This is a genomic window from Paracoccus sp. NBH48, from assembly GCF_015390265.1.
GTDB classification, from domain to species: domain Bacteria; phylum Pseudomonadota; class Alphaproteobacteria; order Rhodobacterales; family Rhodobacteraceae; genus Paracoccus; species Paracoccus marcusii.
In genome coordinates, this window is record NZ_VUOJ01000001.1 from 217672 (window position 1) to 273798 (window position 56127).

At 69.1% G+C, this 56127-nt stretch carries 52 protein-coding genes, 1 tRNA gene, 6 pseudogenes and 1 other annotated feature (2 of these 60 cut by a window edge); of the genes and pseudogenes, 32 read left to right on the forward strand and 27 right to left on the reverse strand.

The annotated features are described in order from the left end of the window. Both F1642_RS01025 and F1642_RS01030 read left to right on the forward strand, forming a co-directional pair. Window positions 1-1123 carry the 3' portion of a histidine kinase dimerization/phospho-acceptor domain-containing protein gene (locus F1642_RS01025; protein ID WP_194885230.1) on the forward strand. Its footprint begins 101 nt before the window's first position, so 1123 of the gene's 1224 nt are visible here — the last part of the coding sequence; the start codon falls outside the window, past its left edge; its stop codon occupies window positions 1121-1123. Window positions 1124-1209: 86 nt separating this feature from the next. Then, window positions 1210-1545 carry a hypothetical protein gene (locus F1642_RS01030; protein ID WP_206692631.1) on the forward strand — a complete coding sequence of 112 codons (336 nt, stop codon included), beginning with the start codon at window positions 1210-1212 and terminating at the stop codon, window positions 1543-1545. A 72-nt stretch (window positions 1546-1617) separates the two neighbouring features. Here the strand turns inward: F1642_RS01030 and F1642_RS15190 are convergent, their stop codons facing one another. From F1642_RS15190 to F1642_RS16095, 5 genes and pseudogenes are all read right to left on the reverse strand, one after another. Then, complete coding sequence (locus F1642_RS15190) at window positions 1618-1875, reverse strand: hypothetical protein (RefSeq protein WP_255522027.1); 258 nt, start codon at window positions 1873-1875, stop codon at window positions 1618-1620. A 40-nt stretch (window positions 1876-1915) separates the two neighbouring features. Further along, window positions 1916-2089: pseudogene (locus F1642_RS16190) on the reverse strand (cyanate hydratase); the annotation flags it as partial. Between the two features lie 160 nt (window positions 2090-2249). After that, a complete protein-coding gene (locus F1642_RS01040) occupies window positions 2250-2573 on the reverse strand; it encodes a DUF1348 family protein (RefSeq protein WP_370582735.1) in 324 nt (107 codons plus the stop codon). Further along, window positions 2570-3025: an ATP-binding cassette domain-containing protein gene (locus F1642_RS16090; protein WP_194885231.1), complete on the reverse strand. Its 456-nt coding sequence runs from the start codon at window positions 3023-3025 to the stop codon at window positions 2570-2572. Before F1642_RS16090 ends, F1642_RS01040 begins: the two co-directional genes overlap by 4 nt. A gap of 190 nt (window positions 3026-3215) precedes the next feature. Further along, complete coding sequence (locus tag F1642_RS16095) at window positions 3216-3341, reverse strand: ATP-binding cassette domain-containing protein (RefSeq protein ID WP_370582736.1); 126 nt, start codon at window positions 3339-3341, stop codon at window positions 3216-3218. A gap of 33 nt (window positions 3342-3374) precedes the next feature. Between F1642_RS16095 and F1642_RS15205 the strand changes: the two genes are divergently transcribed. Beyond that, a complete protein-coding gene (locus F1642_RS15205) occupies window positions 3375-3596 on the forward strand; it encodes a hypothetical protein (protein WP_255522028.1) in 222 nt (73 codons plus the stop codon). Window positions 3597-3655: 59 nt separating this feature from the next. Here F1642_RS15205 and F1642_RS01055 read toward each other — a convergent pair whose 3' ends face one another. Beyond that, window positions 3656-6136, reverse strand: a complete 2481-nt coding sequence (locus F1642_RS01055; protein ID WP_194885233.1) for an ATP-binding protein — start codon at window positions 6134-6136, stop codon at window positions 3656-3658. Beyond that, entirely contained in the window at window positions 6133-6630 is a 498-nt protein-coding gene (locus F1642_RS01060; RefSeq protein WP_255522029.1) for a molybdopterin-dependent oxidoreductase, read from the reverse strand. The genes F1642_RS01055 and F1642_RS01060 overlap by 4 nt, the downstream gene beginning before the upstream one ends. Before the next feature lie 235 nt (window positions 6631-6865). On the opposite strand from F1642_RS01060, the gene F1642_RS01065 reads away from it, so the two are divergent. The 9 genes from F1642_RS01065 (at window position 6866) to F1642_RS01105 (ending at window position 16782) form a co-directional block, all read left to right on the forward strand. Next, the gene (locus F1642_RS01065) at window positions 6866-7477 is read left to right on the forward strand and encodes a response regulator transcription factor (protein WP_194885235.1); all 612 of its coding nucleotides are present in this window, start codon (window positions 6866-6868) and stop codon (window positions 7475-7477) included. Between the two features lie 130 nt (window positions 7478-7607). After that, complete coding sequence (locus F1642_RS01070; protein WP_239441336.1) at window positions 7608-8009, forward strand: STAS domain-containing protein; 402 nt, start codon at window positions 7608-7610, stop codon at window positions 8007-8009. Next, complete coding sequence (locus tag F1642_RS01075) at window positions 8009-9619, forward strand: DUF3131 domain-containing protein (RefSeq protein WP_194885236.1); 1611 nt, start codon at window positions 8009-8011, stop codon at window positions 9617-9619. The genes F1642_RS01070 and F1642_RS01075 overlap by 1 nt, the downstream gene beginning before the upstream one ends. Further along, window positions 9616-10761: an acyltransferase gene (locus tag F1642_RS01080; protein WP_194885237.1), complete on the forward strand. Its 1146-nt coding sequence runs from the start codon at window positions 9616-9618 to the stop codon at window positions 10759-10761. Before F1642_RS01075 ends, F1642_RS01080 begins: the two co-directional genes overlap by 4 nt. After that, window positions 10758-12584, forward strand: a complete 1827-nt coding sequence (locus F1642_RS01085) for a glycosyltransferase (protein ID WP_194885238.1) — start codon at window positions 10758-10760, stop codon at window positions 12582-12584. The genes F1642_RS01080 and F1642_RS01085 overlap by 4 nt, the downstream gene beginning before the upstream one ends. Continuing rightward, on the forward strand, window positions 12584-13906 hold the full coding sequence (locus F1642_RS01090) for a DUF3131 domain-containing protein (protein WP_194885239.1): 1323 nt from the start codon (window positions 12584-12586) through the stop codon (window positions 13904-13906). The genes F1642_RS01085 and F1642_RS01090 overlap by 1 nt, the downstream gene beginning before the upstream one ends. Beyond that, window positions 13903-14610 carry a hypothetical protein gene (locus tag F1642_RS01095; protein WP_194885240.1) on the forward strand — a complete coding sequence of 236 codons (708 nt, stop codon included), beginning with the start codon at window positions 13903-13905 and terminating at the stop codon, window positions 14608-14610. The genes F1642_RS01090 and F1642_RS01095 overlap by 4 nt, the downstream gene beginning before the upstream one ends. Before the next feature lie 3 nt (window positions 14611-14613). Beyond that, window positions 14614-15864, forward strand: a complete 1251-nt coding sequence (locus F1642_RS01100; protein ID WP_194885241.1) for a hypothetical protein — start codon at window positions 14614-14616, stop codon at window positions 15862-15864. 9 nt (window positions 15865-15873) lie between these two features. After that, entirely contained in the window at window positions 15874-16782 is a 909-nt protein-coding gene (locus F1642_RS01105) for an esterase family protein (RefSeq protein WP_194885242.1), read from the forward strand. A gap of 6 nt (window positions 16783-16788) precedes the next feature. Here F1642_RS01105 and F1642_RS01110 read toward each other — a convergent pair whose 3' ends face one another. From F1642_RS01110 to F1642_RS01130, 5 genes are all read right to left on the reverse strand, one after another. Next, window positions 16789-17211 carry a Hint domain-containing protein gene (locus F1642_RS01110; RefSeq protein ID WP_194885243.1) on the reverse strand — a complete coding sequence of 141 codons (423 nt, stop codon included), beginning with the start codon at window positions 17209-17211 and terminating at the stop codon, window positions 16789-16791. Then, window positions 17154-17780: a hypothetical protein gene (locus tag F1642_RS01115; protein ID WP_194885244.1), complete on the reverse strand. Its 627-nt coding sequence runs from the start codon at window positions 17778-17780 to the stop codon at window positions 17154-17156. The genes F1642_RS01110 and F1642_RS01115 overlap by 58 nt, the downstream gene beginning before the upstream one ends. 423 nt (window positions 17781-18203) lie before the next feature. Beyond that, complete coding sequence (locus tag F1642_RS01120) at window positions 18204-20327, reverse strand: esterase-like activity of phytase family protein (protein ID WP_194885460.1); 2124 nt, start codon at window positions 20325-20327, stop codon at window positions 18204-18206. A 141-nt stretch (window positions 20328-20468) separates the two neighbouring features. Beyond that, window positions 20469-21167 carry a glutathione S-transferase family protein gene (locus tag F1642_RS01125; RefSeq protein ID WP_194885245.1) on the reverse strand — a complete coding sequence of 233 codons (699 nt, stop codon included), beginning with the start codon at window positions 21165-21167 and terminating at the stop codon, window positions 20469-20471. Next, complete coding sequence (locus tag F1642_RS01130) at window positions 21157-21603, reverse strand: VOC family protein (protein ID WP_194885246.1); 447 nt, start codon at window positions 21601-21603, stop codon at window positions 21157-21159. Before F1642_RS01130 ends, F1642_RS01125 begins: the two co-directional genes overlap by 11 nt. Window positions 21604-21661: 58 nt before the next feature. On the opposite strand from F1642_RS01130, the gene F1642_RS01135 reads away from it, so the two are divergent. From F1642_RS01135 to F1642_RS16195, 3 genes and pseudogenes are all read left to right on the forward strand, one after another. Then, the gene (locus tag F1642_RS01135) at window positions 21662-22363 is read left to right on the forward strand and encodes a helix-turn-helix domain-containing protein (RefSeq protein WP_194885247.1); all 702 of its coding nucleotides are present in this window, start codon (window positions 21662-21664) and stop codon (window positions 22361-22363) included. Window positions 22364-23016: 653 nt separating this feature from the next. Then, entirely contained in the window at window positions 23017-24408 is a 1392-nt protein-coding gene (locus tag F1642_RS01140) for an NAD(P)/FAD-dependent oxidoreductase (protein ID WP_194885248.1), read from the forward strand. Further along, window positions 24293-24667, forward strand: a pseudogene (locus F1642_RS16195) (GMC family oxidoreductase); the annotation flags it as partial. The gene F1642_RS01140 and the pseudogene F1642_RS16195, both read left to right, overlap by 116 nt. Window positions 24668-25068: 401 nt before the next feature. Here F1642_RS16195 and F1642_RS16200 read toward each other — a convergent pair. Beyond that, window positions 25069-26028: pseudogene (locus F1642_RS16200) on the reverse strand (DegT/DnrJ/EryC1/StrS family aminotransferase); the annotation flags it as partial. Between F1642_RS16200 and F1642_RS01155 the strand changes: the two are divergent. The 6 genes from F1642_RS01155 (at window position 26017) to F1642_RS01185 (ending at window position 31783) form a co-directional block, all read left to right on the forward strand. Further along, window positions 26017-26985, forward strand: a complete 969-nt coding sequence (locus F1642_RS01155) for a MoxR family ATPase (RefSeq protein ID WP_127898110.1) — start codon at window positions 26017-26019, stop codon at window positions 26983-26985. The pseudogene F1642_RS16200 and the gene F1642_RS01155 overlap by 12 nt on opposite strands. 7 nt (window positions 26986-26992) lie before the next feature. Next, the gene (locus F1642_RS01160) at window positions 26993-27817 is read left to right on the forward strand and encodes a DUF58 domain-containing protein (protein ID WP_255522030.1); all 825 of its coding nucleotides are present in this window, start codon (window positions 26993-26995) and stop codon (window positions 27815-27817) included. Then, window positions 27814-29121 carry a VWA domain-containing protein gene (locus F1642_RS01165; protein ID WP_370582737.1) on the forward strand — a complete coding sequence of 436 codons (1308 nt, stop codon included), beginning with the start codon at window positions 27814-27816 and terminating at the stop codon, window positions 29119-29121. Before F1642_RS01160 ends, F1642_RS01165 begins: the two co-directional genes overlap by 4 nt. Then, entirely contained in the window at window positions 29118-30020 is a 903-nt protein-coding gene (locus tag F1642_RS01170) for a VWA domain-containing protein (RefSeq protein WP_194885250.1), read from the forward strand. The genes F1642_RS01165 and F1642_RS01170 overlap by 4 nt, the downstream gene beginning before the upstream one ends. Beyond that, complete coding sequence (locus tag F1642_RS01175; protein ID WP_194885251.1) at window positions 30017-30634, forward strand: hypothetical protein; 618 nt, start codon at window positions 30017-30019, stop codon at window positions 30632-30634. Before F1642_RS01170 ends, F1642_RS01175 begins: the two co-directional genes overlap by 4 nt. A 768-nt stretch (window positions 30635-31402) precedes the next feature. Next, a complete protein-coding gene (locus F1642_RS01185; protein ID WP_194885252.1) occupies window positions 31403-31783 on the forward strand; it encodes a hypothetical protein in 381 nt (126 codons plus the stop codon). On the opposite strand, the gene F1642_RS01190 is transcribed toward F1642_RS01185, so the two are convergent. Further along, window positions 31780-32163: a helix-turn-helix domain-containing protein gene (locus tag F1642_RS01190; protein WP_046000940.1), complete on the reverse strand. Its 384-nt coding sequence runs from the start codon at window positions 32161-32163 to the stop codon at window positions 31780-31782. The genes F1642_RS01185 and F1642_RS01190 overlap by 4 nt on opposite strands. 116 nt (window positions 32164-32279) lie before the next feature. Between F1642_RS01190 and F1642_RS01195 the strand changes: the two genes are divergently transcribed. Further along, window positions 32280-33332: an SDR family oxidoreductase gene (locus F1642_RS01195; RefSeq protein ID WP_194885253.1), complete on the forward strand. Its 1053-nt coding sequence runs from the start codon at window positions 32280-32282 to the stop codon at window positions 33330-33332. 190 nt (window positions 33333-33522) lie between these two features. On the opposite strand, the gene F1642_RS01200 is transcribed toward F1642_RS01195, so the two are convergent. Further along, window positions 33523-33612: transfer RNA gene (locus F1642_RS01200), tRNA-Ser, on the reverse strand. Window positions 33613-33807: 195 nt separating this feature from the next. On the opposite strand from F1642_RS01200, the gene fni reads away from it, so the two are divergent. From fni to F1642_RS01230, 7 genes and pseudogenes are all read left to right on the forward strand, one after another. Beyond that, window positions 33808-34890 carry a type 2 isopentenyl-diphosphate Delta-isomerase gene (gene fni / locus F1642_RS01205; protein WP_194885254.1) on the forward strand — a complete coding sequence of 361 codons (1083 nt, stop codon included), beginning with the start codon at window positions 33808-33810 and terminating at the stop codon, window positions 34888-34890. 30 nt (window positions 34891-34920) lie between these two features. Then, window positions 34921-35406 (forward strand): annotated as a pseudogene (locus F1642_RS16205) (fatty acid desaturase); the annotation flags it as partial. 43 nt (window positions 35407-35449) lie between these two features. Continuing rightward, on the forward strand, window positions 35450-35650 hold the full coding sequence (locus F1642_RS16210; RefSeq protein ID WP_370582762.1) for a fatty acid desaturase: 201 nt from the start codon (window positions 35450-35452) through the stop codon (window positions 35648-35650). Between the two features lie 29 nt (window positions 35651-35679). Beyond that, window positions 35680-36135 (forward strand): annotated as a pseudogene (locus tag F1642_RS16215) (sterol desaturase family protein); the annotation flags it as partial. Further along, a complete protein-coding gene (crtY, locus tag F1642_RS01220) occupies window positions 36132-37292 on the forward strand; it encodes a lycopene beta-cyclase CrtY (protein WP_194885255.1) in 1161 nt (386 codons plus the stop codon). The pseudogene F1642_RS16215 and the gene crtY, both read left to right, overlap by 4 nt. Continuing rightward, window positions 37289-38794 carry a phytoene desaturase gene (locus F1642_RS01225; protein ID WP_194885256.1) on the forward strand — a complete coding sequence of 502 codons (1506 nt, stop codon included), beginning with the start codon at window positions 37289-37291 and terminating at the stop codon, window positions 38792-38794. Before crtY ends, F1642_RS01225 begins: the two co-directional genes overlap by 4 nt. After that, window positions 38791-39705, forward strand: coding sequence for a phytoene/squalene synthase family protein (locus F1642_RS01230; protein WP_194885257.1), 915 nt, complete (start codon window positions 38791-38793; stop codon window positions 39703-39705). Before F1642_RS01225 ends, F1642_RS01230 begins: the two co-directional genes overlap by 4 nt. Here F1642_RS01230 and F1642_RS01235 read toward each other — a convergent pair. The 5 genes from F1642_RS01235 to F1642_RS01255 all read right to left on the reverse strand — a co-directional run bounded on the left by F1642_RS01235 (window position 39702) and on the right by F1642_RS01255 (window position 44341). Next, window positions 39702-40583 carry a polyprenyl synthetase family protein gene (locus F1642_RS01235; RefSeq protein WP_194885258.1) on the reverse strand — a complete coding sequence of 294 codons (882 nt, stop codon included), beginning with the start codon at window positions 40581-40583 and terminating at the stop codon, window positions 39702-39704. The genes F1642_RS01230 and F1642_RS01235 overlap by 4 nt on opposite strands. A 165-nt stretch (window positions 40584-40748) precedes the next feature. After that, a complete protein-coding gene (locus F1642_RS01240) occupies window positions 40749-41996 on the reverse strand; it encodes a glycosyltransferase family 4 protein (RefSeq protein WP_194885259.1) in 1248 nt (415 codons plus the stop codon). After that, a complete protein-coding gene (locus tag F1642_RS01245) occupies window positions 41993-43048 on the reverse strand; it encodes a hypothetical protein (protein ID WP_194885260.1) in 1056 nt (351 codons plus the stop codon). The genes F1642_RS01240 and F1642_RS01245 overlap by 4 nt, the downstream gene beginning before the upstream one ends. 155 nt (window positions 43049-43203) lie before the next feature. Beyond that, entirely contained in the window at window positions 43204-43716 is a 513-nt protein-coding gene (locus F1642_RS01250) for a hypothetical protein (protein WP_194885261.1), read from the reverse strand. Window positions 43717-43783: 67 nt separating this feature from the next. After that, window positions 43784-44341 carry a Hint domain-containing protein gene (locus F1642_RS01255; RefSeq protein WP_194885463.1) on the reverse strand — a complete coding sequence of 186 codons (558 nt, stop codon included), beginning with the start codon at window positions 44339-44341 and terminating at the stop codon, window positions 43784-43786. A 395-nt stretch (window positions 44342-44736) separates the two neighbouring features. Here F1642_RS01255 and F1642_RS01260 point away from each other — a divergent pair, with 395 nt between their 5' ends. Continuing rightward, window positions 44737-45039 carry a hypothetical protein gene (locus F1642_RS01260; protein ID WP_194885262.1) on the forward strand — a complete coding sequence of 101 codons (303 nt, stop codon included), beginning with the start codon at window positions 44737-44739 and terminating at the stop codon, window positions 45037-45039. Between the two features lie 340 nt (window positions 45040-45379). On the opposite strand, the gene F1642_RS16220 is transcribed toward F1642_RS01260, so the two are convergent. The 4 genes from F1642_RS16220 to trpS all read right to left on the reverse strand — a co-directional run bounded on the left by F1642_RS16220 (window position 45380) and on the right by trpS (window position 48963). Further along, window positions 45380-45733, reverse strand: a complete 354-nt coding sequence (locus F1642_RS16220; protein WP_370582738.1) for a universal stress protein — start codon at window positions 45731-45733, stop codon at window positions 45380-45382. Then, on the reverse strand, window positions 45720-46235 hold the full coding sequence (locus F1642_RS16225) for a universal stress protein (protein ID WP_370582739.1): 516 nt from the start codon (window positions 46233-46235) through the stop codon (window positions 45720-45722). Before F1642_RS16225 ends, F1642_RS16220 begins: the two co-directional genes overlap by 14 nt. Window positions 46236-46250: 15 nt before the next feature. Next, a complete protein-coding gene (locus F1642_RS01270) occupies window positions 46251-47747 on the reverse strand; it encodes a SulP family inorganic anion transporter (RefSeq protein WP_194885263.1) in 1497 nt (498 codons plus the stop codon). 63 nt (window positions 47748-47810) lie between these two features. Further along, window positions 47811-47866: a sequence feature (sul1 is cis-regulatory element that is thought to sense ions involved in sulfur or methionine metabolism; They are found in Alphaproteobacteria), on the reverse strand. A 62-nt stretch (window positions 47867-47928) separates the two neighbouring features. Then, window positions 47929-48963, reverse strand: a complete 1035-nt coding sequence (gene trpS / locus F1642_RS01275; protein ID WP_045982226.1) for a tryptophan--tRNA ligase — start codon at window positions 48961-48963, stop codon at window positions 47929-47931. 74 nt (window positions 48964-49037) lie between these two features. On the opposite strand from trpS, the gene F1642_RS01280 reads away from it, so the two are divergent. Then, complete coding sequence (locus F1642_RS01280) at window positions 49038-49739, forward strand: rhomboid family intramembrane serine protease (RefSeq protein ID WP_046000952.1); 702 nt, start codon at window positions 49038-49040, stop codon at window positions 49737-49739. Here F1642_RS01280 and murJ read toward each other — a convergent pair. The 3 genes and pseudogenes from murJ to F1642_RS01295 all read right to left on the reverse strand — a co-directional run bounded on the left by murJ (window position 49736) and on the right by F1642_RS01295 (window position 55244). Further along, window positions 49736-51265 carry a murein biosynthesis integral membrane protein MurJ gene (gene murJ / locus F1642_RS01285; protein ID WP_194885264.1) on the reverse strand — a complete coding sequence of 510 codons (1530 nt, stop codon included), beginning with the start codon at window positions 51263-51265 and terminating at the stop codon, window positions 49736-49738. The genes F1642_RS01280 and murJ overlap by 4 nt on opposite strands. Further along, window positions 51262-54016 (reverse strand): annotated as a pseudogene (locus F1642_RS01290) ([protein-PII] uridylyltransferase). Before F1642_RS01290 ends, murJ begins: the two are co-directional and overlap by 4 nt. A gap of 22 nt (window positions 54017-54038) precedes the next feature. Then, entirely contained in the window at window positions 54039-55244 is a 1206-nt protein-coding gene (locus F1642_RS01295; protein ID WP_194885265.1) for a penicillin-binding protein activator, read from the reverse strand. Window positions 55245-55355: 111 nt separating this feature from the next. On the opposite strand from F1642_RS01295, the gene rsmI reads away from it, so the two are divergent. Continuing rightward, a protein-coding gene (gene rsmI / locus F1642_RS01300; RefSeq protein WP_255522032.1) for a 16S rRNA (cytidine(1402)-2'-O)-methyltransferase crosses the window boundary here: on the forward strand, window positions 55356-56127 show its 5' portion. Its footprint extends 167 nt past the window's final position; the window shows 772 of its 939 coding nt (coding positions 1-772); it begins with the start codon at window positions 55356-55358; its stop codon lies beyond the right edge, outside the window.

The following is a 56127-nucleotide window of genomic DNA, read 5'->3' on the forward strand; positions in this document are numbered from 1 at the left end:
CTCTCACGAGATGTCCGAACTGATGGATGACAGCCTGGAGGCATCGGCCCGCCTGTCGCTGTCGCTGTACCGTGGCGCGGGTCAGGTCGGGACACTGGCCCCGGGCGACAGCGCGATCCGCATCATCGACGGGGGCCTGGCTGTGACCAACGCGCCCTGGGCGCCGGTCACCGCCGATGGCGGCCAGGACCTGCCCGGCTGGCGGGTGTTCCGCCTGGCCGATCCGGCGGGCGATCTGGTCGTCGAGGTCGGCCACACAACCGTCTGGCGCCGCGACGAGCTGCGCGAAAGCCTGACCTGGCTGGTGGGGCTGATGCTGCCGGTGCTGCTGGCCGCACCCTTGGCGATCCGCGGGGCGGTCGGGTCTGCGCTGCGGCCCGCGACGCGCTTCGCGGGCGAATTGCGCCGGCGGTCGGCCCAGGATCTGTCCCCCGTCGCGACCCCGGACCTGCCGATCGAACTGGACCCGATCCCGCAGGCGCTGAACGGCTATCTGGACACGATCCGCGCCCGGATCGATGCGGAACGCCAGTTCGCCACCAATGCCGCGCACGAGTTGCGCACGCCCATCGCCGCCGCGTCCGGCCAGGCGCAGCTGATCGCGGCGGGGCTGGCCGACGACGCGGCGGCGGGGCGGCTGGCGGCCGCGCTTTCCCGCATGGGCCACCTGGTCGAACGCCTGCTGCAGCTGTCGCGGGCCGAGGCGGGGGCGATGGGCGCGGGCCCGTGCGACCTGATCCGCGTGGCGCGGATGGTCATCGACGACATCGGCCAGCCGGTGATGTTCGACGACGGAGAGATGACGCAGGCCCCGGTGGCCGTCGATCCCGACGCGCTGGCGCTGATCCTGCGCAACCTGCTGTGCAACGCGGTCGACCACGGGACGGGGGACCTGCGGGTGCTGATTTCGGCGGGGCCGGCGTTGACGGTCAGCAATGCGGTCGGGCCGGGCGCGGCCTTTCGCCATGCGACCTTCGACAAGGGCGCGGGGTCGCAGGGTGCCGGGCTGGGCCTGGCCATTGTGACGCGCATGGCCGCGGCCCACGGGATTGCGATGCGCTATGCGATGACCGACACACGCGCCCGCGTCACGCTGGATTTCGGGCCGGGGCCGGATGCCTGACGCCGCGCCCGGCGATGCGCATCAAGCGACCTTTTGTCTTTTGCGCGGGTCGGGCATATGCTGGCCCGATGGATCAGGGACAGACGGTGCCACAGCAGGATGAGGGCGATCAGGGGTCGGTGACCCCCGATCCCGCGGGCTCCATGCCCCCTGCACTGAAAAGCGACACGCGGCAGACCAACTGGCGCCGCGCCAACCTGCTGAAATACAGCGCCCATCTGGCGGTGCAGCGGGCGCTGGCCTCGGGGCAGCTGCAAAAGCGGCCCTGCGAGGTCTGCGGCGCAGAGACGGTTGATGCCCATCACGACCACTATGACCAGCCGCTGGCCGTGCGCTGGCTGTGCCGCACCCATCACGTCAAACTGCATCATTACGGCGAGGACATGTTCCCCATCGGCAACACGCCCCGGGACCAGGACTGAGGGACGGCCCCGCAGTGGGCCCGCGGCCCCGTCCGGGGTGTCCCAAAGTCCCCGGCTCCCGGGCTGCGGCCGTCACCAGGCGTCATAGGTCAGATACTTGCCCGACATCTCCAGCTTGACGCGGTCGCCCTTGGGGTTGGTCTCTCGGGTCACGGACATCTCTAAGTCGAGGTCGGACATGATGCCGGTGCCGAACTTCTCCTCGATCAGCGCCTTGATGGTGGGGCCATAGACGCCCACGATCTCGTCCAGGCGATAGAGGCCGGGGGTCCGTCGGCACCGCCTGGCTCCAGATCTTGGTGGGCGGTTCGGACAGCAGGTCGGCCGCATCGGCGGGCAGGTCCAGCGCGGCGACCAGCGCCTGCGCCTTGTCGGCGGGAAAGGCCTTCATGCCCATGCAGGCCGAATGCGTGAACACCGGCGACATGCCGATGCGCTGGGCGATCCCCTCCCAGGACAGGCCCCGGGCCTTTCTGGCGGCCAGGATGAGAGAGGTCACGTCCTCGCGGGTCAGCGTGGGTGCAATCTGGTCTTTCATGGTCATCTCCTTGGGGTGAAGGGGGTTACAGGCCCAGGTCAGTCAGGCCAGGATGATCGGCAGGGCGCGGCCCTTGCGGCCAGCGGAACAGGCGGTCGGCATCGCCGATGGCGACGTCGTTGATCGAGGTGTGGCGTGCGGCCATTAGGTCGTCCGCGTCGAACCGTCATTTCTCGTTGCCGTGGGACCGAAACCACCGGCCAGCGACATCGTGCCATTCATAGCAAAACCGGACCGCGATGCGGTCGGTGGCGGGGCACCACAACGCCTTGATCAGCCGATAGTCCTTTTTGGCCTGCCACTTGCGGGCCAAGAACGCCTGCACCTGGTCGCGGCCATGCAGGAAGTCGGACCGGTTCAGCCAGACGGTGTCGGGCGTATAGGCCATCGCGACGCGGTCCGGATCGCGGCCGTTCCACGCGTCCTCGGCCATGCGGACCATGAGGATCGCGTCTTCGCGCGAGAAGGGCGGCACCGGCGGGCGGGTCATTCGGCGATGGCCCGCAGATGCGCCGGGACCGGTCCGGTCAGGTCGATGCGCACCGGATTGGGGCGTTGCGCCGCCCCGCCCAAGGCCTGTCCCGCCAGTTCCATCGACCGCCTGCCCAGGAATTGCACCAGGTGGTTGCGGATCGGATAGTAGTTCGGGTGATCGACGATGTCGGTGCGCGCGTGTGACCGCGGGAGGGTGACCTGGACCGATTCCGCCACCCGGGCAAAGGGCCCGTTCGTCGTCAGCAGGATGCAGTCGGCCAGCAGGATCGCCTCGTCGATGTCATGGGTGATCATGAAGACGGTCTGGTTGGTGCCGCCCCAGATCTTCAGCAGCTCGTCCTGGATTGTGCCGCGGGTCAGCGCGTACAGCGCGCCGAACGGCTCGTCCAAGAGCAGCAGCTTGGGGTGGTTGGCAAAGGCGCGGGCAATGGACACGCGCTGGCGCATGCCGCCCGACAGTTGGCTGGGCTTGCGGTGGATCGCCTGCGCTCAGCCCGACCATCGACAGGTCCCGGGTCGCGACCTCATCGACCTGTGCGCGCGTCCAGTGGGAATGGCGGGCGCGCACCCCGAAGCGGACATTGCCAAGCGCGGTCAGCCACGGCAGCAGCGCGTAGTTCTGGAAGACCACGCCGCGCTACAGGCTGGGGCCGGAACTCTCGGCCCCGTCCATGGTCACGACGCCGGAGGTGGGCTGCGCCAAGCCCGGCAAGATGTTCGTGATCGTCGATTTTCCGCAGCCCGAATGGCCCAGGATCACCACGAATTCGCCTCTGTCTATTCTGGCGGGGCGGTGATGACGGATGCCCAGATGCGCATCCTGGCCCGCGACACCGTGCTGAACGCCATGCGCGAGGCGGGCGGCAGGGTGTCGGGTCGCGACGGCACCGCGGCCCTGCTGGGCGTTGCGGCCACGACGCTGTATTCGCGGCTGGCCAAGTACGGCGTGCTGGAGGCCGAGTGGGCGACCCCCCGCGGTCCTGACCAGCCTGCCCAAGGACCGGCACCGCGGCCCTGATGGCGCGTGATCATCCAATCCCCGGTAGGCCCCAACGAACCGCAGGGCGGGCAGGAGCATCATGGGGACATGGCACTGATGGCTGCCAGCCGGTTCAGGATGTCGGGCCGCGCAAGTGTGCCGGCCGTCAGCCCGCTCTCAAGGTCGCTCAGGGCATCGCGCAATTCGGACAGGCCCAGCAGCGCCACGGACCCGGCCATCCGATGGGCCAGATGCGCCGCGTCCGACAGGGTCGCCGGATCGGCCGTCAGGTCATCCAGCCGGGCCAGCCCGTCGTGGAACTCAGACAAAATGCGGTTCAGCATCCTGTCGGCATGCTCCGCCCCGATGTTGCCGGCCAGATGGCGCCGGGCGGCGTCCCTGGCCGGGGACGCGCCGTGCATGGTCGCGACGCGATCCAGCAGGGGGTCCAGGGCCTGGAAGGACAGCGGCTTTGTCAGCGTGGCCGACATGCCCGCCGCCTGGAACCGGTCCTGATCCGCGGGCCGGGCATGGGCCGTCAGGGCGATGATCGGCGTGGCGACGTTCGGGCCTTGCGCGCGGATCCGCGTCGCGGCGGTGATGCCGTCCATGCGGGGCATGCTGATGTCCATGAAGATCAGGTCGAACCGCTGCGCCAGCGCGGCATCCACGCCCTGTTGCCCGTCCACGGCCTCGACGATGTCGCAGTTGCGGGCATGCAGCATCTCGCGGACGACCATTCGGTTGACCTCGTTGTCCTCGACCACCAGCACGCGGCGCCGGGGACCGGGCGCGGGGGGCGCAGGGCGGGCGGGGGTTGTCACCGGGGGCGGCAGCGGCTGGTCGGCCAGCGGCACCGTCAGGATGAAGCAGGCGCCCTGTCCGATCGCGCTCTCCACGCGGATGTCGCCGTCCATCAGCCGGGTCAGGCGGCGCACGATGCCAAGGCCCAGGCCCGTCCCCTCGACCGTGCGGCGGAACGACGGGTCGAGGGTCACGAACTCCTGGAAGATGCGTGCGTGATCCTCGGGGGCGATGCCGATGCCGGTGTCATGCACGCGGAATTCGACCAGACCGCGCTGTCGCCGGTCGATGGTGACGGTGATGCGGCCGCCTTCGGTGAACTTGATGGCATTGCCGATCAGGTTCATCAGGATCTGCGTCAGGCGCGCCGGATCGCCAAGGACAGGGCAGGCCGCGTCCCCGATCATCTGCGCCGACAGCGTATTGCCGCGCTGCCGCGCCCGCGCCTGCAGCGCCTCCAGAAGGTCCAGCACCAGCCTGTGCGGGTCGAAGGCGACCTGCTCCAGCGGCATCGCCCCCGCATCGGCCCGCGCGATGTCCAGGACCGAGTTGACATGCCCCAGCAGCAGGGCGCCCGATTGGGCCATGACCTCGGCATAGCGGCGCTGCTGCGGGTTCAGCGGGGTGGCGGACAGCAGGTCCAGCGTGCCCAGCAGGCCGTTCAGGGGGGTCCGCATCTCGTGGCTCATGACGGTCAGCATCTCGTCCTTGGCACGCTCTCCGGCGACGGCGCGGTCGCGGGCGCGGATCAACTCGTCAGCCTCCTGCACCTGGCGGGTGACGTCGCGCACGAAGGCGATCATGACCGGCCCCCGTTCGCTGGGCGCGCGGGCGACGGTGACCTCGATGGGAAAGATCTCGCCTGACTTGCGCATCGCCGTGGCCCGGACCGGACGGCCCGGATCGGTGGCCGGTGTGGAGATGTCGGCCAGGAACCCCCGCACCTCGGCGCGGGCGGCCTCGGGGACGATCAGGGTCAGCATGTCGGCGCCCAATGCCTCTTCCGCACCATAGCCATAGATACGCTGCGCGGATTCGTTGAAATCCAGGATGCGGCCGTCGGTGTCGGCCACGACGATGGCGTCGTGGGATGTGGCGATCACCGTGCGCAGCCGTGCGTGCGTCGTGGCGATCCGTGCCGCCTGGCGCCGTGCGCGGTCCGCCATGACCGCAAGCGCCGCGACCACCAGCGTCACCGCCACGACCATCATCCCGACAAGCAGGGCCAGGTCGTGCATGGCCGCGGACACCTGTTCGCGCTGGCGGTCGGACTGCCCCGAGAACAGCCGCACACCCTCCAGCGACGCGGACCGCACCACCGGGCGCAGGGCCGCGACCCGGGCCTGCAGCGTGGGCAGCGCGTCGCGCAGCCGGTCGTCGGACCCGTCGATCAGCGGCACGATGGCGTCCAGCGCGGCCTCTGTCTGGTCCAGCCTGCGGCGGCCGGGGTCGTCCTGACGCAGGGTCTGGAACACGCGTCCGGTCGTCAGCGTCCGCATGCGGGAATAGAGGATGTCGAACCGCGTCCTGACCTCGGCCAGCATCGCGGGGTCGCCGGGCTGCGCGCGGGCGTCGCCGACCGCGACCAGCAGGGCCAGCAGCTCGACCTCTGACTGGGCCAGCGACCACTGGATGCTGTCTGAATTCGCGGTGGCAAGCTGGTCGATCTGGCGCCGCGCATCGGCGCTGACGACCCAGACCACGAACCCGCACACGGCGATCGAGACCGTCAGGACGGCCACCGCGACCTGCAGCCGGGTGCGGATGGCGCTCATGGCACCGGGGCGGTGCTGAGACGGTTGAGCTGCCAGATGCTGCGGGAGTAGATCACCTCGGTCTGGTACTGCCGGTCGGCGTCATAGGGATAGACGATCCACAGCGGCCCCTTGTCGCGAACCGACATCTCGCGACCGTCCATCAGATAGGCCACCAGGGGCACGTCCGGGCCGATCTCGGCCAGGGGTATGCTGATGGCATAGTCGTTGATCGCGGTCGCCGACACCTCTCCTGTGCTGCCGGGGCCGGTGGCGATGCCGGCATCCGCCAGGATGCGGGCCAGCGGGACGCCGGTGAAGCCGTGCACCCCTTCGGTCCAGACGGTCGAGGTGCGGATTTGCACCTCGCCCAGGGCCTGCAACGCCGGCAGGTCATAGCTGCGCGACCCGTCCGGACCGTCGACGCTGAGAAGGGCCGCCTCCTGTGCCAGAGCCGGCCCGGCCAGGGCAAGGGCGGCGGACAGAAGGGTGCCGTGGAGAAATGTGCGAACCATGAGGGTATCCCGATGCAGTCTGGCGATCATGGTCGGAAATGTCGCATGGACGACACAGACGCGCACGACATCATTCGTATCGGACGCTATACGAACGGATAGTCCGGTTGTATCCTTTGGCACAGACGGGCAGGCCATGCGGATACGGGCGGATCGAAGACCTCCGATCATCGGGTATCACGGACCCCGGCAACACAGGCTAGCATGTCTGGCTTGCCGCGTAAGAGGTGAAGTCGTGAAAATTTTACTGGCTGATGACCATGACCTGATCCGAGAGACCCTGGTCCTGTATCTGGGTGCGCAGATCGATGCCTATGTCGTCGAGGTCGGCGATGTCGCCGGCGCGGAACGGGCGATCGCGCAGGCGGGGGACGTTCCCTTCGATCTGGCGCTGCTGGATTACGACATGCCGGGGATGGACGGGCTGGCGGGACTGGCCGTGATCCGCGGCCTGATGGATCCACGCCCCGTCGCGATCCTGTCGGGGACCGCCTCGCGCAGCGTGGCGCGGGACGCGATGGCGGCGGGGGCGCGGGGCTTTCTGCCCAAGACGATGAACGCGCGGTCGCTGGCCGCGGCCGTGACCTTCATCGCGTCCGGAGAGATCTTCGTGCCCTACGGCTATCTGGAACAGGACGACCACGCCCCCGCGGGCGAATTGACCGCACGCGAGACCCAGGTCCTGCGCGGCCTGACCGAGGGGCGGTCGAACAAGGATATCGGGCGGCTGCTGGGCCTGCAGGAGGTCACGGTCAAGCTGCACGTCAAGACCCTGTGCCGCAAGCTGGACGCCAGGAACCGCACCCAGGCCGCGATGATCGCCCGCGACCGCAAGATGATCACCTGATCTGACCTGACGAACGATCCGTTGCCGGACGACCCCGCCGCAGGCGGGCTGTCCGGTCCTGTCCGGGCCGCACCTGTCGGTGCCGGTCGCAGGACTTCCCATGCCATCCTTACCAGAGACGGGGCCGCACATGCGTGACTTGACGATCGATCATCCCGACCACCCCATGGCCGCCGACCGCGGCATGTTCCGCATCACCCGCCCCGCAGCGGGCCGCAGCTGCGAGATCCGCCTGCGGACCGGGCGCCTGACCGCGACGAACGCCACCGCCTTTCGCGACCAGGTCTATGACCTGATCGACCAAGGCGAGGATCGGCTGGTCGTCGACCTTGCCGCCGTCGATTTCATAGACAGCACCGCCATCAGCGCATTGGTGGGCGTGCTCAAGCGCCTGGGCATGCGCGGAGAGATCGTGCTGTGCGGCCTGTCGGGCAGCGTCGCGGGCATGTTCCGCATCACCCGCATGGACAAGGTCTTTCCGGTCTTCGCCGATTGCGCCGCGGCATCGGCGGCATTGCGGGGGCGGTCGTGATGACCCGGTCCCTGCGCATCGCGGTGCCGCTGCTGGCGCTGCTGCTGCCGTTCCAGGCCGCGGCCCAGGACGGCCTGCTGCCGCAGGCGCTGCAACCGCTGGCCGGCCAGCAGGCAGAGCGGCCCGCGCCTCCCTTCGGCCGCCACGGCCCCCTGACCGAGCGCGAGATGGCGATGGCCCGCGCCGCCTGGAGCTATTTCGAGGCCGGGTTCCAGCCCGAGACGGGGCTGGTCAACGCGGTGGGCAGCTATCCGTCGACGACATTGTGGGACACTGCGTCCTATGTCAGCGCCCTGGTCGCGGCATACGAGCTGGGCATCATCGACAAGCGCGATTTCGACCGCCGGGCCACGCTGCTGATCGCCACGCTGCGCAATCTGGACCTGTATCGCGGAGAGGCGCCGAACAAGGTCTACAACACCAAGACCGGGCAGAAGGTGAACTATGCCAACGAACCCGGAGAGGTCGGGTTCTCGGTTCTGGACATGGGCCGCATGCTGGTCTGGCTGCGCATCCTGCGCGAACGCTATCCCTATCTGGCCAACGGCGTCGACAACGTGCCGCTGCGCTGGAACTTCTGCAACATCGTCAAGGATGACGGGCGGCTGTTCGGGTCTGTCGTGTCGGGCGACGGCGACACCCGCTATGTCCAGGAAGGCCGCCTGGGATACGAGGAATACGCGGCCAAGGGCTTTGCCCTTTGGGGGTTCGACGTGGCGGGCGCGCTGGAGCCCGCGCCGCTGGCCTATACCACGATCCACGACATCGACATTCCCTATGACGGCCGCGATCCGCGGGTCTTTCACAACCAGAACTATGTCCTGACCGAAAGCTATCTGCTGGACGGGCTGGAGATGGGCTGGGACATGCCCGCGGCAGACCCCGCGGGCCCCGGCGTCGCGTCGCAGGGCTGGCGGGCGGAATTCGCGCACCGGATCTTCCTGGTCCAGCAGCGGCGGTTCGAAAGCACCGGCATCATCACCGCGCGGTCGGAACACCAGGTCGAGGGGCAGCCCTATTTCGTCTATGACGCGATCTTCGCCGACGGCTATGCCTGGAACACGCTGGACCCAAGCGACGTCTATCAGCCCGACCGGGCGGCGGTATCCGCCAAGGCCGCGCTTGGCATGTGGGCGCTGTGGGACGTGCCCTACACCCAGCTGCTGTTCGACACCGTGGCCGACCTGTCCGAGGCCGATGGCGGATTTTTCGAAGGCCTGTACGAGAACGGCAACGGCGTCATCCCGCTGCAGACCGCGAACAACAACGGCATCATCCTGGCCGCGCTGCTCTACAAGGTGCAGGGGCCGATCCTGCAGTTCGCCAACCCGAACACGACGGTCTGGGACATTGCCTATTCCCAGACCGACATTCGCGCGAACAAGTGCCTGCCCGAGCCGATGCTGCGCGAGGTTCCCTGCTGCACCTGCGGAGATCTGCCGCCGCCGGTCCCGACCATCGCCGCCGCGGATTTCATCCTGTGCCGCCCGGTCGAGAGCGAGGACGGCATCGCCGCGACCGATTGCACCACCGGCCCGCAGGTCACGGCCAGGCCCGAACCGCGCGACGTGCTGCCGCGTCAGTGCCGCACCGCCGCGGTGCAGCCATGACCACGGGCCGGATGCTGTGGTTCGACGCGAACCGCGTCTGCGCCGCCGCGGGCGTGGTGCTGATCCACAGCACCACCGATTTCGCGGGTCGCCCGTTCCCCGATGCCGGCGTGGCGGAACGCGCGGTGCCCGTCCTGTTGCGCTCCATCGGAGAGTTCTCGGGGTCCGAGATGTTCTTCCTGTTCTCGCTGTTCCTGATGGCACTGCGAATCGACCGCCACAGGCCGCGCTATCGCGACGCGATCGCGACCCAGGCGCACAGGCTGCTGGTGCCCTTTGCGGTCTGGACGCTGCTCTATGCGCTGTTCCGCCTGATCAAGGCCGAGGCCTTCGGCTATGCCCCGCAATATCTGGCGCAGTTGTCCCAGATCAAGACCTGGGTCGCCTATCTGCTGTTGGGCAAGGCCCAGTACCACATGCATTTCCTGCCCACGCTGTTCGCGATCTTCCTGTTCTATCCGGTGATGCGGCTGGCCATGCGCTATCCGATGCTGGGGGTGCTGCTGGTCGCGACCCTGGGCGCGATGGACCATGCGCAGGGGTTTCTCTATGCGATCGACCTGGCGCCGCTGACGCGCGACTATCTGGTACGGGTCACCAAGGTCTGCGGTTATGTCGGCTATGGCCTGGCGGCCTTCGGTCTCTATTCGCTGTGGAAGGACGGCCTGCCGCGTGGAGAAAGCCGCCTGATCCGGCGCGGCGCGCTGTATCTGGTCCTGCTGGCCTATCTGGCGACGCTGCCCTTTTATGGCGGCGCCCTGCTGACGGGCAGCTTTCCGGTGCGGGCGGGCTGGGATTACTACGGCCACTTCCTGATGCCGCTGCTGGTCTTCTGCGCCTTTCTGAGCAGCCAGTACAGCGACTGGTCGCCCCGCTGGTCGGTCATGGCGCGCTATACGTTCGGCGTCTATCTTGTCCATCCCGCGGTCATCGACCTTTTCGACATCGCGCTGATCAAGGCGGATCTGGCGCCGTCGCCCGCCCTGCTGGTCGTGACGCGGTTCGCGGTGGTGCTTCCGGTGGCCTTCGGGCTGGCCGTGGCGATCGGCCGTCTGCCCGCCGTCGCCTGGACCATCGGCCTTGGCCCCACCCCCTGGGCCGCCCGCAAGGCGCGCCCGCAGCCCGGAGCGGTCCCGGCATGAGCATCCCGTATTACAGCGCCTTCGAGGATCGCATGCCGCCCGAACCTCTGCCTTACAATCCGCTGCGCGAGGCGCTGTGGCAGTTTCTGGCGGTCGTCACGCTGGTGATCGGCGGGTGGTACATCGCCTGGCGCTGGTCCTCCTCGCTGAACCCCGACGCACTTTGGTTCGCGGCCCTGCTGGCCTTGGCCGAAACGCTGGCCTATCTGGGCCTGATCCTGTTCGTCGCCAACCTGTGGCGCGATCAGCGGGTGACCTGCCCCGACGCGCCCGCGACGCGGGGCGAGGTCGATCCCGCGTCACCGGACCCGTCACTGCCGATCACCGTCGACGTGTTCTTTGCCACCTATGACGAGGATCCGGAGCTGGTCCGGCTTGGCCTGATCGACGCCAAGGCCATCGCCTATCCCCATCCGATCGACATCCGCATCCACGTGCTGGACGACGGCCGCCGCCCCGCCATGGCCGAGGTCGCGCGGCAGGAGGGCGTGGGCTACATCACCCGCGCCACGAACGAGGGGTTCAAGGCCGGCAACCTGCGCAACGCGATGGAGCAGACCTCGGGCGATTTCCTGCTGATCTGCGATGCGGACACGCGGCCGTTCCCGACGTGCCTGGCCCGCACCCTGGGCCATTTCCGCGACCCACGCCTGGCTTGGGTGCAGACGCCGCAATGGTTCTATGACCTGCCCGAAGGGCGCCGTCTGTCCCAGGTCCTGCAGGCCCGATGGGGCGCACGGGCCGGACGGGCAGGGCGCGCGGTCGAGCGGATCGTCGGCGAATGCCTCATCGGGCGCGATCCCTTGGCCAACGATCCGCAGATGTTCTATGACGTGATCCAGCGCCGCCGGAACCACGCCAACGCAGCCTTCTGCTGCGGCGCGGGGTCGATCCACCGGCGCGAGGCGGTGATGGAGGCCGCGCTGCGCGCCTTCGGGGCCAAGGTCGAACGCCGCGTGATCGAGGCCGAGGAGGAGATCACGCTGGAAACGCGGGAACGCGGCGTGGCCCCCGATCTTCTGGACGCGATCCGCACCCAGGCGGTCGGCACCGAGATCCTCAGCCCCTACCGCTTTCACGTGTCCGAGGACATCTATACCTCAATCGTGCTGCATGCCGACCGCGACCGCGGCTGGACATCGCTGCTGCACCCCTTCGTCGAGACGCGGATGCTGTCGCCCCAGGACCTGATCGGCTGGACCATCCAGCGGTTCAAGTATGCGGGCGGCAGCCTGGACATCCTGGTCAACGACAACCCGCTGTTCCGGCGCGGCCTGACCCTGCGCCAGCGCCTGATGTACGGGGCCACCTTCTATTCCTATCTGGGCGCCCTGTGGAACGTCGTGTTCCTGTTCGCGCCCACCGCCTATCTGTTCACCGGCATCTCGCCCGTGGCGGCCTATTCGTCGCAGTTCTTCCTGCATGTGGTGCCGTTCATCCTGTCGCTGGAACTGGCAATGATGGTGGGCACCTGGGGGATCGCGGGCCAGTCGGCCAAGGCCAGCTACCTGGCGTCGTTTCCCATCGGGCTCAGCGCGCTGTGGACCGTGCTGCGCGGCCGGCGCATCGCGTTCCGTGTCACGCCCAAGGACCGCCAGGCAGGCCGCTTCCTGCATCTGGTCCGCCCGCAGATCGCGGTCGTGGCGCTGACGGTGGCGGGCGTAGCCTGGGCGACGCTGGCGCTGTGGGCCCTGGATACCGGGCACACGGCGACCGGGGTCGTGACGAACGCCCTGTGGGGCCTGAACAACTGCATCGCCATGTCGGGCATCATCCGCGCCGCGCTGTGGCAGCCCGACCCATCAACCCCCGAGGAACCCTGATGCGCCTTCGTCAGAAACTGGTCCGCGCGCGCGGCCATATCGTCTTCATCCTGGGGGTCATCGGCGGCCTGATGGTCGTGACCTGGCTGGAGCAGGCCGGCCCTTCGGCCGCGGGGCAGGCCCCGGTCACGCCCCTGACCGCGATCGAGGCCGCGACGCCGCTGCCGCTGGCCATCCGCGGCGCCTCCAGCGCCGCCGACCTGGACCATGCCGCGATCGCCTGGACGTATTTCAGGAACAACACCGATCCGAACACCGGGCTGGTGCATTCGGTGGACGGCTATCCCTCGACCACCATGTGGGAAACGGGGTCCCTGATCGTGGCGATCGTCGCGGCCGAGCGTCTGTCGCTGATCGATGCCACCGAGGCAAAGGATCGGCTGGCCGCCATCCTGACCAGCCTGGACCGCCTGCCGCTGTTCCAGGACAGCCTGCCCAACAAGGCCTATGACACGCGGTCGCTGAAGATGGTCGATTACGCCAATCGACCCACCGATCTGGGTCTGGGCTGGTCGGCGCTGGACGTGGCGCGGCTGATGGCGGCCCTGGCCATCGCGCGCGCGGCCCATCCCGACATGGCCCCGGCCATCGCGGCCGCAACCGATGACTGGCGGCTGGACCGGATGGTCCGCGACGGACAGCTTTATGGTGCCAGCGTCGTGGACGCGGAGGTCCGCGAGAACCAGGAGGGGCGCCTGGGCTATGAACAATATGCCGCCAAGGCGATGATGCTGTCCGGGTTCGACATGGTGCGCGCCTATGATCCCGCCGACAGCGCCATAATCCAGCCCGTGATGGGGCAGGACATTCCCGTCGACACGCGCCTGCATCGTGGCCGCATCCCGGCCTTCGTCGTCAGCGAACCCTATCTGTTCGACGGGCTGGAATTCGGCTTTGACGCACGCTCGTCGCGCATCGCGTCCGCGGTCTATCTGGCTCAGCAGGCCCGCCATGACCAAACCGGCCATCTGACCGCGGTGACCGAGACGCATCTGGATGAGGCGCCGTTCTTTGCATATTCCACCGTCTGGGGCGGGGGCGCGCCATGGTCCGTCCTGACATTCCAGGGCGATCGGATCGACAGCCGCCGCACCTTGGCGACCAAGGCCGCCTTCGGCTGGGACGCGCTCTACGGCACCCCCTACACCGCACAGTTGATCGAGGCCGTGGTCCCCACCGCCGACCCCCGGCGCGGTTGGCCCGAGGGCATCTACGAGGTCGACGGCACCACCAACGCCTCGATCACGGCGAACACGAACGCCCTGGTCCTGGCGGCGCTGGCCTTCAAGGTCGCGGGTCCGCTGCTGCGGGGTGCGCCATGAAGGTGGTCCTGCTGATCCTTGCGCTGGCCTGGCCCGGCTGCGTGGCAGCGGCGCCCTGCGTCGGGGCGGCGCTGGACCGTTCCCTGCCGGGCGCCCTGGACGCGCGACAGGTCACCGCGGATGTGCCGACCGCGCGGTTTCCCGGCCTGTGGCAGCAGGGCCGTGTGGACGGGCTGACCTATCGGATCTTCGGTGACGGCACGGCGGTCCTGTCCGACGACCCGGGCGCACCGCGATGGCAGGTCCGGATCGAGTGCGCCGCCGCGACCTGCCGGACCACGGCGACCGGCGTGCCCGATGCGGGCGCCGATCGCATTGCCGATGCCCTGGGGCGCTGCCTGCTGGGACGGGACGTGACCGAGACCGATCTGCGGCGCGCCGCCCCGGCCTTTCTGACCGGTCTGTCCGATGACGGGCCGGATCGCGGGCGGTCTCTGCCCCCCGCCGCGGCGCTGGCCACGGCGGCGGGGCAGGCACCGCGCCGCGCGGTGGCGCGATGCATGCCCGACCCGGCGCTGTTCGGCGACACGCCGGCGCAGACGGCGCAGCGGATGCTGCTGGCTGCCGGGCAGGACCCCGGCCCGGATGACGGTGTCCTGGGTCCGCGCAGCCGGGCGGCGCTGCGGGCCGCGCTGGGGCCGGGGTCGGATGCGGATGTGCCGCACGCGATCCTCGCGCTGCTGGCCATGCGCTGCGGAGGCTGAGCGATGCGGGGGTTGGTACCTGTTCTGATGGCCACGATGCTGGCGATCTGGGGGCCGGGCGCCGCGCTGGCCTGGCCCGGCCCCCAGATCCTGCGCACTGATGATCCGGCCGTCCCGGGCGCGGTCGAGGTACTTGCGGACACGCCCAACGCCCTGACCTGGTCGCGCGCGCAGGCAGGCCGGTTGGGCGGCTGGCGCTATCGGCTGTATCCTGACGGATCGGCGGTGGTGATGCCCGACGGCGATGCGCAGGCGCAACCGCTGCGCATGGACTGCATTCGCGGTGCGGCCTGCCGCATCTGGTCGGGCACGCATCTGGTGACCCGCATCCCGGCCACGGGCAGTCCTCGCCCGACGGTGCCCGACACAGCGGATGGCGAGGCGCTTGCCCGCCATCTGGCGCTGTGGGTGCTGGCCGGTTCGGGGTCGCAACCCCGCGCCACGGTTCCCGTGGTCGATGCCATCGCGCCCCGACCTGCGGCACCCGCCCGCCGTCACCGTGACCATCCGGCGCCGCCGCTGGCGCGGGACGGGTATCGGCTTACCATGTTCCCCGGCGCGTTCATGCCGTGTCGCGGCACCGCCTGCACGGCACCGCTCCGCCTGCCGCCAGTGTTCGACCAGGCCCAAAGGCCGCGGACGACCTGCGCCGTGACCGCGGGGGTTGCGCTGTCAACGCAGGGCGAAGGCGGCCTGGGGCCGGCGCGCGTCACCTTGGGATGCGGCGCACGGCTGTCGGATCGTGTGACGCTGAACCTGGGTGTGACCGCACGCGGCGGGGCAGGGCGGAACCCCGACCTGAGCTATGCCCTGACCTGGCGCGCGACGGACCGCCTGTCGCTCAGCTATGCCAGCAGGCCCATCCGCATGGACGGGTCCTGGAGCGGCCTTCTGGACGGCAGGCTGCGGGCCGAACTGACCCTGCCGCGCATCCCCCTGCCTGCGGGACGGGGGGCCGATTGCCGGATGCGCGTCACGCTGCCCGATCCGACCCGCGATGCGCTTGTCCTGTCCTGTGGCCTCAGGCTGACCGAGCGGCTGTCCCTGGGCGTTTCGGCCCATGCCTATGCGTCGGGGGTGCAACGGCCGTGGGACCCTGATTACATCTACAGCGCGACCTGGAAGGTGACCGACCGCCTGCGCGTCGGCTATGGCAATTACGCCGCCAACCGGTTTCCCTGGAACCGGGGCGACGGGCCCGGCGCCGGGCTGCGCGACGGCACCCTGTCGCTGACCTACGATCTGTCCTTCTGAGAGAGCCCGATGATCCGCATCCGCCTTGTCCTGCTGATCCTGCTGATGGCCATCGCCCCGCCCACCGTGTCGCGGGCCGAGGTCCGGATGGGAGAGACGGTCTTCAGCCCCGTCCTGGGGCGTGCGCTGTCCTACGACATCTACCTGCCGCCGGGCAGCGAGGGGGGCACGCGTGCCTATCCGGTGCTGTACCTGCTGCATGGCGGCGGGACGGGGCAGCCGTCGGACTGGTTCACCCTGGCGGGGATCGACCAGGTACTGGACCGGCTGATCGCCCAGGGGCGGATCAGGCCCCTGATCGCGGTCGCGCCCGACGGTCGGCGGCCGGATGACGGGCCGGCCAGCTATTTCCTGGACGATGCGGACGGGGCCGCCCGGTGGCAGACCGCCTTTCTGGATGAAGCGATGCCGGGGATCGAGGCCCGTCACCCGGTGCTGCCCGGACGGCGGGCGGTCATGGGCATTTCGATGGGCGGGTTCGCCGCGCTGGTTTATCGGCTAGAGCATCCCGACCTGTTCGCCGGGGCCGCCGCCCTCAGCCCGGCGTTGCGCACGGACGAACAGCTGCTGGCCTTGTCGCCGGGCGACTATGCCGACCGTTTCGCGACCCTGCTGGGCCCGGATCTTGAGGGTGCGGCGCGGCTGACCGACCGGTGGGCCGCGTTCCGGCCCGCAGCGATGGCCGCGTCGGCGGATGCGGCCCGGCTGGCTCGCATCCCGTCGATCCATGTCCAGACCGGGTCGGATGACAGCTTCTTCGAGGGCACGGCCCAGCTGCACATCGCCCTGCGCGATGCGGGCATCCGCCACCGTTTCCGCGTGATCGAAGCGGGCCATGACTGGCCCGCATGGCAAAGCATGCTGGAGGACGCGCTGCTGCATGTCGATGCCGTGCTGTCGCGCGGCTATGGCGAATAGGTGCGCCTAATGCGCCGGGACGTGGGCGTCGTGATCCTGCCGCACGTCGCCCGATCCGCCTGTGCGCCGTTCGTGGCGCAGCAGATCGCCCCGCCGCCATTCCTCGTAGCGCAACCGCGTCGACGCGCTTGCATGGCTGCGCAGGGCAGGCGCATCCTTCCACAGGTCGAGGGAATAGGGTGTCATCAGCAGGCTTTCGACCCGGTTGCGCGCGGTCAGGATGACCGAATGCACCGGCAGCAGGATGTGGTGATAGTCGATGGGCCCATGATCGGGCCGCGCCATGGCGCGCCCGGCCTCGGCCAGGTGTCTGGCCTTGGCCCAACGCCCACGCCACAGGATCCGGTGCAGCGGAGAGAACAGCTCTCCGTTCAGGTCGACGGGGCAATCCTGGGGGTCTGCCCGGAACAGTGCCGCGCGCCCGTCCACAGCACAGGCTGGCGTCCGTCGGTCGTCATGATCGCGTCGCCCGCGCGGACATCGCGAACCGCGATCACGCCGGCGCGGGCGACGTCGACCTGCACGTCCGGCCCGAAACAGGGCGCCGCTGCCTGTCGCTGCGGGGCGGGTGCGATGTCATAGGCGCCGTTGCCGACCTGAAACGTCTGCGGCAGCGTGGCAAAGGAGCGGTCGCCGTTCGTGATCATGATCGGCCCGATCCAGGGCGACCCCGCCGCGGGCTGCATGACCGAGGTATTGATCCGGGCATAGTGATCCCCCAGCCCCGACAGGTCGCCCTGGATATTGGCGGTCTGGCCGGGGTTCATGGGCCGGTATTCCGCCACCTGCCGGCCCGACCCGTCAAAGACCTTCATCCCGGTGATGCCGCTTCTGCCGGTCAGCTCGGTCCCCGTGTCGTCGATGGCCGTGATCTCGATCCGGTGGTCCTTGGCCCACATCTGGCGACCCCATTGCACCGTGGCCGTGCCTTGCGAGGAGTTGGTGCCGACGGCGGGATCGACGATCAGCTGATCGCCCCGAATGCTGAACGTGATCACGGGAATGTCCTTCTGCAGGGTTTTCCCGACCCTTAGGGATTTGCATGTTCTGCAAGGTTAACATCCCGCGCGACGCAGGCCTTTTTTGCCGGTCGTGGTTGACCGAGCGTTAATGTCGGGTCGTCCCGCCATCTTGTGCCAGAAGTCGGGCGCAGGCCGCGCCGGAAGCCGGAATGCCGGGTTGATCGGGCGCGGCCGGTCTGGGGGATGCATCCGGACCCGCGTCGGTTCGGCGCACCTGATGGCTGCATGGCCCGATTCATGCCCCAGCGTCATCCTCCCGGATCGCCGTGCGAATGTCGGGAGCGGTTTTGGGCGGGCGTGCCAGCCGCATCACCCGACGGTCAAGGGCCACTCACGACCGTGCCCGGTCCAGTCGGACCGGGCACGGTGTTCCGTTTCAGTGGTGGCCGCGGATACGGCCTATTGCGCGGCGCGCATCAGGCCTGTGGACCAGAACAGCGTTTCGCCGGAACTGTCGTCGGTGCCGTCATTGTCGGTGACCACCCAGCCCATACCGGCCGCGTCGACTGCGAAACCCTCGACCTTGTCCAGGACATAGCCGTTCTGCGCCTTGAGGTCGGGGATCAGGTCGCGGACCAGCTCCTTGGTTGCGACGGGCAGGGGGTCGCCCAGCCCTGCGGGCACCATCTTCGACAGCGGCACGCGGAACAGCGCCTTGAGCACGGCGGCGTCGCCGATCAGGTTGTCGCGTTCGATCAGATAGGCCCAGTCACCGTCGATGGCGATGTCCGAAAGGCCCGTCCAGCCGTCGTCCGCAGGGTCCAGCGGATAGGCGACGGCGCCCCAGTCCTGCGTCAGCAGGTCATAGGAAAGCAGCTTCACCTGGCCGGCGGGGTCGTCGCCCCATTCGCGCTGGACGGCCATCCACAGGCGGTCGCCCTGCCGGGCAATCCCCTCGAACCCATAGCGGTCCTCGTGGGCCAGCAGTTCGGCGGGCAGGCCGATCTCCTCCTGGATCTCGCCCTGGGCGTCGACATGGATGATGGCGTGGGGGATCAGGCGGTCGCTGCGACCTTCGGACGCCAGCCAGAAGCCGCCCTGACCGTCGGGCGTGATGCCCTCCAGGTCCAGCTTCTGTGCCGGATCACCATTGCGGGTCACGATCGTCTTGGCGGTGATCCGCGCCGGTGTCCGCGTGGCGTCGATGGTATGGATCGCGGGCTGCGCGCCATAGGCACTGTCCGACACCGCGAACAGCTGACCCGGTGCGTCGCCCGCGGCCAAGCCCGACAGCGCGCCCCATCCGATCAGCCCGTCCGCGCCCTCCGCGGTGATCGTGGGATACCGGGGGGGACCGTCGGTTGCGCCGAACAGCATGACGTGGGCACGCGCGCCGCCCTCTGCGCCCAGATCGGCCTCGTTGGCAGTGACCAGCAGGTCGCGGGCGGGCAGGGCCACGATGCCTTCGGGGCTGATGCCCGACGGCAGCAGTTGCGTCAGCCGCGGCGCCGCCAGGTCGCTGACATCATAGACGCCGATCAGCGATCCCCGTTCCGAGACGACGAAGACATGCGGGATGCCCCCAAAGGTCGCGACCTCGATCGATTCCGGTTCGACCCCCTTGGCGTCCGACCGCTTGTCGGGATAGTGGCCCGCCCGGATGACCGCGTGTTCGAACCTGCTGCCCGAATCGTAGACGACCGTGCCGTCGCGGTGAAAGATGCTCCATCCGCGCGACCCGCCCTGATAGTCGCCCTCGTTCGCGGTGGCGAAATGGTCGGCGTCGATCCACTTGACCGCATCGGGTTCGCGGGGAACGTCCGTCAGCGCCCCGTCAAAGGTCAGCGCCCCGTCGTCGCGCGTGTCGATGTCGTCAAGGCTGACCGTGCCGGCGCTGAAATGCGCGGCGATGGTGCCGTCCGCGCCGATCACGACAACGTGGTTGTTTTCCTGCAGGGTGACGACGATCTCTCCGGCGGCGTTGATGTCCACATATTCCGGCTCGGGGTCGTCGGGGGCGATGTCCGCCAGACCGGTCAGGTCGATGCGGGTCTGCCCGTCGCAGTCCAGCGTGCCGTCGGTGACGGCCAGCGTGACCACATGGCCCGCGGGCATCTGCGGCAGGACGCCGTCGTTCAGGTCCTCGTCGCGCTGATTCTCGATCGCGACGGCCAGAAAGCTGCCATCATCGGCACGGGCGACCGCATCCGGCTGCCCGCCCAGGTCGCAGGATGCCAGCACCGCGCGGGTCTTCAGGTCCAGCACCCGCAGCTGCCCCGAGGGTTCGGTGAACGAGGTCGACGTGTCCACGCCCACATACACCCGGTCGTCGATGATCACGGCGGTCGTGGGTTCGCTGTCCATCGGCACGGTGCCCAGGGACAGGGGGGCGGCCGGGTCGGTGATGTCCAGAAAGCCCAGCACCCCAAGCGGGCTGTCGGAATAGACCAGCGTACTGCCGTCTTCGGAGGCCGAGATGATCTCGGCCGAGGTCGGGCGCGACCGGTCCTCTCCCGCGGCCATGTTGTCGGGCGTGGCGAATGTCGCGATCCGGTCGAAGGTGGTCTGGGCCATCGCAGGCATGGCCGTGGCCAGCGCGACGGCCGACGTCAGAAGGGCAAGTCTTTGCACCGTGGAATCCCCCGTTTTGGTTCGGGGTCCTCTTTGATCACGGTCGGTGACGGCCTTGCGACACTCTGATGGCGCTTGTGCGACGGTGGGCGGTCATGGCCCGTCCGGCGGCGGCGCCAGTTCCGGGCCGTCCGGAGGCGGGGCGCCGGTGAAGCCGGCCATGTGGTCGTCCAAGGCGCGGCCGAACGCATCGCGCCCCGTTCCGCGTGCGACATAGGCGGCCAGGTTGGGGTGGTCGTCCAGCATCCCGTCCGCCATCCGCAGGACCGACACCATCAGCAGATCGCCCGGCCCGAATTCGCCGCCGAACCAGTCCGCCGTGCCAAGCCGGTCCGACGCCTCGTGCAGGCGTTCGTCGATGCGGGCCATGACCGCGGGCAGGCGGGGCGCGGACCAGGGCGCGTCGGCCTCGAACAGCGTGGCCATGGCGTGGTCCATGAACGGCGGTTCCAGCGTGTTCAGGGCGGCGAATGCCCATTCCAGCTGCATCGCCCGCGCCGCCGCCGTGCCTGGCATCAGGCCGGGGAAGCGTTCGGCAATGTGCCAGACGATCGCACCGCTTTCGAACAGGATCAGGTCACCGTCCTCCAGCGTCGGCACTTGGCCGAAGGGCTGGCGCGCCCGGTGCGGCGGCCGCTTCTGCGCGCCTTGGGACAGCAGGCGCACGGCATAGGGCTGGCCCACCTCCTCCAGCGCCCACCGGACGCGCAGGTCACGGACTTGGCCCCTGGCGAAATCCGGAACCCAGTCGAAGGCGGTGATGGTGATCGGGGCCGCGGGATCAACCGGCATGGCGGCCCCCCGCATCCTGCATGTCAGGGGGGGCGTCCCGCGTCGCGGCGGAGTCCATCCACACTGTCTCCCACCCGTGGCCGTCGGGGTCGTCGAAGGCACCGCCATACATGAAGCCCTGGTCCTCGACCTGGCGCGTGTCGTGCCCGCCCGCCTCGCGGGCGCGGCGGTGGATGTCGTCGACGGCCGCGCGGCTGTCGAAGGTCAGGCACAGCAGCACGCCCGACTGGGTACCGGCGTCGATGATGCGCTTGTCGGTGAAGGTGGCGTAGAAGGCGTGATCCAGCAGCATCACGTGGATTGCGTCGGACCAGACCATGCCGCTGGCCTGTTCGTTCGAGAAGGCCTCGTTCTTTGTAAAGCCGATCGCCTCGTAAAAGGCGGTCGCCCGCGCCACGTCCGTGACGGGCAGGTTGACGAAGATCATCCGGGTCATCGATTCGCTCCTCCTGTGCTGTTGACAGGATGGGGGCGCTTGGTTACCTGAGGCAACCATGAAGTTACAAAAAGAAACCATCAGGCCGGAACCCGCCCATGGCCGCTGGTACGACGATGCCTGCGGCAGCGCTTTTGGCATGGAATTGCTGGGCGAACGCTGGACCCTGCTGATCCTTCGCGAACTGATGTTCGGGCCGCGCCGGTTCACCGACCTGCGCGCGGACCTGCCCGGCATCAGCGCCAAGATCCTGACCGAACGGCTGGCCGGAATGGAGCGCAGCGGCATCCTGGCCCGCATCACCCTGTCCGACCCGGTGCCCGCGCAGGTCTATCAGCTGACGCCCTGGGGCCGGTCGGCCGAACCCATCCTGCAGGAGATCGGGCGGTGGGCTGCCGCCTCTCCGCTGCATGACCCGACGCTGCCCCTGTCGGCGGCGTCCTTCATCATGTCCCTGCGGACCATGCTGGATCGCCAAGCTGCCGCGGGGCTGTCCCTGAGGGTGGCGATCACCATCGGCGGCTCCTCCTTTGACCTGCGTCTTGAGCAGGCGTGTCTGGATGTCACCCGCGGGCTTCCCGGCGCGGCCGATCTGGTCTTCGAGGCGGATGCGGCACCCCGTATGGCCGCGCTGTTCTATGGCAAAGTCGCGCCTGAAACGGCCGGCGTGACCTGCAGAGGCGCGGCTTGCGATCTGCGCAGGTTCATGGACCTGTTCAATCTTCCGGAAAAATCCGCCCCGCCGAATGTTGCGGATTGATATATGCAAAGCGACCGGGCTCGATTGCGAAACGACGGCCGAAACTGCCAATATATATATATTGACGTATTGTGACGGTGGTTAATGGATAAATCCGCCGTTTGAGATTGCGGCGAGAAATTAATAATAAAAATAGACTACAGCACCTTAGCACCGCGCGACGCCCGCTGTGGTTGTCTGCGCAATCTTTTTGCGCGCGGGCCGGTCGATCGCGGGACTGTTGTCACAGTCACGGACATGTCTTATTCCCGCAATCGATGCCGAACCTGTATGCTTTTCGCAATATTATCGTGCGAACGATTCAATTTCCGGTCGGTGCGGTGCGGCACGATGAATGATGCCCGTTTTGACGCATGGAGTATTTAATGAGCTGTTTCCCTGACCTGCCGGTGCGCAACCTTGTCACGTCGGCGAAGAGCATGCGGTCTGTCATGACGGAACGGACGTCGACGACCCGCCCCGTTGGAAACGTCTAGGACCGTGGCATATTGCGACCACAAGGATGATCAGGTGAATTTCAGCCAGTTCCTTTTCCACACGTCCTTTCCGTTCGACGATCTGCGTCGGTCCGCCCTGCACCGCGCGATGGGCGCCCCCACCCGATCGTGGCCGGCTTCCGGCCTTTGGGATCACCTTCAACGATCGGCAAGACCATGACCGGCGCCGCAACTTGGAGGCACGCATCCATCGCGGATGGCAGCCGGTTTGACGCGATCGTCGTGGGCTCTGGCGCGGCAGGTGGCGTCGCCGCCACCGCGCTGGCCGAGGCGGGGATGCGCGTGGCGGTCCTGGAGGCCGGTGATGCCGGGCCCGGCCGCATCAACCCCGTGACCAAGGCCTTGACGGCCGTGGCCCGGTTCCTGGACAGGACCAGGGCCGAAAGCCGGATGCCGCCCAGCCTGGCCCGCTTTGGCGAACGCGCCTTTCGACTGTTGGGCCGCGCCCGCCAGCCGGTCCAGTCGCGTTGCTTTGCCTGGGCGATGGCCCCCAACGTGCTGGTCGACGACCGCGACTGTCCCTACCAGACCGAGGACGGCAGCCAGTTCCTGTGGTTCCGCGCCCGCCAGCCGGGGGGGCGCATGACCGTTCCCGGCCATGGGCGCCAGTACTATCGTCTGTCCGGCATGAAGTCGGATGGCTCGAACAGCGCCGACAATGCCTGGCCCTTTGCGCTGGAGGATGTCGCCGACTGGTACGGATGGGTCGAGGACAAGCTGCAGCTGCGCGGCGGCGATCAGACCGTTCCCGGCCCGGACACCAGCCGCCTGGCCGGCGTCCTGCAGCCCACCCCGTCCGAGCAGGCGATCATCGGCGCGATCCGGTCCAGATGGCCGCGGGCACGGCCGGTGCTGGGCAATTTCGCGCCGCCCCTGTCATGGCTGGACATCGCGGCCGGCACGGGCCGCATGGCGTTCCAGGCCGGCGCCGTGGTGCGCCGCGTCCTCAAAGATCCGTCGGGCGCGGTCAGCGGGGTCGAATGGATCGACGGCCGCACGGGCGCGGTCCGGATCGTCCACGCGCCGGTCGTGTTCCTCTGCGCCTCGGCGATCGAGAGCACGCGCATTTTGCTGCTGTCCCGGACGGTGGGCGATGATGCGGGCATCGGAACGGAATCGTCCGCCCTGGGCCGGCACCTGATGGACCATGCGGTCATGAGCGGAACCGGATATCGCGCCGGATCGGACGACGTCCTGCCCGAACAGGCCGAGCCAGGCCGCTGCATCCACATTCCGCCCGACCCGTCGCTGCATCCTTCGATCAGCATGCAGATCCATGTCCATCCCCGTCCCGACGGGGCCGCGCGGGTCGACATCGTCTCGTTCGCCGAGATGCTGCCCGACCCGTGGAACCGCGTGACGCTGTCGCCCGTCGCAGACCGACCGGTACGGCATCCCGGTCCCGGTGATCCGCTTCCGCCATTCGGCGGAACAGCGCGCCCTGGCGGACCGTCAGGCGCAGATCATCCGCGAGCTGTCGGCGGATATCGGTCTGACGGACGTGATCGTGAACACCGACCTGTCGCCCGGCGGCACCAGCGTGCATGAATGCGGCACGGCGCGGATGGGGACCGATCCCGCGACATCCGTCGTGGACATGCACAACGAATGCTGGGACGTGCCGGGCCTTTATGTCACGGACGGGGCGTGCTTTCCGCGCCAGCATGTCCACAACCCGACCCTGACGATGATGATGCTGACCGCACGCGCCGCGGCGCATGCGGCCGCCCCGCTGATCAGCGCTGGCCCGCAAGCTTGCGGGCCACCATCGCCATCAGCGGGGTGGGATAGCGCATCCCAAGCGTGACGATGCAGGTCCGGTCCAGGATCTCCAGCGTGCGGGCGCACATGTCGGGCGTGTATTCGATGTCGCGCTTGGCCCAGGCCCAGGGGTTCATCTTGGGATGGAAGGTCCGTTTGTTCAGGATCGGCTCCCAGTTGGTGTACAGGTGCTTGGAGCTGTCGCGCAGGCGGTTGTGCACGCCCCGGCGGCCGGTCAGCTCGATCGCCTTCTCTCGGGTCGGGGCCAGGATCGACAGGCTGACGGCCGATGCGGGATCGTTGTGCGGGGTGACCCTGAATTCGCGGCTGTGCTGCAAGATATCGGCCAGGACGGCGCGGCGCTTTTGCATCCGGCGCAGCATGGGGACCACCTTCTTCAACTGGACGCGCAGCATAGCGCCGTCCATCTCGGTGGACCTTCATGTTCATGCCGACGAACTCGGGCTCGTTCAGCCGGTCGCCGTGCTGGCGTACCATCGATCCCAGATCGTGATAGCTGCGCGCGCGGATGAAATAGCGTTCGTCGCTGGTCAGGACGGCCCCGCCTTCGCCGATGTTCATGTTCTTCATGCGGTTGAAGCTGAAGACGCCCAGATCGCCGATCGCCCCGCAATGCCGGTCCTTGTAGCGGATGCCGACGGCCTGGGACGAATCCTCGATGACGATCAGGCCGTGTTCCTTGGCGATCGCCATGATCGCGTCCATGTCGCAGGGCGCGTTGACCATGTGCACGGGGATGATCGCGCGGGTATAGGGGGTGATCTTGGCCCGGATGTCCTCGGGGTCCATGGTCAGCGTCTCGTCGATGTCGACCAGGATCGGCACGGCCCCGACCTGCACCGGCGCGGCGGCGGTCGCCATCCAGGTATAGGCCGGCACCAGCACCTCGTCGCCCGGACCGATCCCGGCGGCGGCCAGGGCCGCGACCAGCGCGCTGGTCCCCGAATTGACGGCCAGCACATGTGCGGCGCCGGTCTGGGCAGCCATCTCGCGTTCGAACAGGGCCGTCCGGCTGGCCCCGCTGTCATAGCGCAGCAGGCTGCCGCTTGCGATGGCGCGGCCGACCGCGAACCACTCTCTCAGACCGACGTCAGGCACTGTCCGCTCCGTATGCGATGGGCGCTGGATTGCGCGCCGTGCACCATCCCGCGCCAGGGCGTGCAGGGCAAGGGGAAGATGCCGAATCCACCCGGTTATCGGTACTGTGGCGGCCCGTTCCGCCCCCCACAATGGCGTGATTCCACTTGCGGTGGCGAGGCGGGACCGTCGCACAGCGCGGGCGGGCCTGCCCGACTTTGGTGGCAGCGCGGCGCGGCCCGGCTGGCCATGATGGGAAAGCCGCTGCACCATCTGCAAGCAATCCGAGGGGCGCTCATGGACGATCATGCTGATGTCGATCTGGCCCGCGCCAGTGTCAGGGCCGTGGCCGACGACGTGGCGGGGACGCTGGTGGGCCACGACTGGCTGGTCGAACGTCTGCTGATCGCGTACCTGACCGGCGGCCATGTCCTGCTGGAGGGGCCGCCGGGCATCGCCAAGACGCGCGCGGTCAAGCAGCTGGCGGCGCGTCTGCCGGGGGAACATGCGCGCATCCAGTGCACCCCTGACCTGCTGCCGTCGGACCTGACCGGCAGCCAGGTGTTCCGTCCCGAGACCGGCGGCTTCGACTTTCTGCCCGGCCCGGTCTTTCACAACATCGTCCTGGTGGACGAGATCAATCGCGCGCCCCCCAAGGTCCAGTCGGCCCTGCTGGAGGCGATGGCCGAAGGGCAGGTCACCACCGGCGGCGTGACACGCCCCCTGCCGCAGCCCTTCATGGTCGTGGCCACCCAGAACCCGATCGAGCACGAGGGGACCTTTCCGCTGCCCGAGGCGCAGATGGACCGCTTTCTGCTGCACCTGCGGCTGGACCTGCCGGGCGCCGAGGACGAACGCGCCATCCTGGACCTGGTCGAGGCCGAGGGCCGGGGCAGCATGGCGGCCGTGCTGTCGCAGGTGACGGCCGCCGACCTGGATCGCGCGCGCCTGCAGGTCGCGGGGGTGACGCTGGCCCCCGTGCTCAAGGATTTCATCATCAGGCTGGTTTTGGCGACGCGGCCCGGCGGGGTGCTGGCAGAGGCGGTCGAACACCCGGTCTCTCCGCGCGGGACGCTGGCGCTGGCCGCGGCGGTGCGCGCGCGGGCCTGGCTGCAGGGCCGCGATCACGGCCTGCCCGAGGACGTGCAGGCCCTGGCCCCCGATGCCTTGGCCCACCGGCTGGTCCCGAACTGGAAGGCCGCCAGCGAAGGGCAGGACGGCCGCCGCCTGATCGCCGAGGCGCTGCGCCAGGTGACCCCGTGGTAGGGGCGCCATGAGCGGCTGGCGGTCCGCGCCCGGTATCGCCCTGACGCTGGAGGCGCTGGTCGACCTGCAGGCGGGGCAGGGCGCCATGCCCCGGCAGCGGCCCATGGCGCGGCGGGCCGGGGTCATGGCCTCGCGCCATCCGGGCAGCGGCATGGACCTGAGGGAGATCCGCGCCTATGTGCCCGGCGACGATCCGCGCCGGATGGACCCTTCGGCCAGCGCGCGCACGGGCGTGCCGCATGTGCGCGCCCTGCACGAGGATCGCGACGACATCACGCTGCTGATCGCCGATCTGCGCGGGCCGATGCTGTGGGGCACGGGCGACGCGCTGCGGTCGGTGTGCGGCGCGCTGCATCTGGCGGGGCTTGGCTGGCAGGCGGTGGCGCGCCAGGGTGCGGTCGGCCTGATCGTCGCCGAAGGCGCGGGTGTCCGCGTGTTGCCGCCCGCGACCGGCGCGGGCCATATGCTGACCCTGTGCCGCCTGCTGGTCGACCGCCATACCGCCGCGCTGGCCGATCCCCCCGGCACGGCGCCCCTGACCGAGGCGCTGTCCCTGGCCGCCCGCACCGCGCCGACGGGCGCCCATGTCGTCCTGGCCACCCTGCCCGATGGCTGGCAGGGGGCCGATGCCGCGCTGTCCCGCCTGGCCCGCGGCCGCCGGGTAGAGGTCGCGCTGATCCTGGACCCGCTGGAGACCGCGCCACCCGCCCGCCCGCTGCCCGTCCGACAGGGCGGCGCCACGCGGCTGCTGCGTCTGCAGCCCGCCGATCTGGGTGGCCACACCGACCGCCTGGCCGCGATGGGCGCCGTCGCGCGACGGGTCGAGCCGTGACGCCCGATGCCATGACCCATGACCAGCTGATGCAGGTCCTGTCCCCGGTCCGCCTGCCCACGCCGATGGCCATCCTGTCAACGGCAGAGATGGCCGCGCTTCTGGCACTGGGCATCATCGCGGGGTTGGTGCTGGCCTTGGCGGTGCTGCCCTTCACGCGCCGTCGGGCGGCCCGCCCGCATCTGCGCGTGGCGGCGCTGCGGGGGCTGCCGGTGCCGGACCGCCTGCTGGCCATCGCCCGCCTGCTGGGTCATCTGCCGGCGGCGCTGCGCCCCGGCCGCCTATGGCGCGGCACCGCCACCGTCCGACCGCCGGATCGAGGCGATCGCCCGCGGCGCCCGCCTGCGCCGTCCGTGGCGCAGATGAGCCTGGCCGCACCCTGGCTGCTGGCGCTGCTGCCGCTGCCGCTGCTGCTGCGCTGGCTGCTGCCGCCGGTGGTCCGGCCCCGCGCGGCGCTGGACGTGCCCGACCACCTGTTGCCCTATGCCACGCCCGGCAGCCTGCCGCCGCTGCACGGCGCCCCGTGGCTGGCGGCCGCGGCCTGGGTGCTGCTTGTCATCGCCCTGGCGGGGCCGCAGGTGGAACGCCAGGCCCAGGTGGTTCCCGCCAGCGGGCGGGACATCGTCCTGGCGCTGGACCTGTCGGGCAGCATGGAACAGGCCGATTTCACCCTGGACGGTCAGCCCGTCAGCCGTCTGGACGCAGTCAAGCGCACCGCCCGCGCCTTTGTGCAAAGCCGGACGGGCGACCGGATCGGCCTGGTGATCTTCGGCGGACGCGCCTATGTCGCGGCGCCGCTGACCTTCGATCTGAACGCCGTCGTGCAGGCCATCGACGAGGCGCAGATCGGCGTGTCGGGCCGCGGCACGGCCATCGCCGACGGCTTGGGCCTGGCGATCCGCAGGTTGCAGGACAGCACGTCGCCCGGCCGGGTCGTGGTGCTGCTGTCGGACGGGGTCGACACCTCGGGCAGCGTGCTGGCGGTGGACGCGGCGCGCCTGGCGTCGTCGCACGGGCTGCGCATCCATACGATCGCCCTGGGCCCCGAAGACCTGGAGACCCGTCCCACCGCCCGCGACGCCGTCGACGTGGCGACCCTGCGCGCGGTGGCCGAAACCGCGGGGGGCGCACTGTTTCGCGTGCGCGACACCGCCGACCTGACCGCGATGGCGCAGGCGCTGGACCGGCTGGAGCCCAGCCCGGGCGAACGGCCGCCGCTGCGCTATTGGCGGTCGCTGTGGATCTGGCCTGCGATGCTGTGCGCCGCCTGCCTGATGCTGGCCGCGATCCGGAGGCGGGAATGACCGGCGCGCTGCTGCTGCGGCCGTGGTGGCTGGCGGGTCTGGTGCCGCTTCTGGCGCTGGCGTGGTGGCTGGACCGTCGCGGGCCGTCCGCCGGCGGGTGGGAACAGGTCATGCCGGCGCACATGCTGGCCGCGATGCGCGCGCTTGGCGCCCTGGGCGGCAGCACCGGCCGGTGGGGTCCGCTGCTGCCCGTGGGGGCGGCCGCGCTGCTGGTGCTGGGCCTGTCCGGGCCGGCGCTGCCGCGCGCCGATGCGCCCGTCCTGGCGCGCACCGACAGCGTGCTGATCGCCATCGACCTGTCCCCCTCGGTCGCGCGGGGACCGGCGCTGGCGCAGGCGCAACAGGCCGCCGCCGCCCTGCTGCAGGGGCTGGCCGGCCGGCCCGTCGGCCTGATCCTCTACAGCGGAGAGGCCTATGCCGCATCCGCCCCCACCACCGATCCGCGCACGCTGCAGACGCTGATCGCGGTCCTGGATGCCGACACGGTGCCCGGCCAGGGCAGCAGACCCGCCGCCGCCATCGGCCTGGCCGGGCAGATGTTCGCCGATGCGGGGCAGGCCGATCTGGTCCTGATCTCGGACGGGGCCGGGGTCGATGGCCAGGCCGTGGCCGAGGCCGGGCGTCTGGCCGCCTTGGGCACGCGCATCTGGGCGGTCCGGGTCGTGGGCGCCGCGCCGCAGGCGCCCACCCCTGCGCCCGATGCGCTGGCGCAGCTGGTGCAATCGGGCGGTCAGATGGTGCTGGCCCAGGATGTCGACGACTTGGCCGCCCGGCTGCGCCAGGGGGGCGATCGCCGTCGCGAGCCGGCGGTGACGGCCCTCGGCTATCGCGATCTGGGGCCGTTCCTGGCCGCGCTGGCCGCCCTGCCGCTGCTGCAGATGCTGAGGCGGCGGCAATGAGGGCGGCGGCGGTCCTTCTGGTCCTGGCCGTGGCGGCGCTGGTCCTTGCCGGCCCCGCGGCGCTTGGTGCGCTGGCGCTGCGGGCGGGGTGGGACCGGGTCGCGCTGATCCTGCTGGACGATCCGGGCGCACGGGGCGTGGCCCATTACCGGTTGGGCGACCACGGCCTGGCCGATGCCGATTTCGCCCGCGCGGGCCGGTCGCAGACCTACAACCGCGCGCTGTCGCTGGCCGCCACGGGCGACTATCCCCTGGCGGTCGCCTATTTCGACGCGGTGCTGTTCGCCAACCCCGCCGACGAACAGGCCCGCGCCAGCCGCGACCTGGTGGCGACGATGTTTCCGCCGCAGCAGGGTGACAGCGTCGCGCCGGGTCGCATCCTGGGGCGGGGCGGTCGTCCCGCCCCGGACGAGATGATCGCCAACGCCCTGACCGACGCCGCCGCCGAAAGCTGGCGCCGACCGGTCGAGGCGCGGGGCATGGCCGCCAGCGACGCGTGGCTGGAAACCATCGCCGACGATCCGGGCGAATTCCTGGCGCTGCGGTTGCAGGCCGAACACGACCGGCGCGCCGGGCTGGGCCTGATCCGGCCCGAGGCGGGTGACCCGTGGTGATCCGGCTGATCCTTCTGCTGCTGATGCTGGCCACGCCGCTGCGCGCCGAAACCCCCGCACCCCTGGCCCCCGGAGAGGCGCGGCTGCTGATCCTGCACGATCACGGCAACCCCGTCGTGGCCGAGATGGTGCGCCTGACCCTGCGCGGCGAATACGACCTGACCGTGTCGCTGGAAAGCCTGACCTTTCCGTCGTCCGACGCCTATGACTGGATGCAGATCGACCGCGACCGCTGGTTCCAGGAACGCATCGGCGGGCGGATGATCCAGATCTTCGAACGCGACATCGCGCTGTTTCCGCGCCGGGCAGGGGACCTGACCATCGGTCCGCTGACCCATAACCTGACCAACATCACCCGCAGCGGCGTCCGCGAGGAGGTCAGCGTCACGTCGGGCACCACGCGCCTGACGGTCAAGCCCTTTCCCCATTCGGGCCGCCCCCTGACGGCACGCAGGCTGGTGCTGACGGACGAGCTGTCCGCACCGCCCGGCCGCCTGGCCAAGGACGACATCCTGACCCGCCGCGTCACCATCGAGGCCCTGGGCGCGATGGCCCATCACCTGCCGCCGCGCCCCGACATCGCCCAGCCCTGGCTGATCAGCTTTACCCTGCCCGAAACCCGCGAGACGATCCCCACCCCGGACGGCCCGGTCGCCCGCGTGGTCTGGGAATGGCAGATGCGCCCCCCGCACGGGCGAGCCAGGCGTCCTGCCCGCAATCCCCTTTCCCTGGCTGGACACCGACAGCCGCCGGATCGAGGTGGCGGCGATGAAGCCGATCCCCTTCGGCTTCGCGGGCTTCAGCACCGCATCGGGGACGGGCGTCGCCCTGCATTGGCAGATGGTGGGGCTGGCGCTGTCGGGCGGGGTGGTCGCGCTGGCCGTGGTACTGTGGGGCAGGCTGCCCGCGATCGGGCGCGGCCTGCGCCGGCTGCGGCCCGGCCCGCATGCGGCGGCGATGCGCAGGGCGGCGGCCAGTGGCGATCTGACCGGGCTGCGTGCGGCCGCGGCGGCACATCTGGCGTGGCGCGGGGGCGGCGGGCCGCGCAGGCAGGCCCTGCTGCGTCAGCTGGACCACCAGATCTATGCCCCCGCCGGCGCGCCAGGATTCGACGCGATGCGCTGGTTGCGCGACTGGTCGCGGGCCTAGCGGTTCCGCCGGGACGTCGCGCGGGCCTGCAGCTGATCCAGCGCGTCGGCATTGGCCCGGCCCCAGGCATAGACCGTCTCGACCAGGTCGACGAAGCGCCTGCCAAGCGGTGTCAGGCTGTATTCGACCGCCGGCGGGACCGTGCTTTCGACATGGCGGTCGATCAGGCCGCTGTCCTCCATCTCGCGCAGGGTCTGCACCAGCATCTTCTTGGAGATCCCGGGCAGGCTGCGCAGCAGCACCCCATTGCGCGCCGCGCCCCCGTGCTGGGCATGCAGCGTGTGCAGGATCATGCTGGTCCATTTCGTGGCAAAGATCTCCATCGTGCGTCGGGGGGCGCAATCCTCGCGCCAGTCGGTGTCGATGCTGCCGGGTTCCATGGTGGTTACCTTTCGGTGGCTATGTCCCAATTTGGTGCCGTCTGGCACGACCGCGCCGCGCTGACTAGATCCTCTGACAGCACAAAGACAGGAGAGATTCATGACCCGCACCGCAATTGGTCGTCGGCGCCACCGGCATTCAGGGCCAGGCCATCGCCGCCCAACTGGTCCGCGACGGATGGGCCGTCCTGGGCCTCAGCCGCAATCCGCAGCCGCAGGAGGGCGTGACGCCCGTGGCCGCCGACCTGCTGGACCCCGCATCCGTCGCCGCCGCCCTGGACGGTCTGGCCCCGACGCATGTGTTCCTGACCACCTGGCTGCGCCAGCCGACCGAGGCCGAGAACATCCGCGTCAACGCCCTGATGCTGCGCAACCTGTTCGACGGTCTGCGTCCGCTTGGCACCGTGCGTCACGCGGCGCTGGTGACCGGCCTGAAGCATTACCTTGGACCGTTCGAGGCCTATGGCAAGGGCAGCCTGCCCAAGACCCCGTTCCGCGAAGATCAGGGGCGGCTGGACGTCGCGAACTTCTATTACGCGCAGGAGGATGAACTGTTCGAGGCCGCGCGCAGCGACGGCTTCACCTACAGCATCCACCGCCCCCACACCGTGATCGGCAAGGCGGTCGGGAACGCCATGAACATGGGCACCACCTTGGCCGTCTATGCCGCCATCTGCCGCGAGACCGGGCGCCCGTTCCGCTTTCCCGGATCGGCCGTGCAGTGGAACGGCCTGACGGACATGACCGACGCCCGCCAGCTGGCCGCCCAGGTCATCTGGGCGGCGACCACGCCCGCCGCGCATGACCAGGCCTTCAATATCGTCAACGGCGACGTCTTCCGCTGGAACTGGATGTGGCACCGTCTGGCCGACTGGTTCGGCGTCAAAGCCGAGGATTTCGACGGCACCGAACGCCCCCTAGCCGACCAGATGGCGGACGACGCCGCGATCTGGGCACGCATCGCCGAACGCGAGGGGCTGGCCGAGCCGGACATCACCCGCCTTGTGTCGCCGTGGCACACCGACGCCGACCTGGGTCGGCCGATCGAGGTCGTGACCGACATGTCCAAAAGCCGCAAGCTGGGCTTCACCGCCTATCAGGCGACCGACGAGGCGTTCTTCGACCTGTTCGAACAGCTGGAGGCGGACCGGATCATCCCCCGCCGCTGACCGTCCAAAGATCTGCATCTGCTGCGGTGAGGATGTCGGGCGACCGGCACCCTCATCGCCGCGGACGGAATGATGGTTTGCCTGGCCCATGGCCGACAATGCTTTGGTCATGCGACGGGGCGCCCGACGACACTCACGACGACCACAGAACCGCGGCTGGTCAGTTGATCATATCTTGACAGTAACGTGATGGCGGAGACGAAGGGATTCGAACCCTCGAGACCCTTTCGGGCCTGCACCCTTAGCAGGGGTGTGCCTTCGACCACTCGGCCACGTCTCCGCCGACCCGTATATGGATGTCGCCAAGGGGGGGCAAGGGGCTTTCTGGCCCCTTTTTGCAGATCTCCGCGCGGCGCCGTCCAAGGGGTTAGACGGCGCCGGGCAGCGGCACGCGACAGTTCGTCCTCTTGGAACTGGGGCTGGAACCCGGAAGGCATTGACGCGATAGTCGGATGACGCAACCGGATGGCAGGACATGACCGAAATCTCTCGTCGCAAGTCGGATCACCTGCGCATCGTCACCGAAGGCCGCGGGGCGCAGGACCGGCTGGACAGCGGGTTCGACCAGGTCCGGTTCCTGCATCAGGCGCTGCCCGATCTGGACATGGATGCCGTCGATACGGGAACGCGGTTCCTGGGGCGCAGCCTGGGGGCGCCGCTGCTGATTTCGGCCATGACCGGCGGTCCGGAGGAGGCGGAACGCATCAACCTGCACATCGCCGAGGCCTGTGCCCATCACCGCATCGCCCTGTCCGTCGGATCGCAGCGCATCGCGGTCGAGGCGGGCGGCAATGGCGGCCTGGGCGCCAGCCTGCGTGCGCGTGCGCCCCAGATTCCGATCCTGGGCAATATCGGCGCGGTCCAGCTGAACTATGGCTTTGGCGTGGCGCAGGCGCAGCGCGCGGTGGACATGATCCAGGCCGACGCGCTGATCCTGCACCTGAACCCGCTGCAGGAGGCGATCCAGGAGGGGGGCGACCGCAACTTTGCGGCCCTGCTGCCGCGGATCGAGGAGCTGGCCACCAGCCTGCCGGTCCCCCTGGGCGTCAAGGAGGTCGGTGCGGGGCTGTCGGCGCCCGTGGCGCGCCGTCTGATCGACGCGGGCGTGACGATCCTGGACGTCGCCGGCGCCGGCGGCACCAGCTGGGCGCGTGTCGAGGCCGAACGCGGTCCCGACCGCCTGCAGGCGCTGGCGGCGCCGTTCCACGACTGGGGCATCCCCACGACCGCGTCGCTGCGCGCCATCGCGCCGATGATGGGGCCGGACCGGGTTCTGGTCGGGTCGGGCGGGGTGCGTCACGGGCTGGACGCCGCGCGGGCCATCCGCCTCGGCGCGGACCTCGTGGGGCAGGCGGCCCGCGCTCTGCCCGCCGCGCGCCACAGCGCCGAGGCCCTGTCCGATCACCTGTCCGACGTCGTGACCCAGCTGCGCATCGCGATGTTCTGCACGGGATCCGGCGATCTTGCGGCGCTGCGCCGCGCGCCTCTGCTGGTGCCGGGACCGGGTGGCCAATGGTCGCAAGCAACGGGGATGGAAACCGGCGATGCAGGACTGTAGTCTGCGCGGATCGCCGGTCCGGGGGACAAGATGAGCGCACATGCCCTTCCCAAGGCAGATCTGACCGCCACCAGCCTGATCGTCTCGGGCGGCATCATCGCCGCGTGGCTGGCCCTGCATGTGCATGCGCTGTGGTTTCTGGACGCGGCGGCGCATCCCATCCTGGCGGTCGCGAATTTCCTGGGGCTGACATGGCTGTCGGTCGGTCTGTTCATCATCGCGCATGACGCGATGCACGGGTCGGTCGTGCCGGGGCGTCCGCGCGCCAATGCGGCGATGGGCCAGCTGGTCCTGTGGCTGTATGCCGGATTTTCGTGGCGCAAGATGATCGTCAAGCACATGGCCCATCACCGCCATGCCGGCACCGACGACGACCCCGATTTCGACCATGGCGGCCCGGTCCGGTGGTACGCCCGCTTCATCGGCACCTATTTCGGCTGGCGCGAGGGGCTGCTGCTGCCGGTCATCGTGACGGTCTATGCGCTGATCCTGGGGGATCGCTGGATGTACGTGGTCTTCTGGCCGCTGCCGTCGATCCTGGCGTCGATCCAGCTGTTTCGTGTTCGGCACCTGGCTGCCGCACCGCCCCGGCCACGACGCGTTCCCGGACCGCCACAATGCGCGGTCGTCGCGGATCAGCGACCCCGTGTCGCTGCTGACCTGCTTTCATTTTGGCGGTTATCATCACGAACACCACCTGCACCCGACGGTGCCTTGGTGGCGCCTGCCCAGCACCCGCACCAAGGGGGACACCGCATGACCAATTTCCTGATCGTCGTCGCCACCGTGCTGGTGATGGAGTTGACGGCCTATTCCGTCCACCGCTGGATCATGCACGGCCCCCTGGGCTGGGGCTGGCACAAGTCCCACCACGAGGAACACGACCACGCGCTGGAAAAGAACGACCTGTACGGCCTGGTCTTTGCGGTGATCGCCACGGTGCTGTTCACGGTAGGCTGGATCTGGGCGCCGGTCCTGTGGTGGATCGCCTTGGGCATGACCGTCTATGGGCTGATCTATTTCGTCCTGCATGACGGGCTGGTGCATCAGCGCTGGCCGTTCCGCTATGTGCCACGCAAGGGCTATGCCCGCCGCCTGTATCAGGCGCACCGCCTGCACCATGCGGTCGAGGGGCGCGACCATTGCGTCAGCTTCGGCTTCATCTATGCGCCGCCGGTCGACAAGCTGAAGCAGGACCTGAAGACGTCGGGCGTGCTGCGGGCCGAGGCGCAGGAGCGCACGTGACCCATGACGTGCTGCTGGCAGGGGCGGGCCTTGCGAACGGGCTGATCGCCCTGGCGCTGCGCGCGGCGCGGCCCGACCTGCGCGTGCTGTTGTTGGACCATGCCGCGGGACCGTCAGACGGCCACACCTGGTCCTGCCACGACCCTGACCTGTCGCCGGACTGGCTGGCGCGGCTGAAGCCCCTGCGCCGCGCCAACTGGCCCGACCAAGAGGTGCGCTTTCCCCGCCATGCTCGGCGGCTGGCCACCGGTTACGGGTCGCTGGACGGGGCGGCGCTGGCGGATGCGGTGGTCCGGTCGGGCGCCGAAATCCGCTGGAACAGCGACATCGCCCTACTGGATGCGCAGGGGGCGACACTGTCCTGCGGCACCCGGATCGAGGCGGGCGCGGTCCTGGACGGGCGCGGCGCGCAGCCGTCGCGGCATCTGACCGTGGGTTTCCAGAAATTCGTGGGCGTCGAGATCGAGACCGACCGCCCCCACGGCGTGCCCCGCCCGATGATCATGGACGCGACCGTCACCCAGCAGGACGGGTACCGCTTTATCTATCTGCTGCCCTTCTCTCCGACGCGCATCCTGATCGAGGACACGCGCTATTCCGATGGCGGCGATCTGGACGACGACGCGCTGGCGGCGGCGTCCCACGACTATGCCCGCCAGCAGGGCTGGACCGGGGCCGAGGTCCGGCGCGAACGCGGCATCCTTCCCATCGCGCTGGCCCATGACGCGGCGGGCTTCTGGGCCGATCACGCGGCGGGGCCCGTTCCTGTGGGACTGCGCGCGGGGTTCTTTCACCCGGTCACCGGCTATTCGCTGCCCTATGCGGCACAGGTGGCGGACGTGGTGGCGGGCCTGTCCGGGCCGCCCAGCACCGACGCGCTGCGCGGCGCCATCCGCGATTACGCGATCGACCGGGCACGCCGCGACCGCTTTCTGCGCCTTTTGAACCGGATGCTGTTCCGCGGCTGCGCGCCCGATCGGCGCTATACCCTGCTGCAGCGGTTCTACCGCATGCCGCATGGACTGATCGAACGCTTCTATGCTGGCCGGCTGAGCGTGGCGGATCAGCTGCGCATCGTCACCGGTAAACCGCCCATTCCCCTTGGCACGGCCATCCGCTGCCTGCCCGAACGTCCCCTGCTGAAGGAAAACGCATGAACGCCCATTCGCCTGCGGCCAAGACCGCCATCGTGATCGGCGCAGGCTTTGGCGGGCTGGCCCTGGCCATCCGCCTGCAGTCCGCGGGCATCGCCACCACCCTGGTCGAGGCCCGGGACAAGCCCGGCGGGCGCGCCTATGTCTGGCACGATCAGGGACACGTCTTCGACGCAGGTCCCACGGTCATCACCGACCCCGATGCGCTGAAAGAGCTGTGGGCGCTGACCGGGCAGGACATGGCGCGCGACGTGACGCTGATGCCGGTGTCACCCTTCTATCGGCTGATGTGGCCGGGCGGGAAGGTCTTTGATTACGTAAACGAGGCCGATCAGCTGGAGCGCCAGATCGCCCAGTTCAACCCGGACGATCTGGAGGGATACCGCCGCTTCCGCGATTACGCGGAGGAGGTGTACCAGGAGGGCTACGTCAAGCTGGGCACCGTGCCCTTCCTGAAGCTGGGCCAGATGCTGAAGGCCGCGCCCGCGCTGATGAAGCTTGAGGCCTACAAGTCCGTCCATGCCAAGGTCGCGACCTTCATCAAGGACCCCTATCTGCGGCAGGCGTTTTCGTATCACACGCTGCTGGTGGGCGGGAATCCCTTCTCGACCAGTTCGATCTATGCGCTGATCCACGCGCTGGAGCGGCGCGGCGGGGTCTGGTTTGCCAAGGGCGGCACCAACCAGCTGGTCGCGGGCATGGTCACGCTGTTCGAACGGCTTGGCGGTCAGATGATGCTGAACGCCAAGGTCGCCCGGATCGAGACCGAGGGCGCGCGGACCACGGGCGTCACCCTGGCGGACGGGCGGTCTTTGAGGGCCGACATGGTCGCCAGCAACGGCGACGTCATGCACAACTATCGCGACCTGCTGGGCCATACCGCCCGCGGGCAGAGCCGCGCGAAATCGCTGGACCGCAAGCGCTGGTCCATGTCGCTGTTCGTGCTGCATTTCGGTCTGCGCGAGGCGCCCAAGGACATCGCGCATCACACCATCCTGTTCGGCCCCCGCTACAAGGAGCTGGTCAACGAGATCTTCAAGGGCCCGAAGCTGGCCGAGGATTTCTCGCTGTACCTGCATTCGCCCTGCACGACCGATCCGGACATGGCGTCTCCGGGCATGTCCACGCATTACGTACTGGCCCCGGTGCCGCATCTGGGCCGCGCCGAGATCGATTGGGCGGTCGAGGGACCGCGCTATGCCGACCGCATCCTGGCGTCCCTGGAGGAGCGGCTGATCCCGAACCTGCGCGCCAACCTGACCACGACGCGCATCTTCACGCCCGCCGATTTCGCCAGCGAACTGAACGCCCATCATGGCAGCGCCTTCTCGGTCGAGCCGATCCTGACGCAATCCGCGTGGTTCCGGCCGCATAACCGCGACAAGACGATCCGCAACTTCTATCTGGTCGGCGCGGGCACCCATCCGGGCGCGGGCATTCCGGGCGTCGTGGGCTCGGCCAAGGCCACGGCCCAGGTGATGCTGTCCGACCTGGCGGGCGCATGAGCGATCTGGTCCTGACCTCGACCGAGGCAATCACCCAAGGGTCGCAAAGCTTTGCCACGGCGGCCAAGCTGATGCCGCCGGGCATCCGCGACGACACGGTGATGCTCTATGCATGGTGCCGCCACGCAGATGACGTGATCGACGGTCAGGCCCTAGGCAGCCGCCCCGAGGCGGTGAACGACCCGCAGGCGCGGCTGGACGGCCTGCGTGCCGACACGCTGGCAGCCCTGCAGGGCGACGGTCCGGTGACCCCGCCCTTTGCCGCGCTACGCGCGGTGGCGCGGCGGCATGATTTTCCGCAGGCGTGGCCCATGGACCTGATCGAAGGCTTTGCGATGGATGTCGAAGCGCGCGACTATCGCACGCTGGATGACGTGCTGGAATATTCCTATCACGTCGCAGGCATCGTCGGCGTGATGATGGCCCGCGTGATGGGCGTGCGCGACGATCCTGTCCTGGACCGCGCCTGCGACCTGGGGCTGGCGTTCCAGCTGACCAACATCGCGCGCGACGTGATCGACGATGCGCGCATCGGGCGGTGCTATCTGCCGGGGGACTGGCTGGACCAGGCGGGCGCGCGGATCGACGGGCCGGTGCCGTCGCCGGAGCTATACACCGTGATCCTGCGGCTGTTGGATGCGGCGGAACCCTATTACACGTCGGCGCGGGTGGGTCTGGCGGATCTGCCGCCGCGCTGCTCCTGGTCCATCGCCGCCGCGCTGCGGATCTATCGCGCCATCGGGCTGCGCATCCGCAAGGGCGGGCCGCAGGCCTATCGCCAGCGGATCAGCACGTCCAAGGCCGCCAAGATCGGGCTGCTGGGCATCGGGGGCTGGGATGTCGCGCGATCACGTCTGCCGGGGGCGGGCGTGTCGCGGCAGGGCCTCTGGACCCGGCCGCATCACGTCTAGGCGCGCGCGGTGTAGGGCAGAACCCGTTCCAGCAGGGCCGCGATTTCCGGGGCCTGAAGGCGCTTGCTGCGCAGCATCGCGTCCAGCTGGGCGCGGCTGGCTTCATAGTGGCGGGACACGTTCTGCAGGTCTGACACGGCCAGAAGGCCGCGCCGCGGGCCGGGGGCCGCCGCATCGCGACCGGTATCCTTGCCAAGCGCCGCCTGGTCGCCCACGACGTCCAGCAGGTCGTCATAGGACTGGAACACCCGGCCCAGCTGACGGCCAAAGTCGATCATCTGGGTCTGCTCCTCGGCGTCGAACTCCTTGATCACTGCCAGCATCTCCAGCCCGGCGATGAACAGCACGCCGGTCTTCAGGTCCTGTTCCTGTTCGACCCCCGCGCCGTTCTTGGCCGCGTGCAGGTCCAGGTCCTGGCCGGCACACAGGCCCTGCGGCCCCAAGGACCGCGACAGGATCCGCACCAGCTGCGCCCGCACCGTGCCGGACGCGCCGCGCGCACCGGCCAGCAGGGCCATCGCCTCGGTGATCAGGGCGATGCCGCCCAGCACGGCACGGCTTTCGCCATGCGCCACATGGGTCGCGGGCTGGCCGCGGCGCAGCCCGGCATCGTCCATGCAGGGCAGGTCGTCGAAGATCAGCGATGCGGCATGCACCATCTCGACCGCGCAGGAGGCGTCGACGATCGTGTCGCAGACCCCACCCGAGGCCTCTGCCGCAAGCAGCATCAGCATGCCGCGGAACCGCTTGCCCGACGACAGCGCGCCATGGCTCATGGCCGCGCCGAGCGGCTGCGACACGGCACCGAATCCCTGGGCGATCTCCTCAAGTCTGGTCTGCAGAAGGGTGGCGTGGATCGGGTTGACGTCTCGTCTCATCAGTGCCTTCGCGCTTGGGTTCTGACCTGGCGGGAAGGTCAGGCCGGGGCGGCACCCCGTGACCCGTCATCCACCGTCAACAGTCCCCATGTTGGAACGGTTCACGCCCGATTGCGAGCCTTTTCGACGGCGACGCGGGGTCGCGCGGCAATTTGTCCAACAAGGTCAGTGGACCGCCGCGCCGATGGCCGCGCGCAGCCATGCATCCTTGGCCGGAAACACCCGCGCCGCATCGTGATCGGCCAGGATCGTCCGGCGCGCGGCGCGGCGCAGGTCGGCCGCGTCGCCCGGATTGTCCAGCACCCAGGCCATCGCGTCCGCGACATCGTCCGCGTCGTCCATGTCGACGATCAGGCCGTTCTCCATGTCGCGGACCAGTTCGCGCACCGGGGCGGTGTTCGATCCGATCACCAGGCATCCGGTGGCCATCGCCTCGGACAGGGACCAAGAGGTGACGAAGGGCTCGGTGAAATAGACATGCGCGTGCGAGGCCTGCAGCGTGCGGACATATTCATCGCGCGGGCGCATGGCGTTCACGTGGATGCGGCGGTGATCCAGGTCCAGCTGGTCGATCATCCGCAGCCACCAGCTGTCGCCGCGCGCAAGCGGTCGGCCATAGGACACGCTGTCATTGGCCAAGATCACCGTGTCGAAGTCGTCACGCCGCGCCTGCAGGCGGGCGACGCCGCGCAGGAATTGCGGAAAGCCGCGCAACGGCTCCATCCCGCGGGTGGCATAGGTGATCACGGGGCGGTCGGCGGGCAGGCGTAGCCAATCGAAATCGATGCGCGCCTGCGGGTCGGGGCGGTGCAGTTCGCAATCGACCCCATCGGGCATCACGGTGATCTGGCGGCGCAGCACCGGGGGAAAGCGGCTGGCCTGGAACAGCGTCGGGCACCAGCTGGCATCGGCCAGGTCGAATTCGCCGGTGATCGGCAGGTTGCGCATCCGGTCCGAGATCATCACCGCCAGGTCGGCGGGCTTTTCCGCCCGGCGCTTGTCCCAGTTGCGGTCGGTGTAATACCATTCGTGATAGGCGACATAGGTGCAGTCCGGCCAGACCAGCTTGACCCCCAGCCCCACGCCCCAGCCCGCATGGGCCACCACGACGTCCGGGACATAGCCTTCGGAATGGCGCATGCGGAACATCAGCTCGGTCGCGCCGCGGCAGTTCTGCGCGGCATGGTCCAGGATGTGACGCGGATCGCCCGTGGGGATCGTGGTGTCACGCAGCGCGAAGCGGCGGGTGCGGATGCCGTCATGGGCAGGGTCGGCGTCGATGCCGCCATGCATGAAGGTGACGTCCCAGCCCTGGCCCGCCAGCCAGCGGCCTAGGAACTCGAACTGACCGGGGCCGGACAGGTGCAGAAACAGGATGCGCGGCCGCTGCGCCACGGATGCCGCGACCGTCATGACCGGGGAGCCGTCTGCCAGCCCGTGCAGCCCGCCGCCAGCAGCGGCTGCTGATCGGTGCGGTTCACGATGGCCTGCACGCGGGCATGGGCGACGCCCAGGTCCAGCCGCGCCTTTGTCGCGACCAAGAACGTCGCATCGCCGTCCAGGACCGCGTGGACCGCGGGAAACGCCGCCTGCAGCAGGTCGCGGATCGCGGGCAGGGGGCCCGTTCCATGGATCAGCAGGACGCCGCCGTCGCCCGACAGGCGCCGACCGGCGTGGCGGATGCGCGCCAGCGTCTCCGGACCGTGCAGCCAGTCGTCATCCGCCCCCGCAACGATCGCATCCAGCCGCGGCGCATCGGGTGCCGCATCCGACAGCTGCGCTGGCCGGAACGCCGCGCCAAGGTCAAGCGCCTGCATCGCCGCCAGGGGCCAGCCCGCCGCGGGGTGATGCACCGTCAGGCCGGGCACCAGGGCCAGCGCCGCAACGGCCAGCGGCAGATGCGCCGGCCCTGTCACCATTACGTGCCGCAGGGCCGATGTCGCGCAGAGCAGCGCAAGGCAGCGACGCGCCCAACCCTCGACCGGCATGGCCGGGTTCAGCGCGTCGATCAGGCCCAGGGGGGTGCCGTCGTCGTCCAGCACCTGCACCCGGCGGTCGTCCAGCAGGCGCAGCGCCGCCCCATCCGGGCGGTGCAGGCCGTGATTGATCGCCCGCGCGCGGGCCCGGACCGGGGCGTCGGTCGCCCGCAGCCAAGCGCGGTGGAAGGGCGTGACCCAGGAAAACGCGTCGCGGTTGTCCAGCAGCTCGACCGCCTGCTGGACGGCGATGGCCAGCGGACCGTCCAGGTCCAGCGACAGGGGAAGGCCGCCGGGCTGCGTGCCGGCCAGGGTCACGCGCCGCGCGCGCCAGGCATGGCGCTGGACGGGACCGGTCTGGGGCCGCGTCTCGGCGCGGTTCAGGTGCAGGTCGGACAGTGACGACAGGCGGGGGTTCAGCACGTGGATCAGGTCCGCCCCCCGCCGCAGGGCCAGCAGGCGCACCGGCACGCCAAGGGCGGGGGGCACAGATGCATTCGTCGCCGCTGCCCGTCAGCGCATCGCCCAGCAGGCGCATCGCGACACCGGTCAGCGGATCGTCGGCCCGCGCCTCTGCCGGGCGCAGGCCAAGTCTGGGGTCGTCATGGATCAGCTGGGCGGTCATCGTGGGGCCCGCGCGGACATTACAGCCGACTGAAGAAGGCGCCGCCCAGGGGCGTGGCGCCATCCGCGGTCAGCAGCGCGTCCATCCGCGGAACGGCGACGCCAAGATCCAGGGTAACCTGGATGCCCCGGACCCCGCGCGGCGCGGACCAGCCACGCACGGCCAGCATCACCCGCTGCCAGACGGCGGACCCCGTTGCGGTGTCGCGGATGTCGCTGCGAAGATGGGCGGTGTGGATCACCGTGATCCAGCTGGCGGAATGGGTCCGCATCGGTTCGAACGCGAACAGCGCAAAGGCCACCGGCTCGGCCTCCAGCGACACGACGACGGCACCGTGATAACCGCTGTCGTCATGGACCTGTGCCAGCAGGCGCTCCACCTGCGGCTGGTCGAAGGGCAGGTCTGCGAACAGGCTTTCCCGGTGCATCTGGCGGGCCAACGGCACGATCAGGTCGGGCCGGGCCGCGTGCCTACCGACGGTGACATCGGTGCGGCGCAGCAGGGCGGGGGGCAGGTCGGTGTGGAGTGTCATGATCCCAATCGGCCCAGCCTTGCCGTCGCCGACATGCTGGGCCTGTCCAATGACCGCAGGCCGGTCCTTACGAATACAGCGGGCGGTCGTTGCGGGCGTGGCGGGCGGCCAGCGAGCGTCCTTCGCGACCCTTCAGGAACGGTATGGCCGGATCGGTCTCGGTCATCGCGTCGAAATCGGCGAAGATCGCGCGCAGTTCGGACAGCTGGTCCTGGCTGAGAAAAGTCAGCGCCTGGCGCCCGGGGAACAGGCTCTCGGCCTCGATCCCCTCGACCGACAGGATCTGGTGGTCGGCGAACATCAGGTGCAGGTACTGGACGCTGCGGGCGTCGCCGTCCACGTCTATGCCGTTCACGCCGATCAGCTGCTTGACCGCGACCAGCACCTCGGGGGCGCCGAACATCGTCTCGGCGATGGCCGAGCGGATGACGACGCGGTGCTGGGGCGAAAAGCGGATGTCGCGCAGGGGCAGGCCGTTGCCGAAGGCACCGGCGGGCACCAGGATCGGCAGCAGCTTGGGGTTCCCCGCCAGATCGACCGCGTCCAGCCTGCGCGAACCGATCCAGGCCAGGGCCTTGGGGCCGTTGCGGGTGATGACCGTGTCGCCCTGGCGCAGGGTCTCGATCGGAAACCGCGCCGCGGGGGGTGTCGATCAGCGTGCCGGCGGTGAAGCAGACCGCGTTGATCGCCTCGAAATTGGCAAAGCCCGACCGTGATGCCACGGTCGATCCGTCGCGAAGCGTCATCGTCCCATAGGAGACCGTGCCCTGCAGGATGCGCGGATAGGCCAGGATCGACCCGATGTCGCTGTCGCTGTAGACGTTGGTGACCAGGTCGGCCTTGCCGTCGCCGTCGGTGTCCATGGTGACGTTGCCGCTGGACAAGGTCAGGGTCCAGTCCCCGCGCAGGTTCAGCGTGTCCTGACCCTTGCCGCCGTCCAGCTTGGGGCCGCCGCGCATCTTGTCGGCATCCGACAGGCTGTGGTCCGGCTTCATGTCGAACCACAGGACGTCGTCGCCCTTGCCAAGGTCCACGCGCGCGCCGAACGACTGCTCCAGCTTCAGCGTGTCGTCGCCGTCGCCGGTCGAGATCGTCTCGAAGGTGGTGCGCGACAGATGGGCCATGTCGTCGCCGGTGCCCAGGTCGACCTGGCCGAAGGCGACGCGGGCGCCTTGGCCGGACAGGTTTCCGCCCTCCAGCGTGTCGTCGCCGCCCTTCATGCTGATGTCGTACACGCTGCGGTTGTCGCCCGGCTCGGTTTGCCGGCTGAACGCCCAGTCCGACAACGTGACGTTCTGGGTTCCCTCCGAGGAGTTGCCCTGAAGAATGGTCGCGCCATCGCCATCATAGCTGCCAAAGATCGTGGCCATGACAGTCATCCCTCTTGAAAACGATTCTTGTTAACCCTGTTTCAATGGCGTTACGCCCGTACCCCGGCGGTTGTCAACAAAATCCACGCGCCCGCCCCGCGTGGGCGCGTTTTTCACGACCCGCGTCGCACATCGTGCAATTGGTTGATTAACCTATGAACTTTCCGGTTCACATTGCACGTTGTGCAGGGCCGGTCAGGGTTGATCCGACGCGGGGGCCGGAGGCCGGCGTCCGCGTCGAATCTGCAACTTGAGGCTGTAAATTTGTGTGCTGTTAACTGTTTATTTACGGGTCAGCGGAACAGCAGCACGGATCTGCGGGAATCGATCAGCATGCGCGTGGTGACCGATCCGATGATCAACCGGCGGATGCGGCTATGCCCATAGGCCCCCATGACCAGCAGGTCGTGATCCTGCTGTTCGATCCGCGCGATCAGCGCGCTGTCGGCGCTGCCGTCCAGCAGTTCGGCGCGGGCATCGCGGCCGGCGGCGCGCAGGCGCAGGATCGCCTCCTCCAGCTGGACCTGCGCCTCGCGGTTGGCCGGGGCGGCCATCGCCACCTCGATCCGCAGCCCGTCGAAGACCGGGCTGGAGGCCACGTGATCGACCGCCTTCATCGCCGAGGCCCCGCCGTCAAAGGCCAGCATCACGCTGGCGATGGGGCGGGAAGGCGCGGGCGGCGACCAGGACCGGCACCTTGGCCGCGCGGACCACGCGTTCCAGGTTCGATCCGGGATGGTCGGCCGCGAAATCGGCGGCCTCTCCGCGCTTGCCGATCACGATCAGGGCGGGGCCTGCGGCCTTGCCGGTCGCATGGGCGATCAGGTCGCCCTGCTCCAGGCGCGTCTCGACCCGCGCGGCGCCGGCGCCCAGGGTCAGGTTGCGCGCATCCTCCAGCAGGGCGCGGCCCTGCGCGCTCGCCAGGCGCGCGCGCTGTTCGTCAAGGCTTGCCAGCTCGTCCAGCAGGGCGCTGCGCGCGCCAAGGCGGATCGTGCCGGACAGGTCCTGCGACGGGGCGGGGGACCTGCGGCCCAGGACGTGCAGCAGTTCGACCGGCATGCCGCTGCGCGCCGCAAGCCAACCCGCATGTTCGCACACCGAGGCCGCGTAGGCCGAGCCGTCCACCAGGGCGATGATCTTGTCGTTCATGTGCCGTCTCCCCCTCTAATGCGCCGTCAGCTTGTCCAGGGCGCCGGGCTTGTCATGGATGGCAAGCCGGTCGACCAGCGTCTCCGAGGCGGCGTTCATGCCGATCAGCTGCACCTGCGCGCCGTCGCGCCGGAACTTCAGGATCGCCATGTCCAGCGCCTGCACCGAGCTGATGTCCCAGATATGCGCCCCTCTGACGTCGATGGTGACATGATCCAGCGGTTCTGCAAAGTCGAACGCGGCCATGAAATCCTCGACCGAGGCATAGAACATCTGCCCTTCGACGACATAGGTCCGGCTGCGGCCGTCCGCCGACAGGGTCGAGGTCACGCGGAACAGCTGCGCGATCTTGGCGGCGAAGAAGATCCCCGACAGCAGCACGCCCACCAGCACCCCGATGGCCAGGTTGTGGGTCCAGACGACCGTGGCGACGGTTGCCAGCATCACCACCGACGACGAGCGCGGATGGGTGCGCAGGTTGGCCAGCGACGACCAGCTGAAGGTGCCGATGGACACCATGATCATGATCGCGACCAGCGCCGGCATGGGGATGCGGCTGACCAGATCGCCCAGACCCACCACCAGGATCAGCAGCGCCACCCCGGCGGTGAAGGACGACAGCCGCCCCCGCCCGCCGGATTTGACGTTGATCATCGACTGTCCGATCATTGCGCAGCCCGCCATGCCCCCGATGAAGCCGGTGGTGGTGTTGGCCAGGCCCTGGCCGATGCATTCCTGGTTGCGGTTGCTGCGCGTGTCGGTCAGCTCGTCCACCAGGTTCTGGGTCATCAGGCTTTCCAGCAGGCCCACGATGGCGACCGCGATGGAATAGGGCAGGATGATCTGCAGCGTCTCCAGCGTCAGCGGGATGTCGGGGATCAGGAACATCGGCAGCGTGTCGGGCAGCGCGCCCATGTCGCCCACCGTGCGCACGTCCCACCCGAAGGTCATCGCAAGCCCGGTCAGCACGACGATGGTGACCAGCGGTGACGGGATCGCCTTGGTGATGCGCGGGAACAGGTAGATGATCGCCAACGACGCCGCGACCAGCACGTAGGTGAACCAGGTCACGCCGGGTGCGGACAGGTCCAGTTCGGGCAGCTGCGCCATGAAGATCAGGATCGCCAGCGCGTTCACGAACCCGGTCATCACCGATTTCGAGACAAAGCGCATGAAGCGTCCCAGACCGGCCAGGCCGCAGCCGATCTGGATGAGGCCGGCCAGCACGGTGGCCGCCAGCAGGTATTCAAGCCCGTGATCGCGCACCAGCGTGATCATCAGCACCGCCGTCGCCGCCGTCGCGGCCGAGATCATGCCCGGACGCCCGCCGGTGATCGCGGTGATGACCGCGATCGAGAAGCTGGCATACAGCCCCACCTTGGGGTCCACGCCCGCGATGATGGAAAAGGCGATGGCCTCGGGGATCAGCGCCAGGGCCACGACAAGGCCCGAAAGCAGGTCGGGCCTGATGTTGCCCAGCCATTCGTTCTTGTAGGTCGTCAGTGAAAACATGTGTCATCCGTTCCTGACCGGGCCGTCGTGGCCTGCGGTCTGACAGTCAAGTGTCAAGGTTCGAATTGTCCGGCGGATCGGCGGCCGGAAGAGCCACCCGGAATCTCACCGGGTCCATGCACGTGTCGGGCTGATAGCCGCAAAGAGGCTGCTGGCGCAACCCCCTTGCGGCCAGGGGGCCTCAGCCGCGGGTGCGCAGCAGGCCCATGATGTCCTTGGTCCGCTCCAGGATCGGCATGGCGACGGCCGCCGCGCGGTCGGAACCGTCGGCCAGGATCGCGTCGATCTGGGCGGGGTCGGCCATGTATTCGGACATGCGCCGGGTGATGGGCGACAGCGCCTCGACCGCGACCTCGGCCAGGGCGGGCTTGAACGCGCCGAAGCCCTGACCCTCGAACCGGGCCAGGACCTGGTCGGGGGTCTCGTCCGTCAGGGCGGCATAGATGTTGATCAGGTTGCGCGCCTCGGGGCGGTCCTTCAGACCGTCCATCTGGCCGGGCAGGGGGTCGGCATCGGTGCGCGCCTTGCGGATCTTCTGGGCGATGGTGTCGGCATCGTCGGTCAGGTTGATGCGGCTGGCATCCGACGGATCGGATTTCGACATCTTCTTGGAGCCGTCGCGCAGGGACATGACCTTGGTGGCCACGCCTTCGATCAGCGGTTCGGTGATCGGGAAATGCGTGACGCCGTAATCGTGGTTGAACTTGGCCGCGATGTCGCGGGTCAGTTCCAGATGCTGCTTCTGATCCTCTCCGACTGGGACGGCGGTCGCCTGATAGGTCAGGATGTCGGCCGCCATCAGCGCCGGATAGGCCAGAAGGCCCAGGCTGACGTTCTCGGCGTTCTTGCCGGCCTTGTCCTTGAACTGGGTCATCCGGTACATCCAGCCCACGCGCGCGACCGTGTTGAACAGCCACGCCATCTCGGCATGGGCGCTGACCTGGGACTGGTTGAACAGGATCGACTGCGCGGGGTCCACGCCCGACGCCATGAAGGCCGCTGCCGCCTCGCGCGTGCGCGACAGCAGGATCTGGGGGTCCTGCCAGACGGTGATCGCGTGCAGGTCGACGATGCAGTAGATCGTCTGCGCGTCCGGGCCCTGCAGGGCCGCGAACCGCTTAAGCGCGCCAAGGTAGTTGCCAAGCGTCAGCCCGCCCGACGGCTGGATGCCGGAAAAGATGCGCGGGCGGAACTGGGCGTTGATCGGGTCGGACATGAGCGGCCTGCCTTGGAATTTCCTGCCCGCTGGCTTAGCGGTTGACCGGTGCCTTCGCAACCCAAGGAAACCCCATGCGATCAAGCCTGCCTGAATCGCCGCTGAACCCGCTGCCGCCCGTGATCTGGCTGCTGACCCTGCCCGTCATCGCCTCCGAAGCGGTCTTTGCCCTGGGCGGCGCGGGCCTGATCGGCGGGGCCGAGGGCGTGGGCCTGCGCCTGTCCGCGATCCGCATGGCGGCGTTTCCGCCCGAACTGGCGCAGCGGGCCTGGACGTTGGGGGCGTTCGATCTGGAACAGATGTACCGGTTCCTCAGCTTCGTGTTCATCCATGTCAACGCCATGCATGCGCTGTTCGTCGTGGTGTTCACGCTGGCTTTGGGGAACATGGTCGCGCAGAACTTCCGCCCCTGGGCGGTGCTGGCGCTGTATTTCGGGTCGGCCATCGGCGGTGCGCTGGTCTATGCCGCGATCATCCAGGCGGTGGGCGCGCGGTCCGCGCCGCTGATCGGCGGCTATCCGGCGGTCTATGGGCTGGTGGGGGCGTTCACCTTCCTGATCTGGACGCGGCTGGCGGCCGAGAACGCGAACCGGATGCGGGCCTTCACGCTGATCGGCATGCTGCTGCTGTTCCAGCTGGTCTTCGGCCTGATCTTCGGCGGCGCGGGCCTGGGCTGGATCGCCGAGATCGCGGGCTTTGGGTTCGGGTTCGCGCTGTCCTTCGTGCTGGTCGACGGGGGCATGGCCCGCGCGCTGGCGCAGCTGCGCCAGCGTTAACCGCGCCGGACGGCGGCGCGCAGTTCCGACGGGCGATAGCCCACGATGACAAAGGCCAGCGCGAAATAAAGCGCGGCGCCGCCAAAGACCAGGATCGCCAGCCCTGCGCCACGACCCAGACCCGCGGCCTCCAGCCAGCCGCGGGTCGCCCACAGGACGGCGGCCATCAGCGCCGATGCCAGCAGGATCCGCGGGAACGACCGGCGCAGGCGCGCATCGGCGCGCGCCGCCTGACCCATCGACCAGGTGCCCCACCACAGCTGCGCCACCATGATCCAGGCCGCGATGGTCGTGCCAAGCGCCGCCGCCAGGAACCCGAAAATAGGCATCAGGCCAAAGGCCGCGACGGCGTTCACCACCATCGAGATCAGGGCAAAGCGGAACGGGGTCCTGGTATCCTCGCGCGCGAAATACAGCGGCTGCAGGATCTTCTGCAGCACGAAGGCGGGCAGGCCGAAGGCATAGACGATCAGCGCCGCCGCCGTCTGCTGCGTGTCGAAGGCGGTGAAGGCGCCGCGTTCGAACAGCGTGCTGACCATCGGTTCCGCGATCACCGCGATCGCGAAGGCCGAGGGCAGCGTCAGGAACAGTCCGAATTCCGTGGCGCGGGAATAGGCCGACTGGCCGCCCGCGTGATCCTCGGCCCGGATGCGGCGGGCCAGTTCGGGCAGCAGGACGACCGCGACCGCCGCGCCCACCACGCCCAGGGGCAGCTGATACAGCCGGTCGGAATAGGACAGCCAGGCGATCGCGCCCTCGAATCTGGATCCGACCTGGCGGCCGACCAGCAGGTTGATCTGCACGACGCCGCCCGCGAATGCTGCGGGCAGGGCCACCGCGATCAGGCGGCGCATGTCGGGCGTCAGGCGCGGGCGGTGCGGCCAGAACGTGTATCCGGTCCGCCGCGCGTCCCACCAGACCAGCGCCAGCTGCGCCACCCCAGTGACGGGCGTGGCCCAGGCCAGGGTCAGGCCCAGGTCCCATCCCTGCCAGCGCCCAAGCCCCATCGCGACGATGAACAGCAGGTTCAGCAGCACCGGCGCCGCCGCCGCGGCGGTAAATCGCCCGTTTGCGTTCAAGACGCCCGAGATCATCGAGGCCATCGAGATCAGCAGGATGTAGGGAAAGGTGATCCGCCCGTATTCGACCGCCAGGTCGAACCGTTCATCGCCCGCGAACCCCGACGCCATCAGCCAGACCAGCCCCGGCATGAAGATCATCGCCACCGCCGACAGCGCCAGCACCGTCATGAACAGCCCCGAGAACGCCTCGCGCGCGAAACGCTGCGCGTCAGCCGGGTCGTCCAGCTTCTTCGAGAACATCGGGATGAAGGCGGTGTTGAACGCGCCCTCGGCGAAGAAGCGGCGGAACATGTTGGGCAGGGACAGCGCGATCAGGAACGCCTCGGCCACGGCGCCGGTGCCCAGCCAGGCGGCCATCAGAATGTCGCGCACGAAGCCCGACGCGCGCGAGATCAGCGTCCATAGCCCAACGGAGAGGAACCCCCGCACCAATCCGGATTTCATGCCTGTTCAGCCTCGGCCCGTTTCACGCCGTCGGCGATCGCCGTGCGCAGTTTCTTTTCCAGCCCGTCACGTTTCGCGGGGCTGTGCAGCTTCAGGCCGAACATGTCCTTGACGTAGAAGCTGTCGACCACCTGCGCCCCATAGGTCGCAATGACGGCGCTGACAATCTGGATGTGGTTCGCGGCCAGCGTCCGCGTCAGGTCGTACAGCAGGCCAGGGCGGTCGCGGGTGTCGACCTCGATGATGGTATAGATGTCGCTGCCTTCGTTGTCGAAGGTGATGTGGGTCGGGAACTTGAACTCTCGGTTGCGCTTTTTCGGCTTGTCCCGGCTGGCAAAGGCCTCGCGGGCGACGATCTCTCCGGCCAAGGTGCGCAGGATGGTCTGTCGCAGGCGGGGCAGGCGATCCTCGGCAAAGGGATGCCCCTCCGCGTCCTGGACCCAGAAGACCGCCGTCGCATATCCGTCCCGCGTGGTATAGGTGCGCGCGTCGACCACGTTCGCCCCGGTCAGCGTCAGCGCCCCGGCCAGCCGCGAGAAGATGCCCGGATGGTCCGACAGCACGAAGGCCGCGCGGGGTCGCATCCCGGTCGGGATCGGCGCGCAGGTCGATGCGGATCTCGTCCGCGCCCAGGCCAGACAGAAGGTCGGCAAAGACGGCCTGGGTCTGGGTCTGCAGGCCCGACCAATAGGCGTCGTAATGGCGCCCCAGTTCGGCGCGGATGGTGCGGGCGTCCCAGCCCTTGGCGATCAGCAGGTGGCGCAGCGAGCGCTTCGCCTCGGTCTGGCGACGGTCGCGGTTCAGCTCCTCCAGCCCGTTCTCCAGCGCGGCCGCGGTCTCCTGGTGCAGCTGGCGCAGCAATGCGGCCTTCCAGTTGTTCCAGGTGCCGGGCCCCACGCCGCGGATGTCGCAGACGGTCAGCACCAGAAGCATGTCCAGCCGCTTGCGCGTCTTCACCGCCTTGGCGAAATCGCGCAGGGTGCGCGGGTCGCTGATGTCGCGTTTCTGCGCCACGTCCGACATCAGCAGGTGATGGCGCACCAGCCATTCGACCGTGTCGATGTCGTCTTGGGCAAAGCCGAAGCGCGCCGCGATCCGCCGCGCGATGCGCGCCCCCAGGATCGAATGATCCTCCGGGCGGCCCTTGCCGATGTCGTGCAGCAGGGTCGCCAGGTACAGCACCCGACGGTTCACGCCGGCCTGGATGATCTCCGAGGACAGCGGAAGGTCCTCGGGGTGTTCGCCGCGCTCGATCTCGGCCAGGGCGGCGACGCATTGGATGGAATGTTCGTCCACGGTGTAATGGTGATACAGGTTGAACTGCATCATCGCCACGACGGGTTCGAATTCCGGGATGAAAGCGGCCAGCACGCCCAGTTCGTTCATGCGCCGCAGCGCGCGTTCGGGGTTTCCGTGCCGCAGCAGCAGGTCCATGAAGATGCGGATCGCCTCGGGGTCGGACTGCACCTTGTCGTCGATGCGGTCCAGGTTCGCGGCCACCAGGCGCAGCGCCTCGGGGTGGATCAGCACGCCGGTGCGCAGGGCCTCCTCGAACAGGCGCAGGATGTTCAGCGGGTCGGCAAGAAAAGTCGCCTCGGTTTCATAGGACAGGCGACCCTGCTGATCGACGAAACCCGCGCGCATCTTGCGCCGCCGACGAAAGATGCGGCCCAGGAAGGGTGCTGCGCGGACATGGCGGGTCTCCAGTTCCGTCAGGAAGACGCGGGTCAACTCTCCGACACGGGTGGCGTGGCGGAAATAGTCCTGCATGAAGTACTCGACCGCGCGCCGGGCGGTGGTGTCGACATAGCCCATGCGCCGCGCCACCTCGACCTGCATGTCAAAGGACAGCACGTCCGACGGCCGCCCCGCGATCAGGTGCAGGTGACTGCGCACCGCCCACAGGAAATCCTCGGCCTGCCAGAAGGCCAGATGCTCGTCGCGGGTGAAGACGCCCAGATCGACCAGCTCGACCGCCCGGTCGACGCGGTGGATGTATTTCGCGATCCAGTACAGCGTCTGCAGGTCGCGCAGGCCGCCCTTGCCCTCCTTGACGTTGGGTTCCAGGACATAGCGCTGGCCGCCCTGACGGGTGTGGCGCGCGGCGCGTTCCTCCAGCTTGGCCTCGATGAATTCGGGGATGGTCCGCTCGAACAGCTCCGCCCACAGGCGGGTGCGCAGCTCCTCGGCCAGGGGGGCGTGGCCCGTGACCAGGCGGTGTTCCACCAGAGAGGTGCGGATCGTCATGTCCGCCGCACCAAGGCGCAGGCAGTCGTCGACACTGCGGATCGAATGGCCGATCTTCAGCTTCAGGTCCCACAGCATGTACAGCATCGATTCGACGACGCTTTCCGCCCATGGGGTGATCTTCCACGGGGTCAGGAACAGCAGGTCCACGTCGGAGGACGGCGCCATCTCGGCCCGGCCATAACCGCCGACGGCCAGCACGGCCAGGCGCTGCGTCTCGGACGAGGACTGCTGGGGGTGCAGGCGCGTCGTGGCCACGTGGTGGACCGCGGTGACCAGCGCATCCGTCATCATGGCGATGGCACGCACCGTCTCGCGCGCGGCGCGGGGATGGGTGGCAAAGGCGGCCTCGATCGCCTCCATCGTCACGGATCGCGTCAGCGCCAGCATCGCCACGGTCTGCGCGCGGATCTGGCGGGGGTCGGTGGTTCCCGCCAGCTGCCGGTCCAGGCGGGCCAGCAGCTGATCGGTGTCCAGGTCGGGTCGGGCCGCGACGATGGTCATCGGTCGGCGCGTCCGGCCCCGGTCACGACCCCAGCCCGCGCGAATTGCGCGGTGCGGGGTCCAGCACGACCAGCTGGCCGCCGCGGATGGTGGCGACCGCCAGGCCACGCTGAACGGTGCCATCGCGCTGCAGGCGGAAGACGCCGCCCACGCCGTTGAAGCCCGCCCGCTGCGTCAGGCCCGTGGTGGTCAGCGCGTTGCGCTGTCCATTGCGCACCAGCGAGGAGATCGCCGCGACCCCGTCATAGGCCAGCGAGGCCAGCTGATGGGGCGCCTCGCCATAGGCACCGGCATAGCGGGCCTCGAACTGGCGCTGCAGGGTCTGGTCGGGGATCGCGAACCACCCCTCGGCCAGCTGCGGCATGCCGAGGCGCGACGAGGGTTGGTCCCACCGGGTCAGGCCGATCATCTGCGTGCCGGGCGACCGCACGCCCGCCGCCGCCAGCTGTTCGGTCAGATAGGGCAGGACGGCCTGGTTGTTGGCGGTCATGAAGACCGCGTCGATCGACCCCGACGTCGCGGCCTGGGTGATGCGGGGCACCACGCCGTCGACCCCGGTGATCGAGACCGGGTGGTCGACCCGACCCGCCATGCGGGCGCCGTTGCGGGCGATCGCGGCCTCGATCGCGCGGCCTCCCAGCTGGCCCGCCACGTCGTTCTCGGCCACGACCAGCAGGTTGCGCTTGTTCTGCGTCATGCCGTACCCGACCATGCGGTCGGCCACGTTCTCGAAGCTGTTGCCCAGGATGAAGACGTTGCCGCCTGCGACCTGGGTGTTGTTGGAAAATGTCAACACGTTGATGTTGCGCGCCTTCATGGCGTTGCCCACCGCGTTGGCGCCTTCGGCGAACAGCGGGCCCAGCACGATCTGCGCGCCCGCGTCGGCGGCGGCATTGGCCTGGGCCACCGCGCTTTCGGTCGATGCGCCGCTGTCATAGACGCGCAGGTCGATGGTCGCGCCCTGGGCGTCGGCCGCGGCCATGCGGGCCGCGTTCTTCAGGCTGCGGGCCAGCCATTCCAGGTCTTCCGACCCGGTCCCGCCCGGCGCCAGCAGCGCCACGCGCACCGGTTCGGACGGGTCGATCAGGGGGCCCGTCTCGGGGCCGCTGGCCTGCGTGGTTCCGCCGGTCGGCTCGCACGCGGCCAGAAACAGGGCCGATACCACCGTCGCCGCTTTCAAAAGGACATGGCGCAGACCCGCAGGCCGGGTTGTGGCGAAGGCTGACATGTGAAACTTCCCTGCTTTATGTTATGACGCGCGCGGATGGCGGCAGCCTATGTCCTGTCTTTGCGATTGGCAATCAGCGCCGGCCCCGTGCGGGCCGGAACCGGAGGCAGGATGACCGACCGCCGCGACCCCCCGAACCATGGGCCGAACCCTATGCCGAACTCTGGGCAGGACCCCGCCCGCCGCCTGGCCGCGCATGTCGAGGCCGCGCGCCTGGACCCTGGCCTGTACCTGGTCGCGACCCCCATTGGGGCGGCCCGCGACATCACCCTGCGCGCGCTGGACGTGCTGAACAGCGCCGACATGCTGGCGGCCGAGGACACGCGCGTGCTGCGCCATCTTCTGGACATCCACGGCGTGCCGCTGCGCGGGCGGCGCATCCTGTCCTATCACGACCACAACGGCGACCGGGCGCGTCCCGCGCTGCTGGCGGCGCTGTCGGACGGGGCCAGCGTGGCGTACTGTTCCGATGCGGGCACGCCGCTGGTTGCCGATCCCGGCTATCGGCTGGCGCTGGACGCGGCAGAGGCCGGGGCGCGGGTCCATGCGCTGCCTGGGCCGTCCTCGGCGCTGGCAGCGCTGTCGCTGGCGGGGCTGCCAAGCGACCGGTTCCTGTTCCTGGGCTTTCCGCCGCCCACCCAGTCCGCGCGCCAGACCTGGCTGCGCCGCTGGATGGCGGTCGATTCGACGCTGATCCTGTTCGAGAGTCCGCGCCGCGTGTCCCGCACGCTGGAGGATCTGGCCCTGATCGACCCCGCCCGCATCACCGTCGTCGCGCGCGAGCTGACCAAGAAGTTCGAGGAGGTGATCCGCGGCACCGCTGCCGACCTGTCCGCCGATCCGCGCATGGCCACGCTGAAGGGCGAGGTGGCGATGGTCCTTG

Bases quoted from the DNA above. Each gene is read 5' to 3' on its own strand.
- F1642_RS01040 (WP_370582735.1), bottom strand. From the start codon at position 2,573: ATGACCCGCCCGCCGGTGCCGCCCTTCTCGCGCGAAGACGCGATCCTC.
- F1642_RS01295 (WP_194885265.1), bottom strand. From the start codon at position 55,244: ATGTCAGCCTTCGCCACAACCCGGCCTGCGGGTCTGCGCCATGTCCTT.
- F1642_RS01090 (WP_194885239.1), top strand. From the start codon at position 12,584: ATGCGCCTTCGTCAGAAACTGGTCCGCGCGCGCGGCCATATCGTCTTC.
- F1642_RS01130 (WP_194885246.1), bottom strand. From the start codon at position 21,603: ATGACCCGGATGATCTTCGTCAACCTGCCCGTCACGGACGTGGCGCGG.
- F1642_RS01160 (WP_255522030.1), top strand. From the start codon at position 26,993: ATGAGCGGCTGGCGGTCCGCGCCCGGTATCGCCCTGACGCTGGAGGCG.
- F1642_RS01190 (WP_046000940.1), bottom strand. From the start codon at position 32,163: ATGGAACCCGGCAGCATCGACACCGACTGGCGCGAGGATTGCGCCCCC.
- F1642_RS01270 (WP_194885263.1), bottom strand. From the start codon at position 47,747: ATGTTTTCACTGACGACCTACAAGAACGAATGGCTGGGCAACATCAGG.
- F1642_RS01125 (WP_194885245.1), bottom strand. From the start codon at position 21,167: ATGCCGGTTGATCCCGCGGCCCCGATCACCATCACCGCCTTCGACTGG.
- F1642_RS01080 (WP_194885237.1), top strand. From the start codon at position 9,616: ATGACCACGGGCCGGATGCTGTGGTTCGACGCGAACCGCGTCTGCGCC.
- F1642_RS01055 (WP_194885233.1), bottom strand. From the start codon at position 6,136: ATGAGCGCCATCCGCACCCGGCTGCAGGTCGCGGTGGCCGTCCTGACG.
- F1642_RS16225 (WP_370582739.1), bottom strand. From the start codon at position 46,235: ATGAACGACAAGATCATCGCCCTGGTGGACGGCTCGGCCTACGCGGCC.
- F1642_RS01070 (WP_239441336.1), top strand. From the start codon at position 7,608: ATGCGTGACTTGACGATCGATCATCCCGACCACCCCATGGCCGCCGAC.
- F1642_RS01250 (WP_194885261.1), bottom strand. From the start codon at position 43,716: ATGACACTCCACACCGACCTGCCCCCCGCCCTGCTGCGCCGCACCGAT.
- F1642_RS01105 (WP_194885242.1), top strand. From the start codon at position 15,874: ATGATCCGCATCCGCCTTGTCCTGCTGATCCTGCTGATGGCCATCGCC.
- F1642_RS01185 (WP_194885252.1), top strand. From the start codon at position 31,403: ATGAAGCCGATCCCCTTCGGCTTCGCGGGCTTCAGCACCGCATCGGGG.
- F1642_RS01075 (WP_194885236.1), top strand. From the start codon at position 8,009: ATGACCCGGTCCCTGCGCATCGCGGTGCCGCTGCTGGCGCTGCTGCTG.
- F1642_RS01120 (WP_194885460.1), bottom strand. From the start codon at position 20,327: ATGCCTGCGATGGCCCAGACCACCTTCGACCGGATCGCGACATTCGCC.
- F1642_RS15205 (WP_255522028.1), top strand. From the start codon at position 3,375: ATGACGGATGCCCAGATGCGCATCCTGGCCCGCGACACCGTGCTGAAC.
- F1642_RS01170 (WP_194885250.1), top strand. From the start codon at position 29,118: ATGACCGGCGCGCTGCTGCTGCGGCCGTGGTGGCTGGCGGGTCTGGTG.
- fni (WP_194885254.1), top strand. From the start codon at position 33,808: ATGACCGAAATCTCTCGTCGCAAGTCGGATCACCTGCGCATCGTCACC.
- F1642_RS01085 (WP_194885238.1), top strand. From the start codon at position 10,758: ATGAGCATCCCGTATTACAGCGCCTTCGAGGATCGCATGCCGCCCGAA.
- F1642_RS01100 (WP_194885241.1), top strand. From the start codon at position 14,614: ATGCGGGGGTTGGTACCTGTTCTGATGGCCACGATGCTGGCGATCTGG.
- F1642_RS01175 (WP_194885251.1), top strand. From the start codon at position 30,017: ATGAGGGCGGCGGCGGTCCTTCTGGTCCTGGCCGTGGCGGCGCTGGTC.
- F1642_RS01235 (WP_194885258.1), bottom strand. From the start codon at position 40,583: ATGAGACGAGACGTCAACCCGATCCACGCCACCCTTCTGCAGACCAGA.
- F1642_RS15190 (WP_255522027.1), bottom strand. From the start codon at position 1,875: ATGCGGCCGACCTGCTGTCCGAACCGCCCACCAAGATCTGGAGCCAGG.
- F1642_RS01240 (WP_194885259.1), bottom strand. From the start codon at position 41,996: ATGACGGTCGCGGCATCCGTGGCGCAGCGGCCGCGCATCCTGTTTCTG.
- trpS (WP_045982226.1), bottom strand. From the start codon at position 48,963: ATGTCCGACCCGATCAACGCCCAGTTCCGCCCGCGCATCTTTTCCGGC.
- F1642_RS16090 (WP_194885231.1), bottom strand. From the start codon at position 3,025: ATGCGCCAGCGCGTGTCCATTGCCCGCGCCTTTGCCAACCACCCCAAG.
- F1642_RS01225 (WP_194885256.1), top strand. From the start codon at position 37,289: ATGAACGCCCATTCGCCTGCGGCCAAGACCGCCATCGTGATCGGCGCA.
- F1642_RS01230 (WP_194885257.1), top strand. From the start codon at position 38,791: ATGAGCGATCTGGTCCTGACCTCGACCGAGGCAATCACCCAAGGGTCG.
- F1642_RS01095 (WP_194885240.1), top strand. From the start codon at position 13,903: ATGAAGGTGGTCCTGCTGATCCTTGCGCTGGCCTGGCCCGGCTGCGTG.
- F1642_RS01135 (WP_194885247.1), top strand. From the start codon at position 21,662: ATGAAGTTACAAAAAGAAACCATCAGGCCGGAACCCGCCCATGGCCGC.
- murJ (WP_194885264.1), bottom strand. From the start codon at position 51,265: ATGAAATCCGGATTGGTGCGGGGGTTCCTCTCCGTTGGGCTATGGACG.
- F1642_RS01140 (WP_194885248.1), top strand. From the start codon at position 23,017: ATGACCGGCGCCGCAACTTGGAGGCACGCATCCATCGCGGATGGCAGC.
- F1642_RS01280 (WP_046000952.1), top strand. From the start codon at position 49,038: ATGCGATCAAGCCTGCCTGAATCGCCGCTGAACCCGCTGCCGCCCGTG.
- F1642_RS01060 (WP_255522029.1), bottom strand. From the start codon at position 6,630: ATGGTTCGCACATTTCTCCACGGCACCCTTCTGTCCGCCGCCCTTGCC.
- F1642_RS01155 (WP_127898110.1), top strand. From the start codon at position 26,017: ATGGACGATCATGCTGATGTCGATCTGGCCCGCGCCAGTGTCAGGGCC.
- F1642_RS16220 (WP_370582738.1), bottom strand. From the start codon at position 45,733: ATGCTGGCCTTTGACGGCGGGGCCTCGGCGATGAAGGCGGTCGATCAC.